Annotated in this window: 38 protein-coding genes and 2 tRNA genes; 9 read left to right on the forward strand and 31 right to left on the reverse strand. The window is 70.3% G+C overall.

Annotation, left to right across the window (positions count from 1 at the left end):
• Positions 1-125: 125 nt before the first annotated feature.
• From STRIP9103_RS22620 to hrcA, 4 genes are all read right to left on the reverse strand, one after another.
• Positions 126-875, reverse strand: coding sequence for a 16S rRNA (uracil(1498)-N(3))-methyltransferase (locus STRIP9103_RS22620; RefSeq protein WP_048820784.1), 750 nt, complete (start codon positions 873-875; stop codon positions 126-128).
• Positions 875-2,110: a nitronate monooxygenase gene (locus STRIP9103_RS22625; RefSeq protein ID WP_009319753.1), complete on the reverse strand. Its 1,236-nt coding sequence runs from the start codon at positions 2,108-2,110 to the stop codon at positions 875-877. Before STRIP9103_RS22625 ends, STRIP9103_RS22620 begins: the two co-directional genes overlap by 1 nt.
• 345 nt (positions 2,111-2,455) lie before the next feature.
• Entirely contained in the window at positions 2,456-3,592 is a 1,137-nt protein-coding gene (dnaJ, locus tag STRIP9103_RS22630; RefSeq protein WP_009319767.1) for a molecular chaperone DnaJ, read from the reverse strand.
• Positions 3,593-4,609 (reverse strand): heat-inducible transcriptional repressor HrcA, encoded by a 1,017-nt coding sequence (gene hrcA, locus STRIP9103_RS22635; protein WP_009319740.1) that lies wholly within the window; start codon positions 4,607-4,609, stop codon positions 3,593-3,595.
• A 339-nt stretch (positions 4,610-4,948) separates the two neighbouring features.
• Here hrcA and STRIP9103_RS22640 point away from each other — a divergent pair, with 339 nt between their 5' ends.
• Both STRIP9103_RS22640 and STRIP9103_RS22645 read left to right on the forward strand, forming a co-directional pair.
• A complete protein-coding gene (locus tag STRIP9103_RS22640) occupies positions 4,949-5,677 on the forward strand; it encodes an MBL fold metallo-hydrolase (RefSeq protein WP_009319761.1) in 729 nt (242 codons plus the stop codon).
• A 42-nt stretch (positions 5,678-5,719) separates the two neighbouring features.
• Positions 5,720-6,532: a DUF3097 domain-containing protein gene (locus STRIP9103_RS22645; protein ID WP_009319746.1), complete on the forward strand. Its 813-nt coding sequence runs from the start codon at positions 5,720-5,722 to the stop codon at positions 6,530-6,532.
• A gap of 209 nt (positions 6,533-6,741) precedes the next feature.
• On the opposite strand, the gene hemW is transcribed toward STRIP9103_RS22645, so the two are convergent.
• Both hemW and STRIP9103_RS22655 read right to left on the reverse strand, forming a co-directional pair.
• On the reverse strand, positions 6,742-7,974 hold the full coding sequence (gene hemW, locus STRIP9103_RS22650; RefSeq protein ID WP_009319750.1) for a radical SAM family heme chaperone HemW: 1,233 nt from the start codon (positions 7,972-7,974) through the stop codon (positions 6,742-6,744).
• Positions 7,975-8,048: 74 nt separating this feature from the next.
• Positions 8,049-10,193: an ATP-binding SpoIIE family protein phosphatase gene (locus tag STRIP9103_RS22655; protein WP_009319736.1), complete on the reverse strand. Its 2,145-nt coding sequence runs from the start codon at positions 10,191-10,193 to the stop codon at positions 8,049-8,051.
• Between the two features lie 373 nt (positions 10,194-10,566).
• On the opposite strand from STRIP9103_RS22655, the gene STRIP9103_RS22660 reads away from it, so the two are divergent.
• Together STRIP9103_RS22660 and STRIP9103_RS22665 are read left to right on the forward strand one after the other, a co-directional pair.
• On the forward strand, positions 10,567-14,703 hold the full coding sequence (locus STRIP9103_RS22660; protein ID WP_199790565.1) for a HAMP domain-containing protein: 4,137 nt from the start codon (positions 10,567-10,569) through the stop codon (positions 14,701-14,703).
• Positions 14,700-15,272: a response regulator gene (locus STRIP9103_RS22665; RefSeq protein ID WP_009319739.1), complete on the forward strand. Its 573-nt coding sequence runs from the start codon at positions 14,700-14,702 to the stop codon at positions 15,270-15,272. Before STRIP9103_RS22660 ends, STRIP9103_RS22665 begins: the two co-directional genes overlap by 4 nt.
• 57 nt (positions 15,273-15,329) lie before the next feature.
• On the opposite strand, the gene STRIP9103_RS22670 is transcribed toward STRIP9103_RS22665, so the two are convergent.
• Together STRIP9103_RS22670 and lepA are read right to left on the reverse strand one after the other, a co-directional pair.
• Entirely contained in the window at positions 15,330-17,207 is a 1,878-nt protein-coding gene (locus STRIP9103_RS22670; protein ID WP_009319764.1) for an AMP-dependent synthetase/ligase, read from the reverse strand.
• Between the two features lie 371 nt (positions 17,208-17,578).
• Positions 17,579-19,447: a translation elongation factor 4 gene (gene lepA, locus STRIP9103_RS22675; protein ID WP_009319762.1), complete on the reverse strand. Its 1,869-nt coding sequence runs from the start codon at positions 19,445-19,447 to the stop codon at positions 17,579-17,581.
• A gap of 283 nt (positions 19,448-19,730) precedes the next feature.
• Here lepA and rpsT point away from each other — a divergent pair, with 283 nt between their 5' ends.
• Positions 19,731-19,997: a 30S ribosomal protein S20 gene (gene rpsT, locus STRIP9103_RS22680; protein WP_009319771.1), complete on the forward strand. Its 267-nt coding sequence runs from the start codon at positions 19,731-19,733 to the stop codon at positions 19,995-19,997.
• A gap of 498 nt (positions 19,998-20,495) precedes the next feature.
• On the opposite strand, the gene holA is transcribed toward rpsT, so the two are convergent.
• From holA to leuS, 7 genes are all read right to left on the reverse strand, one after another.
• Complete coding sequence (gene holA / locus STRIP9103_RS22685) at positions 20,496-21,482, reverse strand: DNA polymerase III subunit delta (protein WP_181810309.1); 987 nt, start codon at positions 21,480-21,482, stop codon at positions 20,496-20,498.
• A 180-nt stretch (positions 21,483-21,662) separates the two neighbouring features.
• Positions 21,663-21,908: a hypothetical protein gene (locus STRIP9103_RS22690; protein WP_009319765.1), complete on the reverse strand. Its 246-nt coding sequence runs from the start codon at positions 21,906-21,908 to the stop codon at positions 21,663-21,665.
• Positions 21,909-22,006: 98 nt separating this feature from the next.
• On the reverse strand, positions 22,007-24,601 hold the full coding sequence (locus tag STRIP9103_RS22695; RefSeq protein WP_048820793.1) for a ComEC/Rec2 family competence protein: 2,595 nt from the start codon (positions 24,599-24,601) through the stop codon (positions 22,007-22,009).
• Between the two features lie 176 nt (positions 24,602-24,777).
• On the reverse strand, positions 24,778-25,644 hold the full coding sequence (locus STRIP9103_RS45555; protein WP_009319775.1) for a ComEA family DNA-binding protein: 867 nt from the start codon (positions 25,642-25,644) through the stop codon (positions 24,778-24,780).
• A 605-nt stretch (positions 25,645-26,249) separates the two neighbouring features.
• Positions 26,250-27,095 (reverse strand): DegV family protein, encoded by an 846-nt coding sequence (locus STRIP9103_RS22705; RefSeq protein WP_009319760.1) that lies wholly within the window; start codon positions 27,093-27,095, stop codon positions 26,250-26,252.
• 191 nt (positions 27,096-27,286) lie between these two features.
• Complete coding sequence (locus tag STRIP9103_RS22710) at positions 27,287-28,009, reverse strand: hypothetical protein (RefSeq protein ID WP_009319738.1); 723 nt, start codon at positions 28,007-28,009, stop codon at positions 27,287-27,289.
• Between the two features lie 231 nt (positions 28,010-28,240).
• Positions 28,241-31,111, reverse strand: a complete 2,871-nt coding sequence (gene leuS, locus STRIP9103_RS22715) for a leucine--tRNA ligase (protein ID WP_009319742.1) — start codon at positions 31,109-31,111, stop codon at positions 28,241-28,243.
• 514 nt (positions 31,112-31,625) lie between these two features.
• Between leuS and STRIP9103_RS22720 the strand changes: the two genes are divergently transcribed.
• Both STRIP9103_RS22720 and STRIP9103_RS22725 read left to right on the forward strand, forming a co-directional pair.
• Positions 31,626-32,921, forward strand: coding sequence for a ferric reductase-like transmembrane domain-containing protein (locus tag STRIP9103_RS22720; protein WP_048820795.1), 1,296 nt, complete (start codon positions 31,626-31,628; stop codon positions 32,919-32,921).
• The gene (locus STRIP9103_RS22725; RefSeq protein WP_009319745.1) at positions 32,918-34,534 is read left to right on the forward strand and encodes an NADH-quinone oxidoreductase subunit NuoF family protein; all 1,617 of its coding nucleotides are present in this window, start codon (positions 32,918-32,920) and stop codon (positions 34,532-34,534) included. Before STRIP9103_RS22720 ends, STRIP9103_RS22725 begins: the two co-directional genes overlap by 4 nt.
• A 116-nt stretch (positions 34,535-34,650) precedes the next feature.
• Here STRIP9103_RS22725 and STRIP9103_RS22730 read toward each other — a convergent pair.
• The 11 genes from STRIP9103_RS22730 to STRIP9103_RS50760 all read right to left on the reverse strand — a co-directional run bounded on the left by STRIP9103_RS22730 (position 34,651) and on the right by STRIP9103_RS50760 (position 40,411).
• Positions 34,651-34,723 (reverse strand) — tRNA-Ala (locus tag STRIP9103_RS22730).
• Positions 34,724-34,878: 155 nt separating this feature from the next.
• Positions 34,879-35,112: a hypothetical protein gene (locus STRIP9103_RS22735; protein ID WP_005479297.1), complete on the reverse strand. Its 234-nt coding sequence runs from the start codon at positions 35,110-35,112 to the stop codon at positions 34,879-34,881.
• A 3-nt stretch (positions 35,113-35,115) separates the two neighbouring features.
• Complete coding sequence (locus STRIP9103_RS50755; RefSeq protein ID WP_009319737.1) at positions 35,116-35,286, reverse strand: hypothetical protein; 171 nt, start codon at positions 35,284-35,286, stop codon at positions 35,116-35,118.
• A 225-nt stretch (positions 35,287-35,511) separates the two neighbouring features.
• Positions 35,512-35,584: transfer RNA gene (locus tag STRIP9103_RS22740), tRNA-Ala, on the reverse strand.
• Between the two features lie 182 nt (positions 35,585-35,766).
• Positions 35,767-36,435 (reverse strand): histidine phosphatase family protein, encoded by a 669-nt coding sequence (locus STRIP9103_RS22745; protein WP_009319757.1) that lies wholly within the window; start codon positions 36,433-36,435, stop codon positions 35,767-35,769.
• Positions 36,432-36,878 carry a ribosome silencing factor gene (gene rsfS / locus STRIP9103_RS22750; protein ID WP_009319770.1) on the reverse strand — a complete coding sequence of 149 codons (447 nt, stop codon included), beginning with the start codon at positions 36,876-36,878 and terminating at the stop codon, positions 36,432-36,434. The genes STRIP9103_RS22745 and rsfS overlap by 4 nt, the downstream gene beginning before the upstream one ends.
• 319 nt (positions 36,879-37,197) lie before the next feature.
• Positions 37,198-37,326, reverse strand: a complete 129-nt coding sequence (locus STRIP9103_RS52830; RefSeq protein ID WP_267950634.1) for a hypothetical protein — start codon at positions 37,324-37,326, stop codon at positions 37,198-37,200.
• 52 nt (positions 37,327-37,378) lie between these two features.
• Positions 37,379-39,181, reverse strand: coding sequence for an LCP family protein (locus tag STRIP9103_RS22755; protein ID WP_009319741.1), 1,803 nt, complete (start codon positions 39,179-39,181; stop codon positions 37,379-37,381).
• A gap of 16 nt (positions 39,182-39,197) precedes the next feature.
• On the reverse strand, positions 39,198-39,827 hold the full coding sequence (gene nadD / locus STRIP9103_RS22760; protein ID WP_048820787.1) for a nicotinate-nucleotide adenylyltransferase: 630 nt from the start codon (positions 39,825-39,827) through the stop codon (positions 39,198-39,200).
• Between the two features lie 67 nt (positions 39,828-39,894).
• Complete coding sequence (locus STRIP9103_RS48460) at positions 39,895-40,062, reverse strand: hypothetical protein (protein ID WP_009319748.1); 168 nt, start codon at positions 40,060-40,062, stop codon at positions 39,895-39,897.
• Positions 40,063-40,240: 178 nt separating this feature from the next.
• Positions 40,241-40,411 carry a hypothetical protein gene (locus STRIP9103_RS50760; RefSeq protein ID WP_009319758.1) on the reverse strand — a complete coding sequence of 57 codons (171 nt, stop codon included), beginning with the start codon at positions 40,409-40,411 and terminating at the stop codon, positions 40,241-40,243.
• Between the two features lie 99 nt (positions 40,412-40,510).
• On the opposite strand from STRIP9103_RS50760, the gene STRIP9103_RS22775 reads away from it, so the two are divergent.
• Positions 40,511-41,632, forward strand: coding sequence for a M48 family metallopeptidase (locus tag STRIP9103_RS22775; protein ID WP_009319749.1), 1,122 nt, complete (start codon positions 40,511-40,513; stop codon positions 41,630-41,632).
• Positions 41,633-41,877: 245 nt separating this feature from the next.
• Here the strand turns inward: STRIP9103_RS22775 and STRIP9103_RS22780 are convergent, their stop codons facing one another.
• The 5 genes from STRIP9103_RS22780 to proB form a co-directional block, all read right to left on the reverse strand.
• On the reverse strand, positions 41,878-42,942 hold the full coding sequence (locus STRIP9103_RS22780; protein WP_009319772.1) for an SCO2583 family membrane protein: 1,065 nt from the start codon (positions 42,940-42,942) through the stop codon (positions 41,878-41,880).
• A gap of 146 nt (positions 42,943-43,088) precedes the next feature.
• A complete protein-coding gene (locus STRIP9103_RS22785) occupies positions 43,089-43,685 on the reverse strand; it encodes an SCO2584 family spore wall biosynthesis protein (protein WP_009319763.1) in 597 nt (198 codons plus the stop codon).
• A 112-nt stretch (positions 43,686-43,797) separates the two neighbouring features.
• Entirely contained in the window at positions 43,798-45,084 is a 1,287-nt protein-coding gene (locus STRIP9103_RS22790) for a glutamate-5-semialdehyde dehydrogenase (protein WP_009319759.1), read from the reverse strand.
• A gap of 162 nt (positions 45,085-45,246) precedes the next feature.
• Complete coding sequence (locus STRIP9103_RS22795; protein ID WP_048820788.1) at positions 45,247-45,717, reverse strand: hypothetical protein; 471 nt, start codon at positions 45,715-45,717, stop codon at positions 45,247-45,249.
• Between the two features lie 160 nt (positions 45,718-45,877).
• Positions 45,878-47,038: a glutamate 5-kinase gene (gene proB / locus STRIP9103_RS22800; protein ID WP_048820789.1), complete on the reverse strand. Its 1,161-nt coding sequence runs from the start codon at positions 47,036-47,038 to the stop codon at positions 45,878-45,880.
• A 462-nt stretch (positions 47,039-47,500) separates the two neighbouring features.
• Here proB and STRIP9103_RS22805 point away from each other — a divergent pair, with 462 nt between their 5' ends.
• Positions 47,501-49,576: a hypothetical protein gene (locus tag STRIP9103_RS22805; protein WP_009319773.1), complete on the forward strand. Its 2,076-nt coding sequence runs from the start codon at positions 47,501-47,503 to the stop codon at positions 49,574-49,576.
• Positions 49,577-49,587: the final 11 nt, after the last annotated feature.

Here is a 49,587-nt window from a genome sequence, read left to right on the forward strand (position 1 = left end):
CCACAACCCGCACCCGCCACCCGACCCCATCCCCCCGAGCTGGAAGGCGCAGCGGGGTCGAAGGGGCGGCAGCCCCTGGGGATGGGAAGGGTAGGGGCGGCGGGGGCGAAAAAGCCCACCGACGCTCAGCCCCACCGCCCGGTCAAGCCCAGCAGCAGCGCCCCCGCCGCAGTCCCGGCGGTGGACGTACGCAACACACTCGCCCCCAACCGATACGCCCGAGCCCCAGCCTCACCGAAGAGCACCAACTCCTCCGGCGACACCCCCCCTTCGGGCCCCACGACCAACACGATCTCCCCCCGGGACGGCAACTCGGCCCCGGCAAGAGCCTCCTCACCACTCTCATGCAACACGGCGGCGAAGTCGGCCTCAGCCAGAAGCCCCGCAACCTGCTTACTACTCGCGAGATCGGCGACCTCAGGAAACCGCACCCGCCGAGCCTGCTTACCCGCTTCCCGCGCGGTGCCCCGCCACTTGGCAAGAGCCTTCAGCCCCCGGTCCCCCTTCCACTGCGTGATGCACCGGGACGCGGCCCAAGGCACGATCGCGTCGATACCGACCTCGGTCATGGTCTCGACGGCAAGCTCGCCCCGGTCCCCCTTGGGCAACGCCTGCACGACGGTGATACGGGGCTGCTCCGGGGCCTCCTCATGGACGGTCTTCAGGCCCATCACCACGAGCCGGTCCTTGCCCTCGGCGGCCTTGACGACCCCTTCCGCCCACCGCCCGCGCCCGTCCGTGAGGACGACGTCCTCCCCGGGCCGCAACCGCTTCACGGAAACGGCATGCCGCCCCTCGGGCCCGTCGAGGACGAACTCCTCGGCACAGCCATCGGGCAGCACCAGGGAATCGACCACGAACACAGGCGCGGTCATCAGCCTTCACTCCCAGAACCAGACCCAGAACCAGACCCAGAACCAGACCCAGCCCCAAAACCGGACACGGAACCAGAACCGGACACGGAACCGGCACCATCAATGGCCGTACCGGCGCCGCCCCCCGCCACACCACCCGCAGACGCGACCGCCCCCGCCCCCGCCCCGATCCCGGCCGACACAACGCCGGCCCGCGCGGCAGCGATCTCCCCGGCCAGCACCCGGACCAGCTCCCCGGCCGGCAACTCGCGGGCCATCCGGTGCCCCTGCCCGGCCCACAGCGCCATCCCCTGGGCGTCCTCGGCCGTGGCGGCGGCCTTGCGCAGGGGTGAGGTGAGGTGGTGGACCTCGGGGTAGGCGGCGGGGGCGTAGGGGCCGTGCTCGCGCATGAAGCGGTTGACGAGACCGCGGGCGGGGCGCCCGGAGAAGGCGCGGGTCAGCTCCGTACGGACGAAGAGCGGGTCGGTCAGGGCCCGCTTGTGCACGGGCTGGGCGCCGGACTCGGGGGTGGCGAGGAAGGCCGTACCGAGCTGGGCGGCGGCGGCGCCGGCGGCGAGGAGGGCGGCGATCTGGCCGCCGCGCATGATGCCGCCGGCGGCGACGACGGGCAGGGCAACGGCCTCGCGGACCTGGGTGAGCAGGGTGAGCAGACCGACACCGGCGCGGTCGCGCTCGGGGTCGTCGCGATGGGTGCCCTGGTGGCCGCCGGCCTCGACGCCCTGCACGATCACGGCATGGGCGCCGGACCGCTCCACGGCCTCCGCCTCCTCCGCCGAGGTCGCGGTGACGAGGGTGAGCGTGCCCTTGCGGGCGAGGGAATCGATCACCTCGGGGGTCGGGCAGCCGAAGTGGAAGGACACCACCGGCACCGGGTCGTCGAGCAGCACGGCGAGCTTCGCCTCGTAGCCGTCGTCCCGTCCGCTGTGGGGATCTCCCAGCTCGGTGCCGTACCAGGAGGCCTCACCGGCGAGCTGCTCGGCGTACACCTCGACGGCCGCCGGGTCCGAGTGTTCCGGCTGCGGCATGAACAGGTTCACCCCGAACGGGCGCCCCGTCAGCCCCTTCAGCTGTTTGATCTCCTGGTACATCCCGTCGGCCGTCTTGTACCCGGCGGCGAGAAACCCCAGCCCACCGGCCTCGGAAACGGCAGCGGCCAGCCGCGGCACGGACACACCACCGGCCATGGGGGCCTGCACGATCGGAACCGGAAACAGATCGGTCAGTGCGGAGGACATGCCCGCATGGTGCCACGTCCCCCGACCATCACCGAATCGGGTAGGCCAATGGTTCGTCTGCGGGTGAGTGGGGACTGGTCGCTCCCCCACTCTCGACCACTCTCGACTGCGCTCGAGCGGGAGGGACCCCCATCGCGGCGGAGCCACACATCGATACAGCCCCGCGCCCCTAAAAGACCTGGGGGCACCCCGTGCTTTTTAGGGGCGCGGGGAACTGCGCGATCAACCCCCACCCACCCGCACCCGCCAACGAACCCCAACCCCCGAGCTCAAAGGCGCAGCGGGGTCGAAGGGGCGCAGCCCCTGGGGGACGGGACGGGTAGGGGCGGCGGGGGCGAATCCCACTCAGCGCCCGTTGAACGCATCCTTCAGCCGAGAGAACAACCCCTGCTGCCCAGGCTGGAACTGCCCAGTAGGCCGCTCCTCCCCCCGCAACGCGGCCAACTGCCGCAACAACTGCTCCTGCTCGGGATCAAGCTTCGTCGGCGTCTGAACCTCCACATGGACGATCAGATCCCCACGCCCACCACCCCGAAGATGCGTGACACCCCGCCCGTGCAGCGGAATCGACTGCCCGGACTGCGTCCCGGGCCGAATGTCGACCTCCTCCAGCCCGTCCAGGGTCTCGAGCGGCACCTTCGTACCGAGCGCAGCCGCGGTCATGGGGATCGTCACCGTGCAGTGCAGATCGTCACCACGCCGCTGGAAGACCGGATGCGGAAGCTCATGGATCTCGACGTACAGGTCACCCGCAGGCCCCCCACCGGGCCCGACCTCGCCCTCACCGGCCAGCTGAATCCGCGTGCCGTTGTCGACACCGGCCGGGATCTTGACCGTGAGCGTCCGCCGCGACCGCACCCGTCCATCGCCCGCGCACTCGGGACAGGGGTTGGGAACGATCGTGCCGAACCCCTGGCACTGCGGACACGGCCGGGAGGTCATGACCTGCCCGAGGAAGGACCGCGTCACCTGCGAGACCTCACCACGACCGCGACACATGTCGCAGGTCTGGGCGGAGGTCCCGGGAGCCGCACCCTCGCCGCTGCACGTCGTACAGACGACGGCCGTGTCGACCTGGATGTCCTTCGTCGTACCGAAGGCCGCCTCGTCGAGGTCGACCTCCAGCCGGATCATCGCGTCCTGGCCACGGCGCGTACGCGACCGCGGGCCGCGCTGGGACGCCGTACCGAAGAACGCGTCCATGATGTCCGAGAAGTTCCCGAAGCCACCGGCGCCGAAGCCGCCCGCGCCCGCGCCCCCGCTCTGCGAGAGCGGGTCGCCGCCGAGGTCGTAGACCTGCTTCTTCTGCGGGTCCGAGAGAACCTCGTACGCGGCGTTGATCTCCTTGAACCGCTCCTGCGTCTTCGGATCGGGGTTGACGTCCGGGTGCAGCTCGCGTGCGAGCCTCCGGAACGCCTTCTTGATCTCGTCCTGGGACGCGTCGCGGCGCACGCCGAGTACGGCGTAATAGTCCGTGGCCACTTAAGACTCCGCCAGGATCTGTCCGACGTACCGTGCCACCGCTCGTACCGCTCCCATCGTTCCCGGATAGTCCATGCGCGTAGGTCCGACCACGCCCAGTTTCGCTACTGCCTCGCCGCCCGAACCGTAACCGACGGAGACGACGGACGTGGAGTTGAGTCCCTCATACGCGTTCTCGTGGCCGATACGGACGGTCATGCTCGAATCCCCGGCCTCGCCAAGCAACTTGAGGAGCACGACCTGCTCCTCCAGAGCCTCCAGCACGGGCCGGATGGTGAGGGGGAAGTCATGTCCGAAGCGGGTGAGATTGGCGGTGCCGCCGATCATCAGCCGCTCCTCGTTCTCCTCGACGAGGGTCTCCAGAAGGGTGGAGAGCACCGTCGCGACCGTGCCCCGGTCCTCGACGTCGAACGCCTCCGGCAGGTCCTCCACCAGGCGCGGTACGTCGGTGAAGCGGCGGCCCGCGACCCGGCTGTTGAGCCGCGCCCGCAGATCCGCGAGTGACGTTTCTCCGAACGGCGCCGGGCAGTCGACCATCCGCTGCTCCACCCGGCCGGTGTCCGTGATCAGCACGAGCATCAGTCGGGCGGGGGCGAGCGACAGCAGCTCCACATGCCGCACCGTGGACCGCGTGAGCGAGGGGTACTGCACGACGGCGACCTGCCGCGTCAGCTGGGCGAGCAGCCGTACGGTCCGCGCGACCACGTCGTCGAGGTCGACGGCGCCGTCCAGGAAGTTCTGGATGGCACGCCGCTCGGGTGCGCTCATCGGCTTGATGCCGGCGAGCTTGTCGACGAAGAGGCGGTATCCCTTGTCCGTGGGGATACGGCCCGCGCTGGTGTGCGGCTGGGCGATGTACCCCTCGTCCTCCAGGGCCGCCATGTCGTTGCGGACCGTCGCCGGGGAGACACCCAGGTTGTGCCGCTCGGTGAGCGCCTTGGAACCCACGGGCTCCTCGGTGCCGACGTAGTCCTGGACGATGGCGCGCAGCACCTGGAGCCTGCGTTCACTGAGCATCGCGCACACCTCCAGGTCGTCTCTCCGGTGACTTCCCTTTTGGCACTCACCCCGGGTGAGTGCCAATACTTCCCGCCCAGTGTACGGCGGTGGGGTACGCCCCCGGCAAGGCCGGTTCAGCGATGTCATGTCGACGTATACCGACCTGTCCGGCGATGTCGGACCGTTTTCTACTGATGGGTAGAGGCGGGTCGGAGGGCGGGTGAGGACAGGCCGGGGCGGGTCGAGGGCACCGATCACCCCTGTCTCCCTCCCTCTCCTGCTCCTTGTCCGCCTCTTCCTCCCCTTCGACGAGGCTTCCCATGGGGCTTTCCATGGGACTACGGCTAGCGTCGGCTCATGACGGTGACTTGGGAAGAGTTCGGGTGGGAGGGATTGGCGCCCGGGGTCGGCCGGTGCCGCCTCCCCGTCTGGGACTGCACGGTCGGGCTGGTGGTCGGGGAGGGGTCGGCCCTCATGGTCGACGCGGGGTCGAGCCTGCGGGAGGGCGCGCGGTTGCGAGCCGAGGCGCGACGGCTACTGGGCGGCGCCCGTGTGACACATCTCGCGCTCACGCACCCCCACTTCGATCATGTCTTCGGGGCCGCGGTGTTCGCCGGTGTGGAGGTCTTCGGCGCGGTCGGCGTGGACGACGTCCTGGCCGACGGCCGCGAGGAGCTGCGCGCCGACGCCGTGGCCAACGGCCTCGCCCCCGAGGATGCCGCCGAGGCCGCGGACCTCCTCGTACGCCCCCGCCACCACGTCTCCGGCGAGTGGACCCTCGACCTGGGCGGCGGCCTCCAGGTCCTGCTGGCGAACGTGGGCCCGGGTCACACGGCGTACGACCTGGCGGTCCTGGTGCCGGGCTCGCCCGAGGTCGTCTTCTGCGGCGACCTGGTGGAGGAGTCCGGCGAACCACAGGCCGGCCCCGACGCCGTACCGTCCCACTGGCCGGCCGCCCTCGACCGCCTCCTCGACTTCGGCGGTCAGGACGCGCTGTATGTGCCCGGTCACGGAGCGGTGGTGGACGCGGCGTTCGTACGGTCCCAACGCGACGCGCTGGCCCGGCGCTTCGGCGTGTCGCACTGAGCGCGGGGAGATTCGAGCCGGGCCTCTCCTATCGTCATCCGAATGCGCCAGTACTCACCGGATCTGACCCCGCCCTGGAAGAAGCCCAAGCCGGTGCCAGAGGTCCCGGCCGATCCCGGCCTGGTGGTCGAGGAGCCCGGCACCGGATTCTGCGGCGCGGTCATCCGCTGCGAGGCGGGCACGGTGACCCTGGAGGACCGCTTCGGCAAACACCGGGTGTTCCCGCTGGAGCCGAGGGGTTTTCTGCTGGAGGGCCGCGTGGTGACCCTCGTACGGCCGACGTCCGCGCCGACCCGACCGAGCCGTACGGCATCCGGTTCGATCGCCGTCCCCGGCGCCCGCGCCCGTGTCGCCCGCGCCGGCCGCATCTATGTCGAGGGCCGCCACGACGCCGAGCTGGTCGAGAAGGTCTGGGGCGACGACCTGCGCGTCGAGGGCGTGGTGGTCGAGTACCTGGAGGGTGTGGACGACCTGCCGTCGATCGTGGCCGACTTCGCGCCGGGCCCGGATGCCCGTCTGGGCGTCCTGGTGGACCATCTGGTCCCGGGCACGAAGGAGTGGCGCATCGCCCAGTCGGTGACCAGCGAACACGCCCTGGTGGTCGGCCACCCGTACATCGACATCTGGGAGGCGGTGAAGCCGTCGTCGTTGGGCATCCCGGGCTGGCCGCGCGTCCCGCACGGGCAGGACTGGAAGACGGGGGTGTGCCGGGCGCTGGGGTGGCCGGCGGAGAACACCGGGGCGGTGTGGCAGGCGATTCTGGCGAGGGTGGGGTCCTACAAGGACCTGGAGCCGGAGCTGCTGGGCCGGGTGGAGGAGTTGATCGACTTCGTCACGGACAGTGGTGGTGCCTGACGTCCTCGTACGTGCCGAATTCGGCGGTGTCCAGCTCGATACCGAGGGGTTCCAGCGGCATCAGCTCACCGAGGGAGAGTCTGGAGCCGGGACCAGCGGCTGCGCGGCAGCTGGTCCACGACGGCGGTCACGTTCTCGTTGTGCACCAGATCCGGGCTCGGCGTCATCAGCCAAGCCCGCCCCCGGCACCGATTCACCCGCCGGAGTGATCAGTCCACCAAGTCCCGCACGACCGCGTCCGCCAGCAACCGTCCCCGCAGTGTCAGCACCGCACGCCCTTCCTCGTACGGCCCCCGTTCAAGAAGCCCGTCCGACAGTGCCCGGCGCGAAGCCTTGAACCCCTCCTCCCGCAGCAGCGACAGCGGCGCCCCCTCCCGCAGCCGCAGCTCCAGCAGGATTCGCTCGACCCGGCGGTCCTCCTCCGACAACAGCTCCCGGCCCGCCCCCGGCGACCGGCCGGCGGCCAGCGCACCCGCATACGCCCCCGGATGCCTCACGTTCCACCAGCGCACCCCGCCGACGTGGGAGTGCGCCCCGGGGCCCGCGCCCCACCAGTCGGCGCCGCGCCAGTACAGCTCGTTGTGCAGGCAGCGCCCTGCGCCGGAGGTCGCCCAGTTCGACACCTCGTACCAGTCGAAGCCCGCCCCCGACAGGATCTCGTCGGCGATCAGGTAGCGGTCGGCGTGGACGTCGTCGTCGGTCATCGGCACCTCGCCCCGCCGGATCCGTCGCGCGAGCTGCGTGCCCTCCTCGACGATCAGGGCGTACGCGCTGATGTGGTCCGGCCCCGCTCCCAGCGCCGCGTCCAGCGAGGCCCGCCAGTCGTCGTCGGACTCGCCCGGGGTGCCGTAGATCAGGTCCAGGTTCACATGGTCGAAGCCGGCGGCGCGCGCCTCCGCGACGCACGCCTCCGGGCGCCCCGGCGTATGCGTACGGTCCAGCACCTTCAGCACGTGCTGCCGCGCGCTCTGCATGCCGAACGAGATCCGGTTGAAACCACCCGCCCGCAGCGCCTCCAGGTACGCCGGGTCGACGGACTCCGGGTTCGCCTCGGTGGTCACCTCCGCGTCGTCCGCGAGGCCGAACTCGTCGCGGATGGCGCGCAGCATCCGTACGAGGTCGTCGGCGGCCAGCAGCGTGGGCGTACCGCCGCCCACGAAGACGGTCCGGACCGTCCTCGGGTCGTCGCCGAGGACCTTGCGGGCGAGGCGGATCTCGTCGATCACGGTGTCGGCGTAGTTGTCGCGGGAGGCCAGCACGCCGCCCGTGCCGCGCAGCTCGGTCGCGGTGTACGTGTTGAAGTCGCAGTACCCGCAGCGGGTCGCGCAGTAGGGGACGTGCAGATAGAACCCGAGGGGACGCCCGGCGGCCCCGGCGAGCGCGGACGCGGGGAGCGCGCCGTCGTCGGGAACCGGTTCACCGTCGGGGAGTGCGGAAGGCATGCCCTCCATTGTCCAGCACCGGCCGACACGAGGCGGCCCTGCTGTACGGACGCCCGCCCTCCCCCAAGGGGCGCCTACTCCGCCTGCAGCACCAGCAACGCCAGGTCGTCCTCCGGTGGCCGCTGCCCGAACTCGTGCACGAGCCGGCGGATCCGCTCGGCGACCAGCTGGGCGCTGAGTCCGACGCAGCCGACCAGCGCGGTGGCGAGGCCGTCGCCGTCGTCGAACATGCGCGGTCCGCAGCGCCGCTCGGTCACCCCGTCCGTGACGCACAGCAGCGTGTCGCCGGGGCGCAGCTCGAAGGTCTCGGAGACGTACTCGGTGTCCTCGATCACCCCGAGCAGGGTCTGCGGCTCGGCCACGGCCCGTACGTCGCCGTCGGGGCCCAGGACCAACGGCAGTGGATGCCCGGCGGAGGCGAGGGTGCAGCGGACGCCGCCGTCGAAGGGGACGAGTTCGCCGTAGAGGAGGGAGAGAAAGCGGGTCTGGGGTCCCTCGGCGTCGACGAGGCCGGGGTCGCCGGCGGTGACCAGGGCGCGGGCGGCGGCGTCGGCGGCCTCGGTGGCGTCGTCGAGGAGGAGCTGGTTGAGGCGGTCGAGCACGTCCGCGACGCCGTAACCCTCGCGGGCGAGCAACCGCAGCCAGGGCCGGGCGAGGCCGATGACGACGGCGGCCTCGGGGCCCTTGCCCTGCACGTCGCCGATCGCGAAGCACCAGCGGCCCCGGCCCGCCGGGAACAAGTCGTAGAAGTCACCGCTGGGCCCGCCCATGTCGCACGGCTCGTACACCAGTGCGCTCGACACCCCGGGGATCTCGGCGACGGCCCCGGGCAGCAGCCCCCGTTGCAGCACCCGGCTGATCGTGGCCTGACGGGCGTACTGCCGGGCCGCACCGATCGCCAGCGCGATCCGCCGGCTGAGGTCCTCGACCAGCCCGGTCACCTCGTCCGGGAAGCGGAGCAGCCCGGCCCGGCCGATGACGAGGGTGCCGAGAGGGCGTCCCCCGGCGATCAGCCGGTAGGCGAGGGCCGCGCCGCTCTTGCGTTTCTCCTCCTGCTCGTCCTCACGTCCGCCTTTCTCTTCCGGTTCACGTCCGCCTTTCTCCTCCGGTCCGCCCAGCTCCGGTTTCTCTTCCGGTCCGCCCAGCTCCGGCCACGGCACCGGCACCGCCCGCGAGCGCACCGACTCGGGCAGGCGGGGCGGGTCCTTCTCCAGGGCCCGGCGAAGTTCCTCGATGCGGTTCTCGCTGCCGTGCCATACCCGGGCGAGCCGGGGCGCCGGGCCGAAGGAACCGTCGATGCCGCCGCGCCAGCCCAGGCCCTCGTCCTCCAGCCACACCGCGCACCAGTCGGCGAGGCGCGGCACCAGAAGCTGTCCGGCGAGCGCGGCGACCAGATCCTCGTCCAGCTGCCCGGCGAGCAGATCGGAGGCCTCGGCGAGGAAGGAGAGGGCACCTCGGTTCAACCACTGCCGGTCGTCGGCCACGCCACGGTGCCCGTCGGTGTCGTACGCCCGCGTCTTGCAACCGCCCCAGTCGCCCGGGTCCTCATCGCCCGGGCTCCAGTCACCGGAGTCTCCGTCACCCGCCTCCGCGTCGCGCCACTCCTCGTCGGCGTACGCCCGCGCACCCCGGCACTCATCCCCGGCGCACGCACCGGCCTCCTCGCCCCTGGCATCGACGTACGCCCCTGCCTCCCCCGCCGCTCCCCCACCCCCGTACGCCTCGATCGCCTCGTCCACCGCCAACGCGCCGTCGACCGACAGCGCGCCGTCCACCGCCAGCGCCCCGTCCACCGACAGCCGGGCCCAGACGGTCTTCACCCCGGTGCGATAGGTGATCCCCCAGGCCTCCGACAGCGCGGCGACAAGGCGGAGGCCGCGGCCGTACTCGGCGGCTCCGTAGGGGCGTTCGACGCGATAAGGGCGTTCGGCGCCCTCGTCGCGTACGGGCCGGGCGGGGTGGTGGTCGGAGACCTCGACGATCAGCCAGCCGGAGGCGGTCCGGTCGTCACGGTCGAACCGGCACAGGAGTTCGACGTCGGTGCCCGCGTGCACGACCGCGTTGGTGACCAGCTCGCTGACCACGACCAGCGCGTCCTCGACGAGGCGGGTGGTGAGGGAGGAGGCACCGGGCAGATCCAGCTCGGCCCACTCGGCGAGCGCCGCGCTGACGAAGCGCCGGGCGGCTCCCGGCGCGAGCGCGCCCCCGGGAAGCGACACATGCGCTACCGCGCGCCGGTCGGCTCCGGCGCACGAGGAGCCGACGTACACAGACCCGGCGTGCGCGGAGCCTTTGTACGTGGAGCCGGCGTGCGCGGGCCCTTCGTACCCGGAGTCGGCGTACGCATCGCCCGCAAACGCCTCCGCGCTCCCCTCAAACTCCTTCGCACCACCCGCATACGCCTCCGCACCCGCAACCGCGCCCGGCGGAGACGCAGGCGTATCAGGAGCACGGGACGCGGTCTCCCGTTGCGTCGGAATGGCCCCCACTACGCGGCTCCATGAGAAGTTCGGACGAATAGGCCTCAGGCGGCATGGACAGAGTGACAGACTGGCCACGCTCATAAGCGCCGAGTTACCGAAGTGGGCAACCATGAGTGAGAACAGTGCTACGCAGGTGCTCGAAGGCGGTCAAAAAGGCAGGGAAACGGACGGGTTGATCCGGGCATCCGATCTGCGCGCCCTGACCGCCGCCATGACCGCCGCTCGCGACGGCACCTTCACGAAGGTCCCGGAGACCGGCCCCGCGCCGGTGGCGGAACTGTGCGCCCTCTTCAACCAGATCATCGACCGGAGCACACACTTCGGTACCGAAGTGCAGCGTGTGCGCCGGGAGTTGACCCGGCACGGCCGGCTCGACGAGCGGCTGTCGGCCAGTCCCGGTCAGGGCGCCTGGGCGACGCGCGTGAACGACGTGAACCAGACCCTGGACGCCCTGGTCGCCCCCGCCGCGAACGCCACGCGCGTCCTGGACGCGGTGGCCGGCGGCGACCTCACCCAGCGCGTCGACCTGCACGACGGAAACCGTCAACTGCGTGGCGACCTGCGGCGGTTGGGCCGCGCCGTGAACAAGATGGTCGACCAGCTGTCCCTGTTCACCGGCGAGGTGACCCGGGTCGCCCGCGAGGTCGGCACGGAGGGGCGGCTCGGCGGTCGCGCCAAGGTGCGTGGCCTGTCCGGGAGTTGGCGCGACGTGACGGAGGCGGTCAACACGATGGCCTCCCGGCTGACCGCCCAGGTACGTGACATCGCCCTGGTGACCACCTCCGTGGCACGCGGCGATCTGACCCGTACGGTGACCGTCGAGGCGACCGGCGAACTGCTCGAACTGAAGCTCACCGTCAACACGATGGTCGACCAGCTCTCCGCGTTCGCCGACGAGGTCACGCGCGTCGCCCGCGAGGTCGGCACCGAGGGCCAGTTGGGCGGTCGGGCCCAGGTCCGGGGCGTGTCGGGCGTCTGGAAGGACCTCACCGACAACGTCAACTTCATGGCGTCGAACCTGACCTCCCAGGTCCGCAACATCGCCCAGGTGACAACGGCCGTGGCGAACGGCGACCTCAGCCAGAAGATCACCGTCGACGCCCAGGGCGAGATCCTGGAACTCAAGTCGACCATCAACACGATGGTGGACCAGCTCTCCGCCTTCGCCGACGAAGTCAACCGCGTCGCCCGCGAGGTCGGCACCGAAGGCAACCTCGGCGGCCGGGCACAGGTCCGAGGCGTGTCGGGCGTCTGGAAGGACCTCACCGACAACGTCAACTTCATGGCGGACAACCTGACGTCGCAGGTCAGGAATATCGCCCTGGTGTCCACGGCGGTTGCCCAGGGCGACCTCGGCAAGAAGATCACGGTCGAGGCGAAGGGCGAGATCCTGGAGCTGAAGTCGACGATCAACACGATGGTCGACCAGCTCTCCGCCTTCGCCGACGAAGTGACGAGGGTCGCCCGCGAAGTCGGCACCGAGGGCAACCTCGGCGGTCAGGCCCAGGTCCGAGGCGTCTCCGGCGTCTGGAAGGACCTCACCGACAACGTCAACTTCATGGCGCTCAACCTGACGTCGCAGGTCAGGAACATCGCCCAGGTCACCACCGCCGTCGCCAACGGCGACCTCTCCAAGAAGATCACCGTCGACGCCCGCGGCGAGATCCTCGAACTGAAGGACACCGTCAACACGATGGTGGAGCAGCTGCGTGCCTTCGCCGACGAGGTCACACGGGTGGCCCGTGAGGTAGGCACCGACGGCCGGCTCGGCGGCCGGGCCCAGGTGCTGGGCGTCTCCGGCGTCTGGCGGGATCTGACCGACAACGTCAACTACATGGCCGACAACCTGACCTCACAGGTCAGGAACATCGCGCAGGTGACCACGGCCGTGGCCAACGGCGACCTCTCCAAGAAGATCGACGTCGACGCGCGCGGCGAGATCCTGGAGCTGAAGACCGCCATCAACACCATGGTCGACACCCTCTCCTCCTTCTCCTCCGAGGTCACCCGAGTGGCCCGCGAGGTCGGTTCCGAGGGACAACTCGGCGGTCAGGCGAGGGTCGAGGGCGTGTACGGCACCTGGAAGCGCCTGACGACGAACGTGAACGAACTCGCCCTGAACCTGACCACCCAGGTCCGCGCCATCGCCGAGGTCGCCTCGGCCGTGGCCCAGGGCGACATGTCCCGCTCGATCACCGTGGAGGCGCGCGGCGAGGTCGCCGAACTGAAGGACAACATCAATCTGATGGTGGCCAACCTCCGCGAGACCACCCGGGCGAAGGACTGGCTGGAGTCCAACCTGGCCCGCCTGGCCGCCCTGATGCAGGGCCACCGCGATCTGATGGAGGTCGCCGACCTGATCCTGCGCGAGCTGACCCCGCTGGTGAACGCCCAGTACGGCGCGTTCTACCTCGCCGACCCCGACGGGGACGGCGCCGCGCTGCGCCCGGTGGCGCCCAGCAAGGGCCTCGCCTTCATCGCGGGCTACGGCTCGGCCCAGGGCGCGACGGTCGAGACCGGCGGCCTTCCCGTCCACGGTCTCGTCGCCCAGGCGGCCCGCGAGAAGAAGCGGATCCTGGTGGAGGAGGCCCCGCCGGACTACATCAAGATCAACAGTGGTCTGGGGGAGGCGTCACCGTCCAGCGTCGTCATCATCCCGATCCTCTTCGAGGACAAGCTCCTCGGCGTGATCGAACTCGCCTCCTTCTCACGCTTCTCCGACGTCCATCTGGCCTTCTTCGACCAGTTCGTGAACACCATCGGCGTGGCGATCAACACCATCATCGCCAACTCCCGCACGGAGTCCCTTCTCGGCGAGTCCCAGCGCCTGGCCATGCAGCTCCAGGAACGCTCCGACGAACTCCAGAAACAGCAGGCGGAACTGCAGCGTTCGAACGCCGAACTGGAGGAGAAGGCGGCCCTCCTGGCGACGTCCTCCCAGTACAAGTCGGAGTTCCTGGCGAACATGTCCCACGAACTCCGCACTCCTCTCAACTCGTTGCTGATCCTGGCCCGCCTCCTGTCCGACAACCCGGACGGCCACCTCTCGGACCAGGAGGTCCAGTTCGCGACGACGATCCACCGCTCGGGCTCCGATCTCCTGCAGCTGATCAACGACATCCTGGACCTGTCGAAGATCGAGGCCGGCCGGATGGACGTACGCCCGAAACGCCTCCCGCTCATCAAGCTGCTGGACTACGTCCACGCCACCTTCCGCCCGCTCACCCTCGACCGGGGTCTGGCCTTCGAGGTCGCGGTCGGCGAGGACGTACCGCGCGAGATGTACTCGGACGAGCAGCGTCTCCAGCAGATCCTGCGCAACCTGCTCTCCAACGCGATCAAGTTCACCGCCTCCGGCAAGGTCGAACTGTCCGTCAACCGGGTCAAGGACCCCGAGCACCGCTACACCCGCGAGGACACCGACGAGGTCGTCGCCTTCGCGGTCTCCGACACCGGCATCGGCATCGCCCCGGAGAAACTCCCGGTGATCTTCGAGGCGTTCCAGCAGGCCGACGGCACCACGAACCGCAAGTACGGCGGCACCGGCCTCGGCCTGTCCATCAGCCGGGAGATCGCGGGCCTGCTGGGCGGCAGGATCATCGCCGAGAGCGTCCCCGGCAAGGGCTCGACCTTCACGCTGTACGTCCCCGTCTTCAGCCCCGGCCACGCGGCCCCCGGCCCCGCCCCCGAGACCCACGGCACCCTGATCCCCGAGCAGCCGACCAGCGAGCCGTACCCGGCCGTGCCCGACACGGACGACACCTGGCCGGCCCTCACCAAACTGGAGGCCTGGAAGTCGGGCCGGGCGGGCCAGGTGCTCCCCGGCCGCCGGGTGCTGATCGTGGACGACGACATCCGCAACGTCTTCGCGCTCACGCACGTCCTGGGCCGGGTCGGCATGCCGGTCCTGTACGCGGAGAACGGCCGCGAGGGCATCGAGACGCTGGAGCGCAACCCGGACGTCGAACTGGTCCTGATGGACATCATGATGCCGGAGATGGACGGCTACGAGACGATCTCCGCCATCCGCCGCACCCCCCGCTGGGCCGGTCTGCCCATCGTCGCCCTGACCGCGAAGGCCATGCCCGGCGACCGCGAGAAGTCCATCGCCCGGGGCGCCAACGACTACGTACCCAAGCCCGTGGACGTGGACCAATTGCTCACGGTCGTCTGCGCCGTCCTGGACCCGGAGGGCACGGAGCCGCGCACCGAAACAACCGAAGAGAACGAGGCACCCTCACCATGACCCCTCAGGACCGGACCGACGGACGCGCCGGAATCCTCCTCGTCGACGACATGGAGGACAACCTGATCGCGCTGGAGGCCGTCCTGGCATCCCTCAACGAGCCGCTGGTACGGGCCCGTTCGGGCGAGGAGGCCATGAAGGCCCTCCTCCGCCAACGCTTCGCCGTGGTCCTCCTCGACATCCGCATGCCAGGCATGGACGGCTTCGAAACGGCCGCCAACATCAAACGCCTCGACCAGACGAAAGACGTCCCGATCATCTTCCTCACCAGCTCGGACTCCAACGCGGGCTACACCTTCCGTGGCTACGCCACAGGCGCCGCGGACTACTTGACCAAGCCGTTCGACCCCTGGGTGTTACGGGCGAAGGTCAGCGTGTTCCTGGATCTGCACCGCAAGAACCTGCAGTTGGAGCGCTTGCTGGCACGGCAACGGGAGCATGCGGAGCAGATCGATTCAAGGTTGGCCGCCCTGGAGAAGCAACTGTCGGAAAGCTCCCCGAACCTGCCGGAGGTACGAATACAGGTGCGAGACCTCCGGAACCTGGTGGCAGGGGATCAGCGCACGTGACCAGGGGCGCGGGGCTGTGACATCTGCGGCTCCGCCGCGATGGGGGTCCCTCCCGCGCTACTTCTCCCGAGCCCCCGCGTACATCTCCTCGATGAGGCCCCGGTATTCCCGCTCCACCACCGGCCGCTTCAACTTCAGGCTGGGCGTCAGCTCCCCGTGCTCGACGTCCAAGTCCCGCGGCAGCAACCGGAACTTCTTCACGGTCTGCCACCGCTGAAGCCCCTCGTTCAACTTCCTGACGTACCCGTCGATGAGCTCCACGGTCGCCGCGGCAGCGACAACCTCCTCGTACGACTTCCCCTCCAGGCCGTTCTCCGCGGCCCACCCCAGGATGGACGCCTCGTCGAGGGCGATGAGCGCGGTGCAGAAGTTACGGTCGGCCCCGATCACCATCACGTTGGACGTGAACGGGCACAGCGCCTTGAACTGCCCCTCGATCTCGGTCGGCGCGATGTACTTGCCGCCGGAGGTCTTGAACAGGTCCTTCTTGCGGTCGGTGATCCGCAGATAGCCGTCGGGCGACAGCTCCCCGATGTCCCCGGTGTGGAACCACCCGTCGGCCTCCAGCACCTCGGCGGTCTTCTCGGGCAGCCCGTGGTATCCCTCCATGATCCCGGGGCCCCGCAGCAGGATCTCGCCGTCGTCAGCGATCCGCACCTCACAGCCGGGCAGCGGCTTGCCGACCGTACCGGTGCGGTATGCCTCGCCGGGGTTCACGAAGGAGGCCGCCGAGGTCTCGGTCAGGCCGTAGCCCTCCAGGATGTGGATGCCGGCGCCGGAGAAGAAGAACCCGATGTCGGGGGCCAGCGCGACCGAGCCGGAGACACAGGCCCGCAGCCGGCCGCCGAAGGCCTCCCGCAGCTTCGCGTAGACCAGCCGGTCGGCTGCCTTGTGCCGGGCACCGAGCGCGAAGGGCACCGTGGGCGTGCCGGTGCGGCGGAAGTTGTCCTGGCTGACCTTGGCGTACTCACGGGCGACCTCGGCCGCCCACTGGAAGATCTTGTACTTGGCGGCCCCGCCCTCGCGGGCCTTCGCGGCGACGCCGTTGTAGACCTTCTCGAAGATGCGCGGCACGGCCGCCATGTACGTCGGCCGCACGACCGGCAGATTCTCGATGATCTTGTCCACGCGCCCGTCGACGGCGGTGACGTGCCCGACCTCGATATGACCACTGGTGAGCACCTTGCCGAACACATGCGCGAGCGGCAGCCACAGGTACTGCACGTCGTCGGCGCTGAGCAGCCCGGTCGCGGCGATCGCCTTCGCCATGTACGACCAGTTGTCGTGCGGGAGGCGCACGCCCTTGGGGCGGCCGGTGGTGCCGGAGGTGTAGATGAGGGTGGCGAGCTGGTCCTTGGTGATCGCGCCGACCTTCTCCTTGATCAGGTCGGGCTTCTTCTCCAGATACGCGGCGCCGCGCTCCTCCAGCTCGGCGAGGGAGAGGACCCACTCCTCCGAGAGGTCGGCGCCCTCGGTGTCGATGACGACGACATGCGTCAGCTCGGGCAGCTCGGCCTTCTTCTCGCGCGCCTTGGCGAGCTGGGCCGCGTCCTCGGCGAACAGCACCCGGCTCCCGGAGTCGGCCAGGATGTACGCGGACTCGTCGGCGTTGGTCTGCGGATAGACGGTGGTGGTGGCCGCGCCCGCGCACATGATGCCGAGGTCGGCGAGGATCCACTCGATCCGGGTGGCCGCGGAGAGAGCGACCCGCTGCTCGGGCTGGACACCCAGTTCGACGAGCCCGGCCGCGATGGCGTACACCCGCTCCGCCGTCTGCGCCCAGCTGAGCGACTTCCAGTCGGAGGGGCCCTCGCCGGAGGCGGCGGGTACCGGATAGCGGTAGGCCTCGGCGTCGGGCGTGGCGGCCACGCGCTCCAGGAAGAGGGCCGCCACGGACGGCGGACGGTTCTCGATCAGGGTCTGTGTGTCGCTCACGACATCCTCCGGGGCCCGCGACGACGCGGCTGGCTCATGGACGGTGCGGCTGGCTCAAAACGTCTGGACTTGTACGGCTGGCTCAAAAACCTGTTGTTTAACTCACGAGTAACCCTTGAGTGGTGATCAGGGTAGAGCGCGCCCGCCCGGTACGTAAGGGGCGGCGAGCCGTCACTTTCCACCAAGGGTGGACCAAGAACGACGGCGGGGACACACGAGATACGCTCGGCGAACACGCGCCGAGGCCTCCACCGAAGACGAACGGGCCCGCCGCGCCGAAGCACGACGGACCCGACTTCGGCCCGAGTTCCCGGGGCTGGTGACGCCTCCCCGAAAGATCTGAAAGATCTACGGCATCGCCCCGCCGATGGCTATTTCTTGCCCTTGCCGCCTCCGGCGCTGTCGTCACTCGACAGGACGGCGATGAAGGCCTCCTGCGGAACCTCCACAGAGCCCACCATCTTCATCCGCTTCTTGCCCTCCTTCTGCTTCTCCAGCAGCTTCCGCTTACGGGAGATGTCACCGCCGTAGCACTTGGCGAGGACGTCCTTGCGGATGGCGCGGATGGTCTCGCGGGCGATGACGCGCGACCCGATGGCGGCCTGGATGGGCACCTCGAAGGCCTGTCGCGGGATCAGCTCACGCAGCTTGGCGACGAGCCGCACACCGTACGCGTACGCCGCGTCCTTGTGCGTGATCGCCGAGAAGGCGTCCACCTTGTCGCCGTGCAGCAGGATGTCGACCTTGACCAGGCTGGACGTCTGCTCGCCGGTGGGCTCGTAGTCGAGCGAGGCGTAGCCGCGGGTCTTGGACTTCAGCTGGTCGAAGAAGTCGAAGACGATCTCGGCGAGCGGCAGCGTGTACCGGATCTCGACCCGGTCCTCCGACAGATAGTCCATGCCCAGCAGCACACCGCGCCGGGTCTGGCACAGCTCCATGATCGACCCGATGAACTCGGAGGGAGCCAGGATGGTGGCGCGTACGACGGGCTCGTACACCTCTCCGATCTTGCCCTCGGGGAACTCGCTCGGGTTGGTGACGGTGTGCTCGCTGCCGTCCTCCATGACGACGCGGTAGACCACGTTCGGCGCGGTGGCGATGAGATCGAGCCCGAATTCACGCTCGAGCCGCTCGCGGATGACGTCGAGGTGCAGCAGCCCGAGGAAACCGACGCGGAAGCCGAACCCGAGCGCGGCGGAGGTCTCCGGCTCGTAGACGAGCGCGGCGTCGTTGAGCTGAAGCTTGTCGAGGGCGTCGCGCAGCTCGGGGTAGTCGGAGCCGTCCAGCGGATACAGACCCGAGAAGACCATGGGCTTGGGGTCCTTGTAGCCGCCCAGCGCCTCGGTGGCGCCCTTGGCCTGGCTGGTGATGGTGTCACCGACCTTGGACTGCCGGACGTCCTTCACCCCGGTGATGAGGTAGCCCACCTCACCGACACCGAGGCCGTCCGCGCCCAGCATCTCGGGCGAGTTGGTCCCGATCTCCAGCAGCTCGTGCGTGGCACCGGTGGACATCATCCGGATCCGCTCACGCTTGTTGAGCTGCCCGTCGATGACCCGGACGTATGTGACGACACCCCGGTAGGAGTCGTACACCGAGTCGAAGATCATCGCGCGGGCGGGCGCGTCCTTGACCCCGACCGGCGCCGGAACCTCGGCGACGACCTTGTCGAGCAGCGCGTCCACACCGATGCCGGTCTTGGCGGACACCCGGAGCACGTCGTCCGGGTCGCACCCCACGAGATTGGCGAGCTCCTCCGCGAACTTCTCGGGCTGCGCGGCCGGCAGGTCGATCTTGTTGAGTACGGGGATGATCGCGAGGTCGTTCTCCATCGCCAGATACAGGTTGGCGAGAGTCTGCGCCTCGATGCCCTGGGCGGCGTCCACAAGGAGGATGGTCCCCTCGCAGGCGGCCAGCGACCGCGACACCTCGTACGTGAAGTCGACGTGCCCGGGGGTGTCGATCATGTTGAGGATGTGCGTGTTGCCCGGATCGCCGGTCGGCGCCCAGGGCAGACGCACCGCCTGGGACTTGATCGTGATACCGCGCTCACGCTCGATGTCCATGCGGTCGAGGTACTGAGCACGCATCTGCCGCTGCTCGACCACACCGGTCAGCTGAAGCATCCGGTCGGCGAGCGTGGACTTGCCGTGGTCGATGTGCGCGATGATGCAGAAATTGCGGATCAGAGCCGGGTCGGTACGGCTCGGCTCGGGCACATGGCTAGGGATCGCGGGCACGCAGGGTCCTGATTCTTGAGGCGTCCGCAGCCGTCTGCGGTCTCGGGTCGGATCTAGCGGGTCTGTACGAAGGGGTCCAACGGGTCTATACGTAGGCTCCATGGTCCCACGGCTACGGGGCTGCGACCGGTTTGGGCTGGCCTGTGGACGGCTGGTAGCCTGGGTGGCTGTGTCTCATGCCCTCTCTGCAGGAGGCACAGCCCAAAGAAAACCAACGGTGCCCGAGGCACGCATGCCCCGCATGTCGTCGTTCTCGTGCACCTGTAGCTGAAAAGGCTCCTTCGTGGCGAACATCAAGTCCCAGATCAAGCGGAACAAGACGAACGAGAAGGCGCGCCTTCGCAACAAGGCCGTCAAGTCGTCGCTCAAGACCGCGATCCGCAAGGCCCGTGAGGCCGCTGCCGCGGGTGACGCCGAGAAGGCCGTCGAGTACCAGCGCGCTGCCGCGCGTCAGCTCGACAAGGCCGTCTCGAAGGGCGTCATCCACAAGAACCAGGCCGCCAACAAGAAGTCGGCGCTTGCTTCCAAGGTCGCGTCCCTCCAGGGCTGAGCCCCTTTGATCTGACCGCCGGCTGGACCAAGAGCGGGCCCTCTCTCATCCGCTCCCACCCGGCCCCCCGGCCCTGTACGCGGCCTGCGTTCGCCACGCGGGTACAGGTCCAGAGCATGAACCGAAGCCCCGTCTTCCGCCCTTCCCCAGGGCGGAAGACGGGGCTTCGGACGTTGGGAGGACTCCGGCGCTGGGAAGGGCTTGCGGCCTTGGGAGCGGCGTGCGGCGTGGGAGCGGCGTGCGGCGTCGGGAGGGAGTCGCGGCGCGGGAGGGCAGGCCTGAAGGGCCGTCCTCCCAGGGGCGCGGGGAACTGCGCGAGCAACCACGACGAACCCGCGGATACGCACCAACGGCCACCCTCTCATCTCCCAGCGGGGGTCTGGGGGGGCTGCCCCCAGGAACATGGCCGGGAGCGAAGGGGCACCGCCCCTATTGACGGGGGCGAAGGGGCGGCAGCCCCTGGGGATGGGAACGGGTAAGGGCGGCGGGGGCGAAAACTCACCGCCGACCAGACCGCGCAGCCCGAGCAACCGTCACCACAGCCTTCTCCAGCGCATACGCAGGATCATCCCCCCCACCCTTCACCCCCGCATCGGCCTCAGCCACAGCCCGCAGAGCAACAGCAACCCCCTCCGCCGTCCACCCCCGCATCTGCTGCCGAACCCGATCGATCTTCCACGGCGGCATCCCCAACTCCCGCGCAAGATCCCCCGGCCGCCCACCCCGCGCAGACGACAACTTCCCGATCGCCCGCACCCCCTGAGCCAACGCACTGGTGATCAACACCGGCGCCACCCCCGTCGCCAGCGACCACCGCAACGCCTCCAACGCCTCCGCCGCCCGCCCCTCGACAGCCCGATCGGCCACCTCGAAACTCGACGCCTCGGCCCGCCCGGTGTAGTACCGCCCGACCACAGCCTCGTCGATCGTCCCCTCGACATCCGCGACCAACTGCGACGCCGCCGACGCCAGCTCCCGCAGATCACTCCCGATCGCATCGACAAGCGCCTGACACGCCTCAGGTGTGGCCGACCGCCCCAGCCCCCGGAACTCCCCCCGCACGAACGCCAACCGCTCCGCCGGCTTCGTCATCCTGGGGCACGCCACCTCCCGTGCCCCCGCCTTACGGGCCGCGTCCAACAGCCCCTTCCCCTTGGCACCGCCCGCGTGCAGCAGCACCAGGGTGATCTCCTCGGCGGGAGACCCGAGATACGCCTTCACATCCTTGATCGTGTCGGCCGACAGATCCTGCGCATTGCGTACGACGACGACCTTCCGCTCCGCGAAGAGCGACGGACTCGTCAACTCGGCCAGCGTCCCCGGCTGCAACTGGTCCGGCGACAGATCCCGTACATCCGTGTCGGCATCGGCGGCCTTCGCGGCGGCCACCACCTCCCGCACCGCACGGTCGAGCAGCAGCTCCTCCTGCCCCACGGCAAGCGTGACGGGGGCAAGCAGGTCATCATTCGCGGTCTTCTTGGCCATCCCGCAAAGCATCCCACGGGCCACTGACAACCCACCCCACCAGGCAGCCGCGCCCTGAAGGGGACGCGGGGCCGTAACGATCCACGCCTCCACCGCGTGGCCGCGGCCGACCACGACGCATCCGCAGCCGACGAACCCCTCTCAGCCACCCGGCGGCACCTTCAGCGGACCGTCAACGCGTCACGGCTCTTCCCTCCACCCGTCCCACTCCCCCGCGAACTCGTCCAACGCCGCCGGATCAAGCCGCTCGTCCTCGTCCCGCAGCACCAGCAGCCACTGCGCGTCCTCGGCGTCGTCCTCCCCGGCCAACGCCTCCCGCACCAACTGCGGCTCCTCGGTCACCCCGAACCGCTCCCCAAGCGCCTCCGCCACCTCCTCCGCGGCATCACGATCGGGCAACACCAACACATGCCTCACATCACTCACGCCCCCATTTTCCGCGACCCTGAACCCAGCCCATCCCGGCGGGTGCTCGGCCCCCGATGCAGCGAAGGCAGGCATCGAGCTCTGCGGTATCCATGCCGTCAGTCTCTCGCCACCAGCAGTTCCTCGGCCGTACCGGCGACGGCGATCGCCCCGTCCTCGTCCGTACGCAGCACCGTGGCACCCCCGGCCCGCAGCGCCGCGACCGTACTCGGCGCCGGATGCCCGTACGGGTTGTCCGCGCCCACCGAGATGAGCGCCAGCCGTGGGGCCATGGCCCGTATGAGGCCCGGATCCTGATACGCCGACCCATGGTGGGCGACTTTCACCACGTCCACGGTGCCCAGCCGCGCGGCGGCCGGGGATCTGGCCAGCTCCCGCTGGGCGGGCGGTTCGAGGTCGCCGAGGAGCAGCAGGGTCAGCCCGGCCGAGCGGACCAGCATGGTCACACTGGCGTCGTTCGGCCCGTCCGGTGCGGTCGCGTCGCCCGGCGGCCACAGCACCCGCCACACGAGACCACCCGTACGCCGCTCCTCCCCGGCCACGGCCCGTGTCACGGGGATCCGCCGGGCCGCCGCCTCCCTGTACACGAACTCGGCCTGGTCGGCGGGCTCCTCGAACCCCGTCGTCTCGATCGCCCCCACCGAACGCCCCCGCAACACCCCCGGCAACCCCGCCACATGGTCAGCGTGGAAGTGGGTGAGCACGACGAGCGGTACCTCGGTGATGCCCAGGGCCGTCAGACAACGGTCGACCAGCACCGGATCGGGCCCGGCGTCCACGACCACTCCGGCGCCGTCACCCGCCGCGAGCACGGTCGCGTCTCCCTGCCCGACATCGCACATCGCGAACCGCCAGCCGGGCGGCGGCCACCCCGTGATCACCCTGGTCAATGGCGGCGGCTGCACGACGACCAGCACAAACACCACCAGACAGGCCCCGACCGCCCACGGATGGCTCACCAGCCGCCGCCCGACGAACACCACGACCACCGTGACGAGGACCAGCAGCAGCGCCCCCGTCCAACTGCCCGGCCATTCCACCCCCGCGCCGGGCAGGGACGCCCCCGTGCGCGCGATGTCCGCGATCCAGTCGGCCGGCCAGCTCGCGCACCAGGCGATGACCTCGGCCACCGGCATCGCCACCGGCGCCGCCGCCATGGTCGCGAACCCCAGCACCGTGGCGGGCGCCACCGCGAACTCCGCCAGCAGATTGCACGGCACCGCCACCAGGCTCACCTTGGCCGACAGCACGGCGACTACCGGCGCGCACACCGCCTGCGCCGCTCCCGCCGCCGCCAACGCCTCGGCAGGGCGCGGCGGCACTCCGCGCCGCTGCAGCGCCGCACTCCAGCGCGGGGCGAGCACGAGCAGGGCCCCGGTCGCGAGGACCGACAGCAGGAAGCCGTAACTCCGGGCCAGCCACGGGTCGTACAACACCAGCAACAGCACCGCCGTCGCCAGCGCCGGAATCAGCGATCTGCGTCGCCCCGTCGCGATGGCCAGCAGCGCGATCGACCCACAGGCCGCGGCCCGCACCACACTCGGCTCCGGCCTGCACACGATCACGAACCCGAGCGTCAGCGCACCACCGACCAGCGCGGTCCCCCGCAACGAGATCCCGAGCCGCGGCGCGAGCCCCCGCCGCTCCGCCCGCTGAGCCAACCCGGGCGGCCCGATGAACAGGGCCAACAGAATCGTGAAGTTGGCCCCACTGACCGCGAGGAGGTGCGTGAGATCCGTCGCCTTGAACGCCTCGTCCAACTCCGCCGGAACCCGCGAGGTGTCCCCGACGACGAACCCCGGCAACAGCGCCCGCGCATCCCCGTCCAACCCATCGGTCGCCTCCCGCAGCCCCGCACGCAACCGTCCCGCGAACCGCTGGGCCCCACTCGCCTCCGCCACCACCTCGGGCGCCCCACCCCCACGCACCCGCAACACCGCCGCGACCCGATCACCCCCGACCATGGCCGGCACCGCCTGCGCCGCCACCCGAATCCGAGTCGACGGCAGAAGCCCCAGCCAAGCCGAACGGCCACCCGGTCCTGAGCGCGACGGCACGTCCGCCTCCCCGCCCACGCCGACGTCGGTGCCCGTGTCGGACTCCGTGCCCACACCTGTGCCCGTGCCCATGCCCCCGCCCCTGGCCATATCCCCGTCCCTGTCCGTGCCCCCGTCCCTGCCCGTGTCGACGATGACCAGCACCGGCGTCCGTGTGTCCACGACCGTCCCGTCCGGGCCCTTCACTCGCCGCACGTCGGCCTGGAGGAGCACGGCGGTCGGGGCCGCGTGACTGCCCTTGATCCGGGGGCGGGTCAGCCGTGGATCGGAGGTGAGCTCGACCTCAGCCGTCACCTGCGCGTACTGCTCGGCCAGGGCGGGCACAGGCCCCCGGCGCAGATCCGCCCCGTGCAGCCCGGCCGAGGCGGCAGCCGCCGCGGCGCACAGCGTCACTGCGGCCACGGACGCCTTCGTCCAGGCTGCCCCGCGCCACACCCGCCCTCGCCGAGTGACAAGCAGCGCCACGCCCACGACCACGCAGGCCACGACCACACCCATGACCCACCCGGCCGAGGCATGCACCAGCAACGCCGCTGTCGCCCAGGCCGCCAGCGCCGGTGGCACCAGACGCAGGTCCGTCGGGCCCTCCCGCCTCGGATTCGCGGCCCCGAGCCGGGAGGTGGAATCCGCCTGCAAGCCTGACGGTTGAGGAGAAGCGCCGCGCGGCGCCGCACGCTCTCCGCCCGCCCTGGCCGGCTCTCCGTCCACCGCGCTCAGTTCGCCGCCCACCCGAAGCCGTTCGCCGCGCCCGCCGGCCTGTTCGCCTCCAACGCCGGTCATCGGCCGTCCACGCTCCCCCACTTCCGGCGTCCTCATGGCCGTACGAGGTTCCGTAGGTCGGCGAAACGGCGGTCGCCGATGCCGTTCACCTCGCGCAGTTCGTCGACCGAGCGGAAGCCGCCGTGTTGGGTCCGGTAGTCGATGATGTGCTGGGCCAGGACAGGGCCGACGCCGGGCAGGGTGTCCAGTTGGTCCGCGGTGGCCGTGTTGAGGGAGACGGGGGTCGGGGGAGCCGCTCCCGCCACCGCTCCCCCGGCCCCGGCCCCGGCCACACCAGCGCCACCCCCGCCTGGCCCGGTACCCGGTACGGCGCCCGCCCCGGGCGGAACCCCGACCAGGACCTGCTCGCCGTCGACGAGGAGGCGAGCGCGGTTGAGCCCGTCCGTGTTCGCGCCCGGTCGCACACCGCCCGCCGCCCGCAGCGCGTCGGCGACCCTGGAGCCGGCCGGCAGCCGCTGGATACCCGGGCTGCGTACCTTGCCGCTGACGTCCACCACGATCGAGGGACCGGCCGTGGGAGCGACCGCCCCGGCCGAGACACCCGCCCCCACGCCATGACCACCATCCAGCTCGTCGAACGAAGCCGCCGGGCCCGCCGCGGCCGACGGCTCCACTGCTCGCACGACCTCGGGCGCGCTCACCGGCTGGGTCCGGCCCGTCCAGAAGTGCTGAGCCGCGAACACCGCCGCCACCACCAGCACCACGCTCAGCGCGACAACGCTCTTCCGCTCCATGCCGCACCGCACCTGCAACCACAACGGCAGCCGCTCCCGAACAGCCGCCCCGACCCGCTCCCGCCAGGCCCCTCTCGCCCCGACACCGACGACATCACCACCGCTGGTCTCGTCGCCGCTCGCGCGGCTGCCGACGGCATCGCCGCTGCCGGCACGATGGCCCACAGGGTCACGGCCACTGCTGCTACCGGGGTCACTGCTCCGGGACCGGCTGCCGGCAACACCCCCGCGCGGAGGGTCATGCTCGGCATGCCGCCCAGACTCATCAGCAGCACGGTCCCGGTGGAGAGCACCGGAGCCCCCGGCCTCTTCCGCCCAGGCAACCCCGACTCCCGCCGCTGTCCTGCCCCGCGACGACGCGCTCGGTGGCCCGTGCCCCAACTCCCGTGATTCTCTCGCCCTTTCGGGGAAGAGTGCCTCCGCTCGCAACCGGAGCGTCTCCGCCGAGACCTGGCGGCGTCCGGCCCGGCCCCTGCGATGTCGAGGGCGGTGCCGGGCGCGGCCGTCGGAAGACGGGCCCCGGCCCGGACCACTGGTGACCGTCGCTGTGCGTGAACGTGATCGAAGTGCCATGCGACGAGGATCGGGCAAGCCCGCACATCCGCGATGATCTTGCTCAATTCCCGTGGATTACCGCCCAGTTGTGGATAACTCCGCCACCCACACGAGTGAACGCGCCAGCGGCAGCCACAAACGAGAAGAATCCCTGGGCAGCGGCCGGGCCCGGGATTCTCACGCCGCCGCGAGAATCCCGGCGAAGCGAAAACGCCTCACCGAGGTGAGACAACCACCGCCAACAACCCAGGCCCGGTGTGGGCGCCGATGACCGCCCCGATCTCGCTCACATGCAGCTCGGCCAGCCCGGGCACCCGTTCCCGCAACCGTTCCGTGAGCGCCGAGGCCCGCTCGGGCGCGGCGAGATGATGGACGGCGATATCGACCGGCGCGCCACCGGCCCGCTCGGCGACGATCTCCTCCAGACGGGCGATCGCCCTGGAGGCCGTGCGCACCTTCTCCAGCATCTCGATACGGCCGCCGTCCAACTGCAGCAGCGGCTTCACCGCGAGCGCGGAACCGAACAGCGCCTGAGCCGCCCCGATCCGACCGCCCCGGCGCAGATACTCCAGGGTGTCGACGTAGAAGTACGCGGAGGTACCGGAGGCCCGTTTCTCGGCGGCCGTGACGGCCTCGTCCACCGTGCCGCCCGCCTCCGCGGACTCGGCGGCGGCCAGGGCACAGAACCCGAGGGCCATCGCGACCATCCCGGTGTCCACCACGCGCACCGGCACCGGCGCCTCGCGCGCCGCGAGCACGGCCGCGTCGTACGTTCCCGAGAGTTCGGCGGACAGGTGCAGCGAGACGATGCCGGTGGCGCCCGACTCGGCCACCTTGCGGTAGGTCTCGGCGAACAGTTCGGGGCTGGGGCGGGAGGTGGTGACGGACCGTCGCTTCTGCAGTGCCTGGGCCAGGGAGCGGGCCGAGATCTCGGTGCCCTCTTCGAGTGCCTCGTCGCCGAGGACCACGGTCAACGGCACCGCGATGATGCCGTGACGCTCCATCGCCGGCGGCGGCAGGTAGGCCGTTGAATCGGTGACGATCGCGACATGGCGGGACATGAACGGGAGGTTACCCGCCAAGCCCCACCCACGGCAGCCCGGCCCCTCCCACCTGCGACCGAACAGTCCCACCGGACCGAACGGACCGGACACAACTGCGCACGCTCACCTGCGCCATCGAGTCCCGCCCGGCGCATCCGTCAAGGACGCGCCCACCGCGCGTCAAGCCGGGCCCGGCAGGCCACACGGCATCAAGTCGTGCTCTCCGGCCGGGGCTTCTTCTGCCACGGGTATGTGGGCCGGGCCGCCGGCGGGGTGATCGCGGGCTTGGGTGGTTCGTGGGCGGTGTCGGGTGCGGGGTTTTCCTGCCAGGTCTGGCCGGTGGAGGTCGTCGGCTCGGGCTTGGGTGCCTCGGGCCAGACCGGCGCGGGCTCCGTCGTCCAGTGCCGCAGTGCGCCCGCCTCGACGTCTATCTGGGCGCTGAGCGTGTCCAGCTCGTCCTCCGCGAAGCGGCGGGCCCGGTCGTGTGCCGCCCAGCGCAGGGAGTCGGCCGACTTGATGATCCGCTCCGTGCGCTCGCGCAGCGCCGGCAGCCGCTGGGCCAGCTTGGCGCGGTCCGGCTCGGGCTCCAGGCGCCGCAGCTCGTCGTCGAGCTCCCGGCCGTGCTTGCTCAGCCGCTCGAAGAGCGCCAGGGACTCCTTCAGGGATTCGTCCTCTCCCACGCCCGCCTGCAACGCCTCCTGGGTGGCCCGCATGGAGGTGCGCAACTTCAGCCGCAGGTCGGCCAGTTGTCCTACGGGGCCGGGCTGGGCGAGGCTTCTGGCACGCAGGGTGGTGTCCTCGACCGTGCGCTTGGCCTGTGTGATCGTACGGTCCACGCCGCGCTTGGCCGCGCCGATCGCCTTCACCGTGGCGTACGCGCCGAGCGCCACGAACAGGACGAAGAGCAGGGCGACGACTGCGATGACTTCCACGGTGCGCTCCTCCTTCGACCGGCACGGCACGTACTGCTGCGCTCTTCAACGGTAAACGCTACGGGCAGGTCCGGAGTTCCATCGGAACCCCGAACCTGCCCGTAGGGGATCACCCCAAGCCTTGCCCTGCCGCTGCCGTCGCCGAGAAGCGTTGAGCGGAAGGCACCCCCAACGCCCCAGCGGCACGACTGCCCGCAGTCAAACCACGACCCCGATGAACCCCGCCCCGAGCTAACCCGTGACGATGTTCACCAGCTTCGGCGCCCTGACGATCACCTTCCGAATCGGCGCTCCCGCCAGCGCGGCGACCACCTTCTCATCGCCCAGCGCCACCTTCTCCAGCTCCTCCTCGGAGATGGCCGGCGACACCTCCAGACGGGCCTTGACCTTGCCCTTGATCTGGACGACGCAGGTGACGGCCTCGTCGACCACGTACTCCGGGTCGGCGACGGGGAAGTCCTGGTGGACGACCGAGTCCGTGTGTCCCAGCTTGCGCCACAGCTCTTCCGCGATGTGCGGGGCGAGCGGCGCGACCAGCAGGACCAGGGCCTCGGCGACGGAGCGGGACACCGGACCGCCCACCTTGGTCAGGTGGTTGTTCAGCTCGGTGACCTTGGCGATCGCGGTGTTGAACCGCAGCCCCTCCAGGTCCTGCCGTACCCCGTCGATGGCCTTGTGCAGCGCCCGCAGGGTGTCCTCGTCGGGGGCCGTGTCGACCACGGTCACCTCACCGGTGGCCTCGTCGACGACGTTGCGCCACAGCCGCTGCAGCAGCCGGAACTGGCCCACCACCGCGCGCGTGTCCCAGGGCCGGGAGACGTCCAGGGGGCCCATGGCCATCTCGTACAGCCGCAGGGTGTCGGCGCCGTACTCGGCGCAGATGGACTCCGGGGTGACCGCGTTCTTCAGGGACTTGCCCATCTTGCCCAGCAGTCGGGAGACCTTCTCGCCCTGGTAGTAGTACGCGCCGTCGCGCTCCTCCACCTCGGCGGCCGGCACCGCGAAGCCACGGCTGTCGCGGTAGACGAAGGCCTGGATCATGCCCTGGTTGAACAGCTTGTGGAACGGCTCGGCCGAGGAGACGTGGCCCAGGTCGTACAGGACCTTGGACCAGAAGCGGGCGTACAGCAGGTGCAGCACGGCGTGCTCGGCGCCGCCGACGTACAGGTCGACACCGCCGTGCGGCTGCCCCTCGCGCGGGCCCATCCAGTACTGCTCGATCTCGGGGTCGACCAGCTGCTCGCCGTTGTGCGGGTCCAGGTAGCGCAGCTCGTACCAGCAGGAACCGGCCCAGTTGGGCATGGTGTTGGTCTCGCGCCGGTACTGCTTCGGGCCGTCGCCCAGGTCCAGCGTGACGTTGACCCAGTCCTCGTTGCGCGACAGCGGCGTCTCGGGCTGGGTGTCGGCGTCGTCCGGGTCGAAGGTGCGCGGCGAGTAGTCCTCGACCTCGGGCAGCTCCAGCGGCAGCATCGACTCGGGCAGCGAGTGGGCGACGCCGTCCTCGTCGTAGACGATCGGGAAGGGCTCGCCCCAGTAGCGCTGGCGGCTGAACAGCCAGTCACGCAGCCGGAAGTTGACGGTGCCCTCGCCGATGCCCTTGCGCTCCAGCCACTCGGTGATGCGAGCCTTGGCCTCGGCGACGGGCAGGCCGTCCAGGGAGATCTCGTCGTTGGCGGAGTTGACGATCTTCGCGTCGTACGACCCGAAGGCGTCCTCCCACGTCGAGGTGTCCGTGCCCCGGCCGTCGGTCGGCTCGACGATGCAGGTGATCGGCAGCTCGAAGGCGCGCGCGAACTCGAAGTCGCGCTGGTCACCGGCCGGGACCGCCATGATCGCGCCGGTGCCGTAGCCCATCAGGACGTAGTCGGCGATGAAGACGGGGATCTTGTCGCCGTTGACCGGGTTGGTGGCGTACGAGCCGATGAAGACGCCGGTCTTGTCCTTGGCCTCGGCCTGCCGCTCGACGTCCGACTTGGAGGCGGCCTGCGCGCGGTACGCGGAGACGGCCTCGGCCGGGGTCGCGTGGCCGCCGGTCCACACGTCATGGGTGCCCTCGGGCCATTCCTGGGGCGTGAACTTGTCGACCAGCGGGTGCTCGGGGGCCAGCACCATGTAGCTCGCGCCGAACAGGGTGTCGGGGCGGGTGGTGAAGACGGTGATGTGCTCGCCATCCACGGGGAAGTGGACCCGGGCGCCCTCGGAGCGGCCGATCCAGTTGCGCTGCTGCAGCTTGATGGCCTCGGGCCAGTCCAGCTCCTCCAGGTCCTCCAGCAGCCGGTCGGCGTACGCGGTGATCCGCATGTTCCACTGGCGCAGCTTGGTCTTGAAGACCGGGAAGTTGCCGCGCTCGGAGCGGCCGTCGGCGGTGACCTCCTCGTTGGCCAGGACGGTGCCCAGGCCGGGGCACCAGTTGACCGGCGCGTCGGAGGCGTACGCCAGGCGGTACTCGCCCAGGACGTCGGCGCGCTCGGCGGCGCTCAGCTCGTTCCAGGAGCGCCCGCCGGGCACCGCGCGCTCACCGGACTCGAACTGGGCGACCAGCTCGGCGATGGGGCGGGCCTTGTCGGCGGCGTCGTCGTACCAGGAGTTGAAGATCTGCAGGAAGATCCACTGGGTCCACTTGTAGTAGTCCGGGTCGATCGTGGCGAAGGACCGGCGCTTGTCGTGACCCAGTCCCAGCTGGCGCAGCTGGGACTTCATGTTGGCGATGGCGGCCTCGGTGGTGACCCGGGGGTGCTCGCCGGTCTGCACGGCGTGCTGCTCGGCGGGCAGGCCGAAGGCGTCGAAGCCCAGGGTGTGCAGGACGTTGTGGCCGGTCATCCGCTGATAGCGGGCGAAGACATCGGTGGCGATGTACCCCAGGGGGTGGCCGACGTGCAGGCCCGCGCCGGACGGGTACGGGAACATGTCCATGATGAACTTCTTGGGCCTGGCGGCCAGCTCGGGGTCGCCGGCCAGGTCACCCTTGGGGTTGGACGCCGCGTAGGTGCCGTCGGCGTCCCAGAAGTCCTGCCAGCGTGCCTCGATCTCGGCGGCCATGGCTGCCGTGTAGCGGTGCGGCGCGGCCACCTCGGCGGTGGCAGCGGGGTTCGTCTCGCTCATGATCCTCAAAGCTCCATCGATCGTCTCTGCCAGCGGGTTGTCGTCCGGAAACGAAAAATCCCCTCGCACAGGAGGGGACGCCGCGCCGATTCCGACCTCGCCGTTCATCGGCGGTCGGGACTGATCAGCGCGGCTCGCTAAGCAGAAGGCGTACGGCACGCATGAGGTCAGGGTACCGCAGGCCCTGCGACGGTCGCGACGCGGTTCCGGCCCGCGCCGGACGCCCCGGCCATGGCCCGCACTGGACACCGAGGCGCGGTGTGTCAGCCACGGGAACCGGCCAAAAAAGTTGAACTTTATTCAAAGATTACTTCGCGTAACGACCCCTAAAGGACATCACAGCTGTGAGATTCCCCCTCGGTAACAACGCAATAACTCAAATCTCGTACCGCTCGGTTTGCCACCACTTACAGTTCGACGACGGGACCGCTTTCCCGAACTGTTCGGAGTTGCCCCCATGAACCCTCGTCGCAGTAACAGCTCGTTGCCCCAACCGGGCCGCTCGGCCTACGGGATGGCGACGACTGCCGCTCTGCTGCTGATACCCGTAAGTGTGCTGGTCGGAGGTGACGCGTACCGGGAATTCCTCGACTTCGGCGCGGGCGTGCTCTCGCTCGTCTCGCTGACCTGCTCGGTGCTCTGGGGGCTCGTCGCCCAGGACCGGACCCTTCTCAGCGTGCGCCAGCGGATCATCGGCCAGGCCGTCCACCGGACGACCGCGATCGCCTCGGTCGCGTTCCTCTTCCTGCACGTCACGGTCAAGTTGGCCCTGAACCACGTCTCCGCGATCGCCCTGTTCCCCTTCGCCCTGGGCGTGACGGGCTCGGGCGCGCTCATCGGCTTCGGCGCGACCGCCGGATCGCTGATGGTCTTCGTCGCCATCACCGGCGCGCTGCGCAGCAACTTCGCCTCCCCCGCACCGGTCGCGGCGCGCTGGCGGGCGATGCACATGATGGCCTACCCGGCCTGGTGTTTCGCGCTGGTCCACGGACTCTACGCGGGTCGCGAGGCCAAGCCGATCTTCGTGATCCTCTACTCGTTGGGCCTGGTCGCCGTGGCCGCCGCCCTGTTGCTGCGCGCCGCGCCCCGCTCGGTCAAGCGCCAGGTGGTCGAACGCGTCACCGGGATCCTGGGCACCGACGGCCAGCGACCCCCGGAGGTCGAGGAGCTGATGAAGTCCCGCTCGGCCCTGTCCCAGGAGCCCGGCGGCGGTCGGCGCGAAGGCGGACAGCGCGACCAGATGCGCGACACCGGCCAGTTCCCGCTCCCCGGCTTCGGCGGCGGACAGGGCCCGCGCCCCGATCTGGGCGACCCGCTGGTGCCCTCGCCCCGCACGGCGTCCACCGCGGCCGACTCGAGCCCCGGCTTCGCCGCCGCGTACCGCGCCGTGTCGATGACGCCGCGCCAACCGGAGCCCACGGCGCCCTATCTGACGCAGCAGCAGCCGCCGTTGGACATGCAGCCCACGCAGGCCATGCCCCGGCTGGACGACAGCTCGACCACGGGGAGCACCCGTTGGCCCGCGCCGTCCCCGCCTCCGGTCGGCGAGGCGCCCCCGTCGGCGTACGACCCGATGCAGGACACCTTCGCGGGCCAGTCGTTCGCGAGCGGTCAGACCTACCCGGGCCAGGCGTACCAGACCGGTCAGGAAACTTCTTTCGGAACGGCTGAGACGAACGCCCCCTACGGCACGTACAACCCGAACGACACGTACAACAGCGGTCCCGCCACTGAAACGCTGCCCGGTTACGACTACGACCAGCCGGGCTCAGGCGAACCCTGGAACGCGCCTTCCGGAGGCTTTAAGTGAACGAGGCCCTTCCCGACGTCCCCGAAGTCCGTGTGGTGGGGCTCCCCCAGCTCACCTCGGGCTTCGACCTCGTCGAGAGACTCGACCTCCCCATGCACCTGAAGGTGCACGGTCCGCTCGAACCGATGGGCGGCGAGCAACTCGCCCAGCTGGCCGAGCGGATCAATCTGAAGGGGCGAGGCGGCGCGGGCTTCCCCTTCCACAAAAAGCTGCGCTCGGTCGCCGAGTCGGCGATCAAGCGCGGCATCCGGCCCGTCGTGGTCGTCAACGGCAGTGAGGACGAACCCGCCTGCCGCAAGGACACGGTGCTGATCAACCGTGCCCCGCATCTCATCCTGGACGGCGCCCTGCTCGTCGCCGAGGCCCTGGGCGCCCGGCAGTTGGTCGTCGGGGTGACACGTGAATCCACCCAGCGGTCCATGGAGGCCGCCCTCGCCGAACGCGGGCTGAGCAACCGGCGGGGCGCGGCCATCCGCGCGAGCGTCCAGCGCAACCCGGTGCGCATGGTCACCGGCGCCGCCGCGTCGCTGATCCGTTCCATCGACGGCGGTCCGGCCATCCCGCCGGGCCGCAAGACCAGCGCGTCCAGGAGCGGTGTCGGTGGCGCGCCGACGCTGCTGTCCAACGCCGAGACGTTCGCCCAGCTGGCCATCGGCGCCCGCATCGGTGCCGAGCGGTACGGCAACACCGGCCTGTACGACGAGCCGGGCACCGTCATGCTCACCGTCTCCGGCGCGGTGGCCCGCCCCATGGTGATCGAGGCGCCGACGGGTGTGCCGCTGCGCTACATCCTGCAGCTCGCCGGGGCGCCGCCGGTCCCGCAGGGTGTGCTGACCGGCGGTTACCACGGCAAGTGGATCGACGCGGCGACGGTCAACGAGGCGGTCGTCTCCCGCAATTCGCTGGACGCGGTGGGCGGTGCGCTCGGCGCCGGCGCGATCCTGCCGATCAGCCAGGAGACCTGCCCGCTCGGCGAGTCGCTCCAGGTCGCCAAATGGCTCGCCGAGGAGAGCGCGGGACAGTGCGGTCCCTGCTATCTCGGTCTGCCGGCCGCCGCACGCGGCATGGAGGACATCCTCAACGGCGGTGGCCCGGCCGCCCTGGAGGCGCTCAAGCAGGTCGCCAAGAACGTGAAGCGGCGCGGCGCGTGCTCGCACCCGGACGGCTCCGCGATGTTCCTGGAGTCGACCATCAAGGCGTTCACGGACGACCTCGCCGCGCATGTCCTCGGCAACGGCTGCGGACGGCCCGTGGAAGGCGTTCTGCCGCTGTTCGAGGGCGGCAGGGCACCGACGGGCATCCCGGGCGGCGCGGGCCAGGAGGAGAGCGGCGCCAGCCGGCAGAAGATCTTCGTCGACTGGACGCTGTGCCGGGGGCACGGCCTGTGCGCCGACATCCTCCCGGAGGTCTTCCAGCTGGGCGCCGACGGTTTCCCCACCGTCGCCCAGGCGAAGGTCCCGCAGTATGCCGAGGCCAAGGCGCTCCGCGCGGTACGCCGCTGCCCCGCGCTGGCCCTGCGCATCGAGGAGGACACCCGCTCGCAGGCCCCGTCCCGCAACCTCCCGGTCCTCTCCCAGGGCCGCGGCCGGCGGGCCCTGGGCAGCGGCCGCTGAGCCTCCGGCAAGCCGTACGACGACGAAGTGCGGGTCACCTCACCGAGGCGGCCCGCACTTCGTCTGTCACCATCAACAACGCGAAGACCCCGTCCGATTGGACGGGGTCTTGTCTGTGGAGCTAAGGAGAATTGAACTCCTGACCTCCTGCATGCCATGCAGGCGCTCTACCAACTGAGCTATAGCCCCTTACGCCGCGCGGCGGAGCCGCATATTTGACGCTGTCTGCCGGGTTCCCCCGGCGGCGACGCCAACATTACCGGTCCCCGAGGCTCACCACCAAATCGTTTCCGTTCTGTACGGGTTGGCCCCGAATTCACGGCCCGCACCGACGGTGTCGGCGCTCAGGCCGTCACGAACGAGTAGAACCGCTTGAGCGTGCAGTGCTCTTCGAGGAGGCGGCCGTAGATCGGCTCACCCTCCAGTTCGCGGTACGTCTCGATGGGGTCGCCTTTTATGATCAGCGCCCGTGCGCATTCCTCGCACCAGTACTGGTAGTCGGCGTTGACGGGCTCCATGTCGCGGACGATCGGCGTACCGCTGCCGCACCAGTCGCACTTCCTCCTGTGTGCACCCATCACTCAGCTCCAGCTGTGGCCGCAGGCCGTGCACACGTAGGAGATACCTCCGTTGTCACCGAGGACTTGGGCAACGTGGAGCGAGCCGCAGGAAGGGCACAGGAGGGTGGTCTTGCTCCGCGTCTCCACCGGCTCGGAAAGCTCGTGGATCTCCCCGCGGATGCTCGCAGGCATCGCTTCTCCCTCCCGTCGGGCCGCGCCCCCTTCCGGCCGTTTGATTCTGCCACGGCCGGACCAATACGGTCAGCGACGCCTTCGTACCAGTCCGGACACGCGGCACGGAAGAAGGTCGTCCGCAGAGGTATACGCCTCCTGAGCCACAAGTACTCAAGCGGCGACGAAGGTCACATACGAAAAATCCCGCTCCCTGGTGGGAACGGGATCTTCTGTACCGATCTGTGGAGCTAAGGAGAATTGAACTCCTGACCTCCTGCATGCCATGCAGGCGCTCTACCAACTGAGCTATAGCCCCTTGCCGCATCACACGGTGCAGTTGTGTGATGTTTCGCCCCGCTCGGCGGGGCGAACAAGAAGAACTTTAGCCTGCGACCAGCCGGAAAGTGAAATCCGGGTCCCCGGCCGGGCAACCGGGGCCTCTTACGGGGCTCAGCCGTCCGGGGGCTCAGTCGTCCAGGGGCTCAGTCGTCCGGGAGCTCAGTCGTCGTCGCCGAGCACCGGCTCCGGCAGGGTGCCGGCGTTGTGTTCGAGGAGGCGCCAGCCGCGGGCTCCCTCGCCGAGGACGGACCAGCAGCAGTTGGAGAGGCCGCCGAAGCTCTCCCAGTGGTGCGGCTCCAGACCGAGGAGGCGCCCGATGGTGGTGCGGATGGTGCCGCCGTGGCTGACGACGACGAGTGTGCCGTCCTCCGGGAGCTTGTCGGCGTGCCGGAGGACCACGGGTGCGGCGCGCTCGGCGACCTCGGTCTCCAGTTCGCCGCCGCCGCGGCGGACGGGCTCGCCGCGCTTCCACGCGGCGTACTCCTCGCCGTGCCGCTCGATGATCTGGTCGTGCGTGAGGCCCTGCCAGACGCCCGCGTAGGTCTCGCGCAGGCCCTCGTCGTGGGTGACCTCCAGGCCGGTGAGCGCGGCCAGCTCCGCGGCCGTCTTCGCGGCGCGCCGGAGGTCGGAGGCGACGATGGCGTCCGGCTTGAGGGAGGCGAGCAGGCGGGCGGCACGGCGGGCCTGGCCGAGGCCGGTCTCGGTGAGCTCGACGTCCGTGGTGCCCTGGAAGCGGCGCTCCACGTTCCACGCGGTCTGGCCGTGGCGCCACAGGATGAGGCGGCGCCCTCGGCCCTTGCGGTCCGCCGCGTCGATGCCCGCCGTCACCGCAGCTCCCCGCCCAGCTCCGCGGCCTCCTCTGCGGCCTGCAGCCGGGCGTGCTCCGCGGCCTTGCCCCGGGTGGCCTTGGCGTCCTCGGGCAGCTCCAGCTCGGGGCAGTCCTTCCAGAGCCGCTCCAGGGCGTAGAAGACCCGCTCCTCGCTGTGCTGGACGTGCACGACGATGTCGACGTAGTCGAGGAGCACCCAGCGGGCCTCGCGGTCGCCCTCTCGGCGCACCGGCTTGGCGTCGAGCTCCTTGTTCAGCCGCTCCTCGATCTCGTCGACGATCGACTTGACCTGGCGGTCGTTGGGCGCGGAGGCCAGCAGGAAGGCGTCCGTGATGGACAGCACATCGCTGACGTCGTACGCGATGATGTCGTGCGCCAGCTTGTCGGCGGCCGCCTGGGCGGCGGTGTTGATGAGTTCGAGGGAGCGATCGGTGGCGGTCACTACAAGGCTTTCCGTCGGCGGTCAGGAACCCTCACGGGCTACCTCCAGGGTCTCACGCCCCACCGACACCGCCCCACGAGTTATGCACGAGCCCCCGTGGTCGCGCCGACGGAACGGCTCCGGGACCCGCCGCCACTCGGGGCGACCGACCGGCCATCATGCCGACCGGACCGACCGACCGGCACGGCCAACCGGATTGACACGACCGGAATGACCAGCCGGACGCGACACGACCGGCATGACCGGATCCGCTGGATCGGCCGGACCCACCGGATCAGCCAGCCCGTGCCTCCACTCCTGCCCACAGCGCCATCCGTGCCTACAGCACCACCGCGCCTACCGCGCCACTGGTGCTCGCCGTACCGCTCGTGCTCGCCGCACCACCCGTGCTCGCCATGTCGTTCCTGCCCTCCGCGTCGATGGCCCCGTGTTTCCCGGTCGACCCCACCGCGCCGATCAACCCGCGGCAACGGTCGTGCCGGCCGTTCCCGCCGTGCCGGTCAGCCCGTCGTTCCAGTCGTTCCGGTGGTCCCGGTGGTCCCGGTGGTTCCGCTCGTGCTGGTCGTCCCCGTCGTCGCCGGTGCCTCGTAGTTCTGGCCGAGGGTGACCGAGACGTCGGCGTTGGACGCGATTTTGCCCTTCTTGACGGCTCCGGTGGGCAGGCCGAGGGTCTTGGCGACCTCGATGGCGTCCTGTTTGCGGGCCGCGTCGGAGTAGGTGACCTGGGAGGTCGCCTGGGCGGTGTCGGTCGTGCCGGCGTCGAAGAAGGTGTAGCCGCCGTTGAGCAGGGTCACACGGGCCTGCTCGGTGGCGTCCTTGTCGCCGGTGGCGTTGCGCAGGCCGACGCGGACGGCGTCCCCGGCGTCGGGGCTCTTCGCGGTGCCGCCGAGCAGGTCCTTGACCACGCTGTCGGAGGCGTCGGCGTCGAGGGTGCCGTTCTGCCCGACCGGCAGCAGCTCGGTCCTGTAGTCGCCGCCCTTGGCGTGGTCGGCGAGCTTGGCGAGGAAGGCGCCGAGGTCCTTGTCACTGAGCGAGGGATCGAGGATCTGGGCCAGGGACTGCACGGTGACCGTGGCGGCCTCGGTGTCGGAGGACAGCTTGCGCAGCACGCCCTGCATGACCTGCCCGAACCGCTTCAGCTGGGCGTCCTGGGACTCGCCGGAGGCCCGGTAGGTGGCGTAGGCGACGGCCATCTTGCCGCTGAGGGTCTGTCCCTCGCCCTTGTGGACGAGAGGGGCCTCGCCCTTCTTCTTGGCCTCGGGGTCGGGTACGTCGGCGTTGGTGTCGATGTCGATGTTGCCGACGAGTTCGACGAGGTTGTTCAAATAGGGGGTGTCCAGGCGCCAGGTGCCCTCGATGTTCGTGCCGAGCACGGTGTCGAGCTCCTCGCGGGTGCCGGAGGAGCCGTCGTCCTCGACGGACTTGGCGAGGGTGGTCGTGGTGCCGTCGTCGCCGGTCAGGGCGAGGGAGTTCGGCAGCAGGACGGTGGCGCCCTGCTTGGTGGTGGTGTTGTCGACGAGCAGCGCCGTGGAAGTGCCGCCCTTCTTGGTGTCGTGCAGGTGGACGACGATCACGTCGCGTTTCTGGGCGCCGGCGGAGGTCGTGGTGCCGGTCTGCTCGGCGGAGGACGCCCCGGGCAGCATCCCCGCGAACCACATGTAGCCGACGCCGCCGACCGCGACGAGCGCGAGGACCACCACGAGGGCGATCAGACGGCTCTTGGCGCGGCGCTTGGCCTCCTCGCGCCGCTCGGTGCGGTTCTCGGTGAAGTTCAGCCAGTCGATGACGTCCTCGGAGTCACCGTCGGGCTGGTCGACGAACGCGAACTGCTCGGTGCGGTACTCCCGTTCACCGGAGTCCCGCTCCCCGGGGAAGTCACCGGCCCGGGGCTCGCCCTCCTCGGCGACGGGCTCCGCCGGTCCCGCCTGCTGGGGGATGTGGGCGGTCTGCTCGGTGATCCGGGTGTGGTGGCCGGTGCTCGCGGTCTGCCCGTAGGGGTCGTACGGGTCGTACGACGGCGTGGGGGCCTGCTGGTACGCGGAGGCGGGGCCCTGCTGACTCGTGTCGTAGCCCACGCCGTAACCCTGGGTGGGCTGCTGGACGTGGCCGGTCGCGTACGGGTCGTAGCCGTAGCCCCCCTGGCCGTACCCCTGGGGCTGCTGCGTCCCGTACGGGTCGTACGCCTGTTGCTGAGGCACCTGCTGGGCGGGCGCCTGTCGGTACACCGGCTGTCCGTACTCGTCGTAGCCGACGAGTACGTACTGCTGGTCGCCCCCGTGGCCAGCGTCGTATCGGTCGTTCACCGGTGCCCCTCTCGGCTCACTCGCCGCGGTACAGCTGCCGTTTGTCGATGTAGCGGACCACGCCGTCCGGCACCAGATACCAGACGGGATCGCCCTTCGCGACCCTCGCACGGCAGTCCGTGGACGAGATGGCGAGCGCCGGGACCTCCACCAGCGAGACTCCGCCCGCGGGCAGGCCGGGGTCGGCCAGGGTATGACCCGGACGGGTGACCCCGATGAAGTGCGCGAGCGAGAACAGCTCGTCGGCGTCGCGCCAGGTGAGGATCTGGGCGAGCGCGTCGGCGCCGGTGATGAAGAAGAGGTCCGTGCCGGGGTTGAGGTCGTGCAGCTCGCGCAGGGTGTCGATGGTGTAGGTGAGGCCCTTGCGGTCGATGTCGATGCGGCTGACGGAGAACTGGGGGTTCTCGGCCGTCGCGATGACCGTCATCAGATAGCGGTCCTCGGCCGCCGACACCTTGGTGTGCGATTTCTGCCACGGCTGGCCGGTCGGTACGAAGACCACTTCGTCGAGGTGGAATCGTGCGGCGACCTCCTGGGCCGCGACGAGGTGACCGTTGTGGATCGGATCGAACGTTCCACCCATGACGCCCAAGCGACGCCGGCCCTTGTCGGACGCCGGGCCGATGGGCATTTCCTGCTCTCCCATGCGTCGAGACACTACCGGCCCGGTCGCCACCACTTGTTCGAACGACCTTTTGCGCGGATTGGCGGGATCAGCGATCCCGGTTGAAGCGCGTCGTGATCCACAGCAGCAACAGCAGAGCGAAGAAGGCCCCACCGCCGGTCAGGTAGGGGCTGAGGCTCTCATGGTTGCCGCCGTGCTCCGCGCCGCCTTCGGCAGCGATGGTGACCAGGTCGGCGGCTGTGCGGGGGAAGCTCATCGTCGGCGTGACCTATCCGGGTGTGGGATCGGGATGAAGACTGGGCCCATCGTAAGCGGGGGGCTGATCGGCGATCACCCCGACTCCGCCCAGGGATGAACGCGGACACCGCCACGCGCGTACTTCCCGTACGAGACAACCGTTCGCGTGCGCCGTACGTCCTTCCCCTCGGCGGGCGTCAGTCGTCCCGCTTGTATCCACGCAGGAGGAACCAGGCCATCAGCACGGAGCCCAGGACCATCACGATCAGCACCACACGCAGCAGGTTGCCCGCTCCCTGTTCCTTCGCGGCGGCGTCCGCGGCCTCGGTGAGCCAGCCGGCTGCCGGGAGGTGGGGGAGATGCTCCATGAGATCGCTCCTTACGGTTGATGCCCTGCCACGGTAACTCCGCCTAGGCTGGATCCCTCTTCGGGGGCCACATGGGCAAACAGACGCATGGGGGAAGACATGTCCGACGACAACCGTGATCAGACCGGGCACGAGAACGTGCCCAGCAGGCAGCGCAGGCGCTTCGAGGGGATCTCCTCGCGGGCGTACGAACACCCCGCGGACCGCTCGGCGCTGGTGGCGCTGCGCAAGCTCAGCGGCTTCGACACGGTGTTCAAGGCACTCAGCGGTCTGCTGCCCGAGCGCAGCCTCAGGCTGCTGTTCCTGTCCGACTCCGTACGGGTCTCGGACCAGCAGTTCGCGCACCTCAACGACATGCTGCGGGACGCCTGCTACATCCTGGACCTGGAGAAGGTCCCACCGATGTATGTGAACCAGGACCCGCAGCCGAACGCGATGTGCATCGGTCTGGACGAGCCGATCATCGTGGTGACGACCGGGCTCGTCGAACTGCTCGACGAGGAGGAGATGCGGGCCGTCATCGGCCACGAGGTGGGTCACGCGCTCTCCGGTCACTCGGTGTACCGCACGATCCTGCTGTTCCTGACCAACCTGGCGATCAGGGTCGCCTGGATCCCGCTGGGCAACCTGGCGATCATGGCGATCGTCACGGCTCTGCGCGAGTGGTTCCGCAAGTCGGAGCTGTCCGCCGACCGCGCGGGCCTCCTGGTCGGCCAGGACGTCCAGGCCTCCATGCGTGGTCTGATGAAGATCGCCGGCGGCAACCATCTGCACGAGATGAACGTGGACGCGTTCCTCGCGCAGGCCGACGAGTACGAGGCCGGGGGCGACCTGCGCGACTCCGTTCTGAAGATCCTGAACGTGCTGCCCCGCTCGCATCCCTTCACCACCGTGCGCGCGGCCGAGCTGAAGAAGTGGGCCGAGTCCCGCGACTACCAGCGGATCATGGACGGCCACTACCCGCGGCGCAGCGAGGACAAGGACACCTCGGTGACCGACTCCTTCCGCGAGTCGGCGGCGCACTACACGAGCCATGTCAAGAACTCCAAGGACCCGCTGATGAAGCTGGTCACCGACATCGCGGGCGGCGCCGGCGACCTCGGCGGCCGGGTACGGCGCGGCTTCAGCGGCTTCGCCAACGGCGGCAGCGGTTCCGCTTCCGGCGGCTCGGGGTCCACCGCGACCGACACCGCCGAGGACAGGCGCCCGGACGACGAGTGAGACGCGGCCACCGCCGCTGACGGTCACCGGGGCACTGACAGCTACCGGGCACTGACAGCCACGGACACGAAGCGCCCGGCCCGAGGGTTCGCCCTTCGAGCCGGGCGCTTCCGTGTGCGTCAGGCCTCTTCGGTTTCGGTCGTTCGGCCGGTCGGTCTTCGATCGGTCGGTCTTCGGCCGGTCGGTCTTCGGCCGGTCGGTCTTCGGCCGGTCGGTCTTCGGCCGGTCGGTCTTCGGCCGGTCGGTCACACCTTCGGCTGGGCCCCCTCGGCCAGTGAGCCGCACAGGGCGGTGGCGCCGCCGGTGGCGTACGGGTCGGTGCCGGCCGGGCCACCCTCCCTGGCCGTCTGGCCGGCGAGCAGCGGGCGCAGATGGTTCGTGGCGTCGTCGGCGCAGGCCAGGGGTCCGGCCTGGACGTAGGAGACGACGACCTGGGCCTGGCGGGTGCGCAGGTCGTCGTCGTCGAAGCGGAAGTGCAGCTCGCGCCGGATGGTGAACAGCGAGGCCTCGGCCTTGTCGCCGGAGGCGGGTCGCAGCGCGTACACGAGGGTGTGGGCGGCGACGACCTCCAGGGTGCCGGAGTCGAACTCGGCGGCCTGGAGAGTGCCCTGGACGCGGATCCTGGGGTCGGCGAGCTCGGCGCGGGAGGGGTCGAAGCGGACCAGCCAGCCGGTGGGGGCGTGCCTGCCGTCGGCCGTCGGCTGGTCGAAACTCTGCTCGAACTGGTCGAGCTGCTCCGAGTCGACCAGCCTGCGCACCGGCTGGACGGTGGTGCCGCCGAGCACCTCCGGGTCGAGCGAGGAGGCGACGAGGTACTCCTTGGCGATCCTCAGCGAGGTCACGACCTCACTGTCGGAGAAGTGCTCGGTGCGCCGGGTGACCGGCATCGTGATGCCGTCGGGGCCGACGCGGAATCCGGCGGCGGGGCTGTTCTCGAACAGCGTCTCGGGGTCCTTGGCGCCGGGCACCGGGGCCTGCGGCGCCAGCGGGATCACCGTCATCCGCAACGGCTCGGTGGGCTTCGCGGCCGAGGGCCGGTACGGATGGCGGACACCCATGTAGATCGCGGTGCCGAAGGCGAGGGAGATCAGCAGGACGAGGACCAGGGCCTGCCGGGAGAAGCCTCGGCGGATGGGCGGGCGGCGGCGTACCGCCGGGGCGTGGTCGGTGAGGCGTTCCTGTGCGGAGAACTCCTGGATGCGGGCAGCCCGGACGAACGACTCGTCGAAGACGACGGATCGGTATTCGTCCTCTCCACCGCCGGGGGCGCCCTCGGGTGTCCCCTCCGGTGGGTTTCCAGGCCCGCCCATACCTTCAGAGTAGGTCTCCGGGGGCTCCGGTAAACGCGCTGCTGCGTGGCAAGTTCTGACAGGTCCTCACCAGGTTTTCGAACGGCTGTCGAACCGTCGACCAAGGCCTCGGCAAAGGCTCTCGCGGTCTGTGGGGAACTCCCCCGTCAAGGCGTACGGGGATCCGCCGAGACCGCCGGCCGGGAGTAGTCCGCGGAGGCCGAGGGGCCGGTCGGGGTGCCCTGTTCGACGCCGGTGGTGGCGGGGGGCGGCGGCGGGACCTGGTCACCGCGGCCGGAGGAGGCGCCCCGGTAGACGGCCGTGAAGGCCAGCGCGACCATGCCTATGCCCATGACGAGGGCGAGGATCCAGGCGACGGGCCGGTGCCAGCGGGTCTGCTTGCCGTACGGCCTGCCGTGGAGTCCGTCGGCGCCGTAGCGGCCCTCCAGGATCTCGGGGTCTTCCAGGTCGTCCAGGTCGGGGTCGTGGCCGAAATCGGGGCCGAAGCCGTCGTCGTAGCGGTCGTCGTCGGCGCGGGGGCCTCTGGAGTGCGCCCGGCGGGCTTCGGCCTCCTGGGCCGCGGCGCGGGCCTCCGCCGCTGCGAGCAGACGTTCGACTGCGGTCGGCTCGTGGACCACGGCCGCCCGTACGAAGTCCTCGTCGAAGACCACGGAGGCGAACTCTTCGTCCATACCTCCGCGGTCGCGGTCGTCGTCGGGCTCCCAGCCGTCAGAGAACGGCGTGCCCCCCACGTCCTCCGGCACGGGATCCAGAGTAGACCGGGGTGGTCAATTTGGGCAGACGGTAAGGAAATTCATCCGTTTTGCTATGTGGCTCACAGGGACGCCGGTCGGCGTCCCTGTGCAGGAGCCTCGGTCAGCGTCGTACGTGGCCGTCGCCGGTCACGATGTACTTCGTGCTGGTCAGCTCGGGCAGGCCCATGGGGCCGCGGGCGTGCAGCTTCTGGGTGGAGATGCCGATCTCGGCGCCGAAGCCGAACTGTCCGCCGTCGGTGAAGCGGGTCGAGGCGTTGACGGCGACGGTCGTGGAGTCGACCAGTTGGGTGAAGCGGCGGGCCGCCTGCTGCGAGGTCGTCACGATGGCCTCGGTGTGACCGGAGGTCCACAGGCGGATGTGCTCGACCGCCTTGTCGAGGGAGTCGACGACCGCCGCCGCGATGTCGTAGGAGAGGTACTCGGTCTCCCAGTCCTCGGTGGTGGCCTCCACGACCGTCGCCTTGGAGTCCTTGGCGTACGCCATGACCCGTTCGTCGGCGTGGACGGTCACCCCGGCGTCGGCGAGGGCGTCCAGGGCGCGGGGCAGGAACTCGGGGGCGATGTCCTGGTGGACCAGCAGTGTCTCGGCGGCGTTGCAGACGCTGACGCGCTGGGCCTTGGAGTTGATCAGGATCTCGATCGCCGTGTCGAGGTCGGCGTGCGCGTCGACGTACACATGGCAGTTGCCCGTGCCGGTCTCGATCACCGGGACGGTGGACTCCTCGACGACCGTACGGATCAGGGAGGCGCCGCCGCGCGGGATGAGCACGTCGACCAGACCGCGGGCGCGCAGCAGCTCGCGTACGGACTCGCGGCTCTCGCCGGGGACGAGCTGGATGGCGTCGGCGGGCAGGCCGGCGCCGCCGACGGCGTCCCGGAGCACCCGGACGAGGGCGGTGTTCGATTCGTAGGCGGAGGACGAGCCGCGCAGCAGGACCGCGTTGCCGGACTTCAGGCAGAGGGCGGCGGCGTCCACGGTCACGTTCGGGCGAGCCTCGTAGATGATGCCGACGACGCCGAGCGGGACGCGGACCTGGCGCAGGTCGATGCCGTTGGGGAGGGTGGAGCCGCGGACGACCTCGCCGACCGGGTCGGGCAGGGCGGCGACGTCGCGGACGTCGGCGGCGATGGCGCGGACCCGCTCCGGGGTCAGCGTCAGCCGGTCGATGATCGCCTCGCTGGTGCCGGCCTCGCGGGCCTTGGCGATGTCCTTGGCGTTGGCCTCGACGATCTCGCTCGTACGTACTTCCAGCGCGTCGGCGATGGCGAGCAGCGCGTCGTCCTTCTCGGCGCGCGGCAGCGGCGCGAGGTCGGCGGCGGCGGCCTTGGCACGGTAGGCGGCCCGGGTGACCGGGGACATGGAGTCGTACGGAGAGAGCGTGGTCATACGGGAAGGGTAGTGCGCCCGGGGAGGCCGTCCGGCCGTTGTCCCACAAACCGAGACAAGCTCCGAATAGGCCCCGCGCGCGCCGCCCGCCGATCGGGACACGCGGAGAGCGGACGACCGGCTCGACAGCGGCTGGGACGACGCCCTGGTACTGCCACGGTGCTACTGGAACGGGTGAACCCCCACGGGTGTCGCCGGAGGCGGGCCGTAGCCCTCGGCGATGCGCTGGTGGTAGGTCTGGCGGTCGATGACCTCCAGGCCGACGATCTCCCAGGGCGGCAGCCCGGCCGTACGGCGGTGCTCGCCCCACAGGCGCAGGGCGACGGCGGCGGCGTCGTGGAGGTCGCGGGCCTCCTCCCAGTAGCGGATCTCGGCGTGGTCGGTCGCGTAGCGGCTGGTCAGCAGAAAGGGATGGTCGTGGGCGAGCTGTTCGAGGCCGCGTCGGACCTCCTGCAGCGGGGTCTCGGGGCCGGAGACGCTGAGGGTGACATGCCACAGCCGGGGCAGGTCCCGGGGCTCCTCGGCGCTCTCGCCGTCGTACGTGTCCGAGGCGGTGACGCTGGTGAGCGTCCGCTCCTCGCCGGGCGCACGGGAGGTACCACCACCACGGGACGCCGCGGCCCCGGGGCGCACTCGTCTCACGACGGCCTCCTTCGCAACGATGCGGGCTTCGCATCGGGTCGTGCGGAATCTCCCTGAGACAAAGTTGAGCAGGCTCAGGGCATTCGTGTGGCCGTTTTACGGAACGGACACCGCCGAAGGGCGGGCCTTTGCCCCTCGACGGGGCCGCTGGTCAGGGGTGGAGGAGGACGAGGTCGTCCCTGTGTACGACCTCTCGTTCGTACGCGGGACCCAGCTCGCGCGCCAGTTCCCGGGTCGAGCGCCCGATCAGCTGGGGGATCTCCTTGGCGTCGAAGCTGACCAGCCCGCGCGCCACGGCCCGGCCCGTGCTGTCGCGCAGTTCGACGGGGTCGCCCGCGGTGAAGTCGCCCTCGACCGCCGCGATGCCGGCCGGCAGCAGTGACTTGCGCCGGTCGACGACCGCGCGCACGGCGCCGTCGTCGAGGGTGAGCGAGCCCTGCGGGGTGGAGGCGTGCTGGAGCCAGAGCAGCCGGTCGGCGGAGCGCTTGCCGGTGGGGTGGAAGTAGGTACCGGTGTCCCGCCCGGTCAGGGCGTCGGCCGCGTGGATCGCGCTGGTCAGGACGACGGGGATACCGGCGGCTGCCGCGATCCGGGCCGCCTCGACCTTGGTGACCATGCCGCCGGTGCCGACGCCGGCCTTGCCGGTGCTGCCGATCTCGACGTGCGCGAGGTCCTCGGGGCTCCTGACCTCCGCTATCCGTGAGGTGCCGGGCTTGCTGGGGTCGCCGTCGTAGACGCCGTCGACGTCGGAGAGCAGGACCAGCAGGTCGGCGCGGACGAGGTGGGCGACGAGGGCGGCGAGGCGGTCGTTGTCACCGAAGCGGATCTCGTCCGTGGCAACGGTGTCGTTCTCGTTGACGACCGGCAGGGCGCCCATCGCGAGGAGCTTGTCGAGGGTGCGGGAGGCGTTGCGGTGGTGGGAGCGGCGGCTCATGTCGTCGGAGGTGAGGAGCACCTGGCCGACGCGGATGCCGTAGCGGGCGCAGGAGGCGGTGTAGCGGGCCACGAGGAGGCCCTGGCCGACGCTGGCGGCGGCCTGCTGGCGGGCGAGGTCCTTGGGGCGGCGGCGCAGGCCCAGCGGGGCGAGCCCGGCGGCGATGGCGCCGGACGAGACGAGGACGATCTCCCGCTCTCCTCCGCCCACCCGTCTCCCACCACCACCCTCAACCGAGGCCCTTCGGGCCGCCCCCGTCTTTCGGGCCTTGGCCAGGACGTCCACGAGGGCGTCCACCCGGTCCGCGTCGAGGCCTCCGGAGGCCGTCGTCAGCGACGAGGAGCCCACCTTGACGACGATCCGGTGCGCTTCCGCCACCGCCTGCCTTGCCGCTGACACGCGTATCCCCAATTGTTCCGACGAGCCCGGTGTGTGCTCCGCAATCTACGTGAGGACGCGGACCGGACGCGTCGCCATTTCGCTGGGCGGACGGCGTGACACCACCCCGCGAAGGGCAGCGGTGCCCTTGCCCGAACGGAGCGGGCTCCCCTTCCCGGGCGGGGTGAACGGCCCTCCACCGGCGGGGTGAACGGAATGCGGCCGTTGCATGGAGGCAGGGCGAAACTCTCCGAGGTTCCGGGCACTTTGCCCTGTTCACCCCGATTGCCCCGGCGGGAGATTGCCCCCCGGGCTCCCCAGGTCATACGGTCAGGGATCGGCCTCCTCTCTTGGGGCATCCCTGGGTCGGAAGGCGCCCGGGGGCGCACCTACCGAGGCGGGCCGCCCCCACTACTCTCATTGCCCCCTCCGTCCGTCGCACCCTCCGCAGGAGCCCAGCCCGTGCCCTCCGCAGGCCTCGCCCCACGCCGCATCGCGCAGCTGTCAGCGCTGCTCGCGATGTTCGCGCTCTTCACGGCCCAGATCGTCTCCGCGCTGCTGCCGAACATCCCCGTGTTCGTCGCCGCGAGCGCGGCGGGCCTCGTCCTGGACACGTTCCTGCAGTACCGCGACCCCGGGCTGCTCGCCCTGCTGGGCAAGGTCCGCTTCGACGCGGTGGTGCGCCAGCTGCTGCGCGACATGCTGATCCTGGTGGGGCTGCTGCGCATCGAGGGCATCGACCCGCGGACCGAACAGGCGCCGCTGCTGGTCGGTGTGTGCGTCTTCTACGCGGTGCACTTCGCCTGCCAGGGCGTCTCGGTGCTGGTCCGCCGCACCCGGACGCTGCCCATCGTGACCCGCAACATCGACGCCTCCGCGCTGCGCCTGACCGCCGCCCCGCCGCGCATCCTGGCCCGCCGCCAGGCCCACCGGCTGCTGACGTTCTCCCTGCCGGTCACGGCCGGTCTGCTGGCCACGGCGACCACGAAGGACGCCACCTGGGGCGGCATGGGCCTCGGCGCCGGTCTCGTCCTGCTCGCGGGCGGCACGGTGTACCTGGCGACCTGGCTGCTGCCGAAGCGGCGGGCGAAGAACGAGCAGCAGGTCATGGAGTGGCTGGACGGCTGGCTGGCCGCGTACCGGCCGACCACGGCCATGTACTTCTCCGGCGGTACGACCTCCGCGTACCAGGCGAACATGTGGCTCTCCACGCTCTCCCAGCTGGAGAAGCCGCTGATCGTGCTGCGTGAGCGTTTCATGGTGCAGAAGATCGACGCGACGGACGTGCCGGTGATCTGCTTCCCGAAGGTCTCGACGATGTTCTCCCTGGAGAACTCGACGCTGAAGATGATGCTGCACCCGGCGAACGCCGCGAAGACCTCCCAGGTGCTGCGCATCCCCACCATCAAGCACGCCTTCATCAACCACGGCGAGAGCGACAAGCTCTCCTCCTGCAACCCGTACGCGAAGGCGTACGACGAGGTGTGGGTCGCCGGCCCCGCCGCACGCGAGCGGTACGCCCTCGCCGAGGTCGGCGTCGAGGACAAGGACATCGTCGAGGTCGGCCGCCCGCAGCTGGCGCCGATCCGCCCGTACGCGGGCCCGCCCACCGGCACGTACACGACCGTCCTGTACGCCCCCACCTGGGAGGGCTGGGACGGCAACCCCGGCAACACCTCCGTGGTCCTGGCCGGCGAGAACATCGTCCGCAAGCTGCTCGCCGACGACAAGGTACGGCTGCTCTACAAGCCGCACCCGATGACCGGCTCGGTCGACCCGCGCGCGGGTGCCGCGAACGAGCGCATCAAAGCGATGATCCGCGAGGCCAACACGAAGCGCTCGGGCGCCCGGCCGGGCCCCGAGGCCGCCGCCGAACTGGCCCGTCGTACCGCCGAGTTGGACAAGCTGACCTCCACCTCCTTCCGTGCCAGCGCGGACGAGATGGAGCGGATGCTGCTCCAGGGGACGCCGAGCGGGGACCGCGAGGCGGCCATCGCGGAGGCGACACTGGCCTGGGAGAAGGCGTACTGGGCGTCCTTCCCCGAGTGGGAGCACCTCGTCATCACCGAGGCGCGGCCCGCGATCTTCGCCTGCTTCAACGCGTCCGACCTGCTGATCAGCGATGTCTCCTCGGTCGTCTCCGACTGGCTGTCCAGCGAGAAGCCGTACGCCGTCGGCAACACGTCCGGGTTGACGGAGGAGGCGTTCCGTACCGCGTTCCCGACGGTGTCGGCGGGTGTCATCATCGCTCCCGACGCCGCCGAGGTTCCGGGGCTGCTGGACGCGGTCCGCGACCCGGAGAAGGACGCCTTCGCCAAGGCCCGCGCCACCCTCAAGGAACACCTCCTCGGCCCCTCCGACCCGCCGTCCATCGTCCGCTTCCGCGCGGCGGTGGAGACGCTGTGCGCCAAGGCCGACGACCGCCGCGTCCGCATGGGGTCCCGCCTCGCCGACGAGATGCCGGCACCGCGGGAAGCCGACGGGGACGAGGGCGCCGACCCGAGCGACTCGGAGGACGCCGCGAACGCCCAGTTGTAGTCGCCGGATGC

This window comes from Streptomyces ipomoeae 91-03 (assembly GCF_000317595.1).
Classification (GTDB): domain Bacteria; phylum Actinomycetota; class Actinomycetes; order Streptomycetales; family Streptomycetaceae; genus Streptomyces; species Streptomyces ipomoeae.

Coding starts and splice junctions, on each gene's coding strand:
- STRIP9103_RS22620 (WP_048820784.1), bottom strand. CDS start 875: ATGACCGCGCCTGTGTTCGTGGTCGATTCCCTGGTGCTGCCCGATGGC.
- STRIP9103_RS22625 (WP_009319753.1), bottom strand. CDS start 2,110: ATGTCCTCCGCACTGACCGATCTGTTTCCGGTTCCGATCGTGCAGGCC.
- hrcA (WP_009319740.1), bottom strand. CDS start 4,609: ATGCTCAGTGAACGCAGGCTCCAGGTGCTGCGCGCCATCGTCCAGGAC.
- STRIP9103_RS22640 (WP_009319761.1), top strand. CDS start 4,949: ATGACGGTGACTTGGGAAGAGTTCGGGTGGGAGGGATTGGCGCCCGGG.
- STRIP9103_RS22645 (WP_009319746.1), top strand. CDS start 5,720: ATGCGCCAGTACTCACCGGATCTGACCCCGCCCTGGAAGAAGCCCAAG.
- hemW (WP_009319750.1), bottom strand. CDS start 7,974: ATGCCTTCCGCACTCCCCGACGGTGAACCGGTTCCCGACGACGGCGCG.
- STRIP9103_RS22660 (WP_199790565.1), top strand. CDS start 10,567: ATGAGTGAGAACAGTGCTACGCAGGTGCTCGAAGGCGGTCAAAAAGGC.
- STRIP9103_RS22665 (WP_009319739.1), top strand. CDS start 14,700: ATGACCCCTCAGGACCGGACCGACGGACGCGCCGGAATCCTCCTCGTC.
- holA (WP_181810309.1), bottom strand. CDS start 21,482: ATGGCCAAGAAGACCGCGAATGATGACCTGCTTGCCCCCGTCACGCTT.
- STRIP9103_RS22705 (WP_009319760.1), bottom strand. CDS start 27,095: ATGTCCCGCCATGTCGCGATCGTCACCGATTCAACGGCCTACCTGCCG.
- leuS (WP_009319742.1), bottom strand. CDS start 31,111: ATGAGCGAGACGAACCCCGCTGCCACCGCCGAGGTGGCCGCGCCGCAC.
- STRIP9103_RS22720 (WP_048820795.1), top strand. CDS start 31,626: ATGGCGACGACTGCCGCTCTGCTGCTGATACCCGTAAGTGTGCTGGTC.
- STRIP9103_RS22735 (WP_005479297.1), bottom strand. CDS start 35,112: ATGGGTGCACACAGGAGGAAGTGCGACTGGTGCGGCAGCGGTACGCCG.
- STRIP9103_RS50755 (WP_009319737.1), bottom strand. CDS start 35,286: ATGCCTGCGAGCATCCGCGGGGAGATCCACGAGCTTTCCGAGCCGGTG.
- nadD (WP_048820787.1), bottom strand. CDS start 39,827: ATGGGAGAGCAGGAAATGCCCATCGGCCCGGCGTCCGACAAGGGCCGG.
- STRIP9103_RS48460 (WP_009319748.1), bottom strand. CDS start 40,062: ATGAGCTTCCCCCGCACAGCCGCCGACCTGGTCACCATCGCTGCCGAA.
- STRIP9103_RS50760 (WP_009319758.1), bottom strand. CDS start 40,411: ATGGAGCATCTCCCCCACCTCCCGGCAGCCGGCTGGCTCACCGAGGCC.
- STRIP9103_RS22775 (WP_009319749.1), top strand. CDS start 40,511: ATGTCCGACGACAACCGTGATCAGACCGGGCACGAGAACGTGCCCAGC.
- STRIP9103_RS22780 (WP_009319772.1), bottom strand. CDS start 42,942: ATGGGCGGGCCTGGAAACCCACCGGAGGGGACACCCGAGGGCGCCCCC.
- STRIP9103_RS22790 (WP_009319759.1), bottom strand. CDS start 45,084: ATGACCACGCTCTCTCCGTACGACTCCATGTCCCCGGTCACCCGGGCC.